We start from the raw sequence: 46,696 nt of genomic DNA on the forward strand, positions 1-46,696 counted from the left end.
AATCGTGATACCAGTGCGCATGTCGCAACGTCGCATGCCGCAGCCGCCATGGGAATCCTGAAACGGACTCCTTCGTTCCGATCAATCCACTAGCGGTTGGCGATCCCGGTCTTCACCAGCTCCGCCTTCGCCGCCGCAAGCGCGATCGCGAAGGCTGGCTTGGCCATGAGCCGCTCGCCGATCAGCAACCCGATCGCTTCGCCTGCTGTCACGTCGCTACGGAAATGCCGCTCGCACACGATCCGGCTTTGCCATAATGTGCGGCGCGCGCCATGATCGCATCGGCCCGCGCCGGCACCAGTCGCGCCAGCACGGCGGCCACCGAGAACGCCATCGCCGTGTGCCCGCCGGGATAGCTCGACAACGGCTTGTCGCTACGCGTGCAATTTTGCAGCGAGGGATCGACGATCGACGGCCGCTGGCGCTTGAACGCAGCCTTGCCGCGATCGACCACATCCTTTTCTGTCGCTCGGACAAGATCGAAAAGATGCGTGGTCGCAGACAGTTTCGCCGCGTCGAACGTCGGTCCAAGTACGTCGGCAAAGATCGCCGCGCTCTTGGTATCGCCCTCCAGCCTGACGATAGCGATGTCGTTGGCGATACGGTGCCGCTCCATTGTGTGAAGCTCGGCCATTTCCGCCAACGCCTGCGCGCTGCCAGCATTTGGAAAAGGAGGCAGCACCGCCTGCGGGTCGAGGTCCGCAGGCGAGAGCATTGATGCCAGTCCGCCTTTAGCCGACTCTGCGCCAGCGCCCGAACCAAGGACCAGCCCGATCGTGGGCAGCGCGGACAGCCGCACGATCAGAACTTGAATGTGATGTCGCCAGTGATGGCGCGACCCGGCTGGTAATAATATTGGTCGAAATTGGTGGTCGTCGGCAGGCCGATCGCCGCAGGCAGCGTCTTGCTGCTCGACCCGATATTGGTCGTACGCTTCGAATCGAACAGATCGGTTACTTCGACCCCGACGCGGACCGGGCCGACCTCATAGCTCGCTGCGAGGATCGTCGTGTTGTAGGGGCGTATGCGGTATTTCCTGTACGTCGCAAGCGTCGGATCTTTCTTGATGTCCGCGTTGTTGGCGTATTGCGCACCGGTCAGCTTGTCGATCACCGAGAAACGGAATGGTCCGCGCTTCACGATGATCCCGCCCGCCGCAGTCATCACGGGCGCATTGGCGACTTGCTGGCGGCTGTCCTTGGCGATCGCGCGGTTGCGCGACCCGTTGGCGAAGATCGCGATGCCGTCCGCGACGGCATAGGTCACCTGACCCTCGACACCCTGGTACAGTGCGCCGCCGATATTGGTGAATATCGTGCCGACGCCCGCGATTGGCGAGACGAAGCTGAAGAACTTGTTCTTGAAGTCAATCGAATAGACGTCGGCATCGAGCGACAGTCGTTGGCCGTGATAGACGAAGCCGGCCTGATAGTTGGTCGAGCGTTCGGGCACGACGTTGGAATAGCTCAGATTATCGACGTAAAGCGCGTTCAGCGGCGGCGCTAGGAAGCCCTTGGCATACTCGCCATATATAGAAAATTGCGGTGTCATTTGCCAATTGGCTTGCAGGAACGGCAAATCGGCCGAATAGCTGTTGGCGAGGTTCTGCGCGTAGCGCGTAGTCTGGTTGTACAGCGCTAGGATCTTGCGGCCATAATCGACATGCTTGTAACCGGGTGTGATGGAGAGGCCAGGCAGCGGGCGTAGCTCGAGCTCGACGAATTCGATGGTATTGTTACCTTCGCTCTTTTGGTCGAACTTGACGTAAAGCGGGGTGGCCGCATTGGTTACCGGGTTGAAGGCCGGCTTTTCTATATAGTTGAAACCCCCGGTGGTCAGATCGACGTCGGTCTGCTGGCGATAGGTGTGGCTCCATTCGATCTGCGCGCCGGTGGTCAGCGCGGCAAACGGCGCGAACTCGATCCGCACTTTGGCGATGTCGCCGAACACGCGATACTTGTTGGTCTTGGTATAGCCCGGAACATTGCCGTTCAGAATCGCGTTGGCCGAGTTCCTGGTCGACAAGGCCGTGGTCGGCAGGACGGTGACGTCATTTGCCGACAGTGTCTCGTTGTCGTAATAATAGGTGTACATCCGGTTCTCGAACACGCTGTTCGGCGCGATCTGCGCCTCTAGCTTGACGATGCCGAAATCGGTCGTCTTGGTCGTGTGGTTGAACCGGTAATATTGCGGCGTCTTGGGGTTGTCGTTCAGGCTGAAATATTTGCCGTAGAGCGACTGTTGGTACAGCGTCGAACCGTCCTTGTCCGGCTGATTGAAGCGGTTGTTGTTATACGTGCCGAGGATCGTCAATGTGACATCGGGCGATAGCGGGATGACCGCTTTTCCGTACAGATTATAGTTGCGATATTTCTGGAAGCTGAGCCGACCGTTGGTGTTGGCATATTGCCCCGTGAAGACGAACTTGGTACCGCCCAGCGCGTCGATCGCACCGGTATTGACGAGCCCGCGAAGTAGGTAAGTGTCGAAGCTGCCATAGCTTGCCTTCAGCTGCCCGCCGAAGTCGTCGCGCGCCGCGCGGCTGAACAGGTTAATGTTGCCGCCGAACGTCGCTTGACCGAGCTGGCTGGCATTGCCCGGGCCGCGATCGACGATCAGCGTCTCGATCGTATTGGACGGGAAGAAGGTCGTCGAATGGTGTGTCGGGTCGTTGGTGTCGCCGAACGGTACGCCGTCATAGGTGATATTGTATTCGCCGTCCTGAAATCCGCGAATCTGCGCCTTCGATTCAGACAGCCCGACGCCATTATTGCCGCCGAAGTTCGACACGCTCGGCGTGATCAGTGCGATCTGGTTGAAATCGGCGGTGGCGGGCAGCGAATCCTCGATCAGCGACCGGCTTACGATTGCCTGTGGCTGGCGCGCTTCAAGCGAAGCAGTAACCGGCGCGATCTCATTTGCCTTGGTTCCCGTGACGACGATGTCGGACCCCTCCGCGATATCGCTTCCGAAAACTTGGCCATCGGGCGGGCGTTGTTCGCTATCGGCCGTCGGCGTTGTGGCATTCGAAGCTTCGGTTGCGGGGGCAGTGGCCGCGGAACCGGTCGCGTCCGCCGCCGGGCTGGTCTTGGCATGCGCGACCCCCAGAAACGAAGAAAAGGTAAGCGCGGCGGCGCTGACGGAGCGCAATAAGATGGAATTGATCATGCGTATTTCGGCGGATATGGGCGTGTTGAGCTGCGGCTCGATACCCCCCCTCGCCAGCAGGACCATGCGATGTTGTGGCATGCCGGATGCGTCGCTGGGCAAGTCTTTTGGCGATTTTGCCGGGAGGCGCACTTCGCGCCAAGTGACAGATCAGTCGCTCTTGTCCAACCGAAAGGGCAGCTCGCCGAAGCCAAATAGCCCCCGGTTCGTCCCCATCGCGGGCGTCCCTGCGCTCAATGTCGCATTCGCCTCGACCAACGCTTCCAGCATCACCTCCATCTCGACGCGCGCCAAATGCATTCCGGCGCACATGTGTGGCCCCGTTCCCCAGGCGAGATGGTCGCGAGCGTCGCGGGTCACGTCGAAGTCGTCGGGGCGGGCATAATGGCGCTCGTCGCGGTTGGCGCAGCCGTAAAGTAGCATCACGCGTGCGCCGCGCGGAATGATCATATCGTCGACCGCATAATCCTCCGCCGCGACTCGCGAAAACCATCGTATCACCGAAGAGTGGCGCACGCCCTCAAGGACAGCAGAGGGTATAAGGTTAAGGCGCTGCCGCAGCAGTGACCACTGCGCCGGGTTTCGCGCCAGGTTGTGAAGCAGGTGCCCTTTCGCCAAAATTGTCGTGTCGAGACTGGGGATTATGTACGCGCTGAGCGCCGCCATCGCCTCAGCCTGTGATAGTCGGCCGGTGCGCGCGGCGTCGAACAGCTGTCCCGCCCAGCTGCCGTCTCGCACCATATCTTCGTTTAGGGTCGCGATGAACCCGACCGCTTCGCGGAGGCGCACAATGTCGCTGGGATCGTGATCGGGGCCGATCACGTTGAATGCCGCCGCCGCCCACTCCAGCATCCGCTCGCGCCCGGCGCCCGGAAGTCCGACCAGATGCGACACGGCTTCCACCGGCAGGAACGACGCCAGGCTCCGCATGCCGTCGAACCATCCTGTGCCGATCAGCGCTTCGACACGCATCGCGATCATCGCCTTCAGGTCGACACGTGCGTTACGGAGCTTTGCAGGCGTCAGCGGTCGCATGACGGCTGAGCGCAGGCGGCGGTGAAGGTCACCGTCCGACTGAATGACATTCATCCCTTTCGGAGCGTTGAAGGCATTGCTGAAACCTACTCCCTCTCCGCTGATCAGTCGGGCGGGATCGCGCAGCGCAGATTGGACATCGGCATGGCGGCCGATCGCGTAGACGTCCGGATGACGGAGCCGCACTGCGGCCCCAGCATCGCGCAAGCGTCGATAGTCGTCGAACGGATCGCGAAGACTCGCGTCGCCGAACAGATCGAGCTTAAGTTCGGGGACCGCAGCATATCGCATTGCCATCTCTGTCAAACCTTCCGGCTTTCGCCTGACCTAGCGACGAAGGGGTGTCGATCCGGCCATGTCCGGCAGCCTAGCTTCGCGTCGACGCCGGCCGTTGTCCGCCAATTGCGCGCGCCAGCGCGCCAGTCCAGCGGTCGCCGCGCCAGGCGACATGTTGATCCGGACGCACAAGCGTCATGTCCGCACCATAGAGTTTGGCCACTGGCACGTCGGGTTGACGTATGATGACCATTGGCACACCGAGGTCCCGTGCCTCTCGGGCGGCATGATCGACTTCGACGGAATCAGTGCCGGCCGCGACGACCAGCGCGAAGTTCTGCCCGAAGATATCGTACAGGGAACGCCCATCGTTCAGCCAGGCATGTGGGGCCAGACAGCCTGGGCGCGCGGAGGGGCGGTAGACCTGGCTGTCATGTGGCGGCGGCGGGCCGCCTTCCGCGGCGACGATCGGCGACCTCTCGTAACACAGGCCCAGGACTGTCCCTAGCGTATCAAATTCGCGTGCCTTGGAAGCCTGAATTCCGGCACCGGCTTTCGCGCGGATCGCTGCGCCTTCGGGCGTGTCGTCTTCGATCTCTGGCGGGGGCGGGGCGACGTAGATGGCGTAGTTAGCAAGCGCTTCGTCGATCACCGCGCGATGCACCGGTCGCCGCTCAGCCTCGTAGCTTGCGACCAAGTGCGGCCCGCCCCATCCCTGAAGCGTCGCAGCGATCTTCCAGCCGAGATCGACACCGTCGCCCACGCCCATGTTCATGCCGTAGCCGCCAGCGGGAGGATGGAGATGGCAGGCGTCGCCCGCGAGGATGATGCGGCGGTCGGCGTAATTATCAGCGAGTAATTCGCTCGCCGTCCACGCATCGGCGCTCAGGATCTCGTATGGGAGGTCTATACCGGTACGGGCGCGGATCAGGTCCGCCGCCTCAGCGTCCGACAGCGTCTCTCCTAGCTTGGCGCCACCCGGCATGAATGCCCACACATCATCCTTGTCCATCGGTCCGATCGCGCTGAACCCGTCTTTGCCGATCTGCCAGTAGATCACGCCAGCGCCGTGCGCGTGCGCAGTCGCCAGGCCGGGCGCGCGGAAGATGATGTTGTAATGATGCGACAAGCCGTGACGACCTTCGAGCTTCGCTCCGATCAGTGCGCGCACGCTGCTTCGCGCGCCGTCGGCCCCGATCAGATATCGGGCGACCACCGGGAGTTCGACGCCTCCGCTTTCGATTGTCGCGGTCACCTCGTCATCATCCTGTTTGGCGGTGCCGAAGCTCGTATCGAAACGAACATCGACGCTCGGGAGCGATCGTGCTTTTTCAAGCATCACCTTCTCGAGCGTATATTGCGGCACCCATTGGGCATGTTCGGGGTATAGTGGCGAGCGCGTCGGTGCCGCGTTGAAAGCGTCGTCGAAGCGCGCCAGTTCATAGCCAGAGAGGCGTGTCACGAACACCATAGTGTTCGGATAGTCGACTCCGAACGGTGCCTCCGCCGCCAGGCGATCGGCGATGCCCCAGCGTCGCAGGTGCGTACGCGTCCGCACGTTCGTGGTTTTCGCACGCGGCGCCACGCCGACGCGGGCGTTGCGTTCGATCAGCAGCACGCGGATGCCGCGGGTACCTAACTCGATCGCCGCAGCAAGCCCGACCGGACCCGCCCCGACGATCAGCACATCGGTCCGGATCGGATCGACCATCAGTACGGCTGGCCCAAGGTTGCAAAAGCGTTGGTGAGCAGCGCCATATTTTCTGATGGTGGCGCTTTCTGCTGTTCAAGCTGTCCAAGTTTGACGCTGGTTTCGACGACTAGTTTCACGCGCTCGAAGCGACGCTCCATGAAAGCGGTGAGTGCTTCCTGCAAAGTTTCTGTCGTGCCCACGGATTGACCGAGCACGACGGCATCCTCCAGCGCCATTCCGCCTCCCATGCCCATATGCGCGCTAGTCGCATGGGCCGCGTCGCCGATCAGCAGCACCCGGCCCTTGAACCAAGTGTCGGGAACCATGAGCCAATCGAACGGCCGCCCGATAAACTGCGAATCTTCGGTGACACGACTGCGTAATTTCCTGATCGCTGGAGCAGTCATCGAGTCGAGCAGTTCCAGAAAGATGGTGCGCACGTCTTGGTCCGTCAGCCAACGCCACTCGGGCATGGCAATGACCGCAGGCACATATACCAAGTTATGCGGCAGACGATAGAATCCCAGTCGTCCTACCGATGAGACGTACCACCCTTCGTCCTCGATCGGGGCCCCTGGTGCCATCCATCGAATGCTGAGTTGACCGGCGAACTTCGGCTTGGGGGCATCGGGAAAGATCATCCCCCGAATCTTCGAACTGATGCCGTCGGCTGCGACCAGCAAATCGTAACAGCCTGTTTCTCCGTCGGAGAAGGTGACCGAAACGGCGTCCGCACCATTATCGATCGTCTCGTACGTCACGCCTCTACGAATCCGGACGCCAAGACGTTCGGCGGCGCCTCCTGCGACGTCGAGAAACACGGGACGATAGACAGCAACGGCATCCACTGCGCCGGGCCAGGTCGGCCGCTTGGGGCCAGCGCTGATCAAACTGCCCGTGGCATCGCGCAGCGATGCAGCAGTAGAATCTCGGCCGAACGGCGTCCCCGTGGCGTGGACTTCGTCATAGATACCGAGCTCCACCAATGTTTCAGCGGCACGCCCGGAAAACGCCAATGACGCTCCAAGTGGCGTCTCCGATAACTCGATCAGGTCGACTTTAACTCCCTGCCGCGCAAGCGCGATCGCGGCGTTCATGCCTGCAATACTGCCGCCGACCACCAACGCTGTTGATATACACGCCATTGCTATGCCCTTTTCGGGTTGAAGGTGTCGAAATTGGTCCGCCGAAACTCTGCGTCGGCTCCGGCCATGATCGGCTTGCCGTGCATGAAGCAGGCCTTGTCGAAATCGAGCTGGGCCAGCTTCGCGACGCTGGCGAGAGCGAGCTTCGGATCCTCCGTGCCGATAGCGAGTTTTAGGCGGCCGCGGTTGATACAGGCGTCCGCCGTGAACAGCAGGCCGCCATGTCGCCGCCAGAGGAACGCGATCTGCCCCGCACAGTGGCCAGGCACGTGGATCGCGGTCATGTCGGGCATGAAGGAAGGGGTGTCGCCGTCTTCCAGAAGCCGATCGACCTTGGTCGGTTCCACGTTTCGCACACGCCCGCCGAGCAGCTTGGCGAGGATCGCGTTGCGCAAGCCGGGAGAGGGTGTCATTGGCTCGCGCATCGTCTTGCCGGCCTCGATCATCGGCGCATCGATGGGGTGCGCCCAGACGGTTGCATTTGTCTCACGTTTCAATGCCGCGGCGCTCCCGATATGATCCGGATGACAATGTGTCAGGACGATGTGGCGCACGTCGGCTGGCATCTTACCAAGCGAACGCACGCCCTCGAGGATTTTTCTGGCGCTGCCTGGAAACCCGGTATCGAGCACTGCGAGGCCGTCTTGCGTCTGCAAGATATAGACGTTCACCAGACCTTGAATCAGATACAAGTCATCAGTGAGTTGCTTCACGGCCATGCGATGTTCCTTCGTCGACCTCTCTCGTCGAATGCTTGCGATTACGAACCGAGACAGGCGGCGTCGTCACCGTCGAGCCACCGTTTCATTCGACCGGTCAATGCCTCGATTTCAGGGCCGCGCGTGCCTGGCAGAGTCTTATCGACGTCGAACCCGATCTTTGTCTGCAAATAGGCGAGGTGGCGATAGCCGTCGGGAAACGACCCGAGCAGATCGGGATCCAATGTAGGAACCGCGGCAGGATCGACTGGCGTCATGCGGTCCAGTTCGTAGACTGGTTGCCGCAGCACGATGCCCCAGAGCCCGTCGCGCTTTTCAAGCGCATCGACGAAGCGACCGAGACACGTCACGTCGACCTCGACGTCGTCAACCTTGCCACGCTGCACGATCTGCATCTTTGATTGTGCAACGCCCCGCGCGCCCTGCACGTCGATGCTGATCCCGCCAAGCGCATGAAGACCGACGACGCCGGCATCGAAGCCCTTCCGGCATCCCGCGATGAAGTCTGCTGCGCTTGCCCTGAACCAAGTGGCGATCATCCGACCATCGTCGTGCCAGACCGAAGCGAAACGCTCCCAATCGCCGGCATCGCGCCAGATGACCCAGTTCTGCAGAAGTTCTCGGATCTCAAACCTGTCCATCGCGCCGTCAATCACGTGCCGGTTGTCGGCGCGGTCGAGTTCCCTAGATGCTTGCATCATTCCCGGTCATCCTCCGCTGCGGTCCCATTACGTCGAGGCCTGGCCGTTTAAGCCATGGCAAGCCGCTGGTGTTGCGCCGGACCCTATCGTTGAAGCTGGGTTGCAAGGAGATGCGATTTGCATGAGGTTGTTACCAAACAGGTATAGGGGCGGTATATCTCGAGCTGGCCGACAGGATGTCTATGAAGCTGCATCATCTGCGAAACGTGGTAGCCGTGGTCGAACGGGGAAGCCTGCGCGCGGGCGCCAAGCATCTCGGCCTCGCCCAGCCCGCCGTCTCGAGAAGCATTAAGGAGCTGGAACAGGAACTCGGCCTGGTCCTGTTTGAGCGCAACAAGTTCGGCATGACGTTGACCCGCGCGGGCGAGGTGTTCGTCCGGCGTGCAAAGGCCATCCAGGCGGAGTTCGCGCGCACGCTGGAGGAAATGGAGCATCTGAAGGGGGAGGACCGTGGCATGATCACGGTTGGATGCTCTAGCGCCACGCTGATCGCTATGGTGCCAACGATCGTGAACCGCTTTCACGTGAAATACCCGAACGTCCGGATCAAGCTGGTCGAAGGCTCGCTTCCGATGCTTGAGACGCAAATACGTGACGGCCTTGTCGATCTTTATTACGGCCCGGTGGCGACGGGGTTTGTTGATCCTGCGCTGCTGATCGAGTTGCTGTTCGAGAATGAACGCATGATCATCGGTCGGCGTGATCACCCTCTACGGTTGGCAACGACGTTGAAGGAACTCGTTGGGGCGTCGTGGGTGACGACGCCGATGGCGATCGACAGCGACAGCGAGGTGAACAGCGTATTCGCGGCGGCCGGTTTGCCGTCGCCACGCATCGTCATACAGGCGTCGTCGGCGATGAATCTCGCAGTAATCGTGGCGACATCCGATCTGCTGGCGCCAGTGCCACAGCAGTGGATGGAGTTGATCCGGGCAACTGGTCTGATGGAGCGTATTCCCGTGAGCGAGGTATCGAAAGCGCCTAAAATCTGTGCCGTACGCCGCGCCAATATCCCGCTCACGCCAGCCGCCGAATTTTTAAACGATCTGGCGACCCGTGCCGCGTCGACCTACCTGCACAAGCAGCGCCATGCAGTTTGATTATCTGCGGCACCCTATACCTGACGGGTAACAACTTCGTTCAAATGCCATCTTTCCCGCTTTCGATGCTCGCTGCATGTCCTGCATCATCGAACGGCTTCAGTCCGCGTGGAAACTCATTTTCCACTCTCACAGAGGCTGGACCAGACTCGCCCGATACGGAGCGATCGATTTGTGACAACCGTCTGGAAAAGGCGGCGTCAAGGAGGAGGGGATATGTCCGTTTCGCGCAAGACCTTGCTGATGCTGTCGGCAGCTGTTTTAATTTTTCCGGTCTCGTCCGTGGCGCAATCCAAGCCGGGCCAGACGGAGGTGCCGCAGTCGGACCAGACGACGACCGCAGCGCCTGGAGCGGCTGGGTCCACGTCGTCCACGACTCCGCCGCAAGGGCCGGCACAAGTCGGCCAGTCCCAGTCGTTGCAAGCGCCCGCTGAGGAAAGCGGGCTGCAGGACATCATCGTGACAGCACAGCAGCGCGGCGAAAACCTGCAAAAGGCAGCATTGCCGGTCGCAGTGGTGTCTGGAGCGGATCTGCTCAATTCCGGCGTCCGGGGCATCGATACGCTGGGCAAGCTCGTCCCGTCGCTCGTCGTCGCCAGCGGCGGTCAAGGGAACTTAGTTTTCATTCGCGGTGTCGGAAACTTCTCGTTTGTCGCGAGTAGTGATCCGGCCGCTGCATATAATTTTGACGGCATCTATGTCGGCCGGTCCAGTGCGACGTTCGGCACCTTCTATGATCTCGAGCGCGTCGAAGTGCTCAAGGGTCCGCAGGGCACACTGTACGGTCGCAACGCGACTGCGGGCGCGATCAATATCCTTCCGGTGCAGCCGCATCTTGGCGAAACGTCAGGTTATGCCTCGGCCAGCTATGGCAATTACAACGAGGTACAGGCCGAAGGGGCCGTCAATCTTGCTCTCGGGGAAAACGCAGGCTTCCGCGTGTCCGGAACGTATACACGCCATGACGGCTACTTGAACGATGGCACCCAGACCGATGACTCCGCTGGCGCACGGGCTCAATTGAAAGTGAAACTCACTCCGGCGCTAACCGTGCGCCTCGAAGCCGATTATGCCCAGCAGCGCGGATTGGGCGGCGGCTCGAACTATGTAGGGAAATATGCCTTCAACCCGGTCACGAGGCAATTCGCCACGACCGCGGCGGGCCTCCCCTATGACGAAGGTCTTTTCACTCCAGCGGCGCAGGCTTATCGCACGACGAACGGCACGGCGGGCAGGCTCGCTGGCCGCTTCCTCGACCCGCTCGTCCAAGGATTCCAGCGCAACGATGTGTACGGCGTTGCTGCGCACGTCGACTGGGAGACGCCGATCGGCACGTTCAGCGTCGTGCCCGCGTGGCGTCATGCGCGAAAGGACAACCTCAATACCGAATCCGCGCAGGCGGTTGGTAACACGCAGGAGGCGAATCAATATTCCGTCGAAGCGCGTCTCGTCAGCAACAGCGGCAACCTGATCGATTACATCGTGGGTGCTTATTATTTCAGTGAGGAAATCCTCGACGACGTTCACAATTCAGCCGGGTCGCTCGCCAATTTCAATTTTGGCCGCTTCACGACGCATTCGCCATCCGCCTACGGTCGGCTGACGCTACACGCTACCGACTGGCTACGATTTACCGGCGGGGCGCGCTACACCGAGGATCACAAGAATTTCTTCGGCGCACAGAACACGGCGCTGGCCATCGTCTGCGCCGTCCCTGCGGTTTGTCCAACGGCACCCCTTTTGCCTTACACCACCACGCTGGCGCAACAGCCATTCGCCCCGGCTCTGGGCGGCCGCCCGGTCGTCCGTGCCCCGGGCGTGCTAGTGGCCAGGTCGGACACCTTTCCCGGCGGTAAGCTCGACACCAGCAAGGTTACGTATCGCGGCGCGATCGAGATTGATCTTGGGCCGCGCTCGCTGCTCTATGCCAGCATAGAGACCGGCTACCGCGCCGGCGGCTTTAATGCCTTCAACGTCTATAATCCCGAAAATATCACCGCCTACACGATCGGTTCCAAGAACCGGTTCTTCGACAACCGTCTCCAACTCAACCTAGAGGCGTTCTATTGGAAGTATAAAGATCAGCAGCTGACCTATTTCGGCATTGATCCGACCGGTCGGCTGGGCATCATCACGGCCAATGTCGGGCAATCAACGATAAAGGGCATCGAAGCCGAGGCGCGTGTTTTACTGACGCCTACAACGACGTTGACCGCCAATGTGCAGTATCTCGACGCGAAATATGATCGGTTCAATTACCCTTCACCTGCGCCGGTGCTCAGTGGTTGCTCCGTCACACAGGCTGGTGCTCTCTATAATGTGGATTGCTCCGGCAAGACTGCACTTAATTCACCTAAATGGACGGTTAACCTGGGTGCGCAGCAAACACTGGCCGTCGGCGACAACCAGATCGTGCTCAGCGCGGATACTCAGTATCGGTCAAGTCGCTACACGGGTTTTGACTATATTCCCCAGGAGTACGTCAAGGATAGCTGGATCTCCAACGCATCGATCTCATTTGGCGCGAAGGACGGGAAATATATCATTGGCGCGTTCATCCGGAACCTCACCAACGACCGCCCCCAAGTGTATGGGACGCCCGTCCCGGGTTCCAATCTGATCGTCTCGATCATCTCCCCGCCGCGCACCTACGGCTTGCGCGTTTCGACGCGATTCTAGTCCAATCCAAACCAGGCAGACACTTGGATGTTGGCCTGCACCCGGCAGAAACAGACGAGGACCTTAACATGAAGCTGTTGCGATATGCCGATGGCGCGGTGGCAAAACTCGGTGTGCTCCACCCTGAACAAGACGATCGGATCGTGTCGCTCGACTTTTTGTCGAGCGAGTTCCCCACGATGCTGTCGATCATTCGGGGCGGGGCAGCGGCACTCGATCGCGTGCGTGATATCGCCGGTCAGGCCGAGCATTCGATCGCGCTCGCTGAGATACGCCTGCTCCCACCGATCGAACGACCCGGCAAGTATCTCGCGATCGGCATGAACTATGCGAAGCATATCGAGGAGGCCAAGCGTCTTGGTCAGCCGACGCCCACGAACCAATTTTGGTTCAACAAGCAGACCAGTTGCTTAGCCGGGCCGTTCGATGACATCGATCCGGGTGTGACGGAACAACTCGATTACGAGGTCGAACTTGGGGTAGTCATCGGCAAGCCGGCGAAGGCCGTGAGCGAAGATCAGGCGAAGGATCATGTGTTCGGCTATGTCGTCGCGGATGACGTGTCGGCGCGCGATTGGCAGCGGCACTCGCCGACGTTCACGATGGGCAAGTCGTTCGACACGCACGGACCGATCGGCCCCTGGATCGTGACGGCGGACGAGATTGCCGATCCGCACGCGTTGAAGCTGCGCTGCCTGGTGAATGGTGAGCTTCGTCAGGACAGTAATACGAGCGAGCTTGTCTATAACGTCTGGCAGCAGATTGCCTACCTCTCGACTGCCTTCACGCTAGATGCGGGGGATTTGATTGCGACGGGCACGCCGTCGGGCGTCGGCATCGGCATGAAGCCGCCACGGTTTCTCCAACCTGGCGACATCGTCCGCTGCGAAATCGATGGCATCGGCGCGATCGAGAACAGGGTTGCGCAGCGATGACGGTGCCGCCGGCTGGTCCCGATACGGGCAACCCGCTCGACCATGCGCCGATGCGTATGCGCCAGATCCTTGTGTTGATCACTGCCGTCCTGCTGGCGGCGCTGGACGGTTATGATGCGCTGTCGATGGCGTTCGTCGCTCCGGTGCTGGCGCGCGACTGGCACATCGGCAAGGACGTCATAGGACTTCTGCTGTCCAGCAGTCTTGTTGGCATGGCGATCGGAGCCATCGCTCTCTCTCCGCTCGCGGACAAGCTGGGACGGCGCGCAGTGGTCCTCGGGGCCATCCTAATCCTCATCGTCGGGGCAGCACTGTCGGCGGTATCGGGATCGGTGCTGCTGCTTGCTGCCTCGCGGGTGACGACCGGTATCGGGATCGGGGTAATGGTCGCGATGACGACGCTGATCTCGGCCGAGTTCGCAAACATCCGCCGACGCGCGCTCGCTGTTGCAGCGGTCGCTACCCTCGGCTTTCCGCTTGGGGGCATCATCGGCGGGTTCGGATCTGCAGCGATCCTGAAGGCCGCGACGTGGCATTGGGTATTCGGGGCCGGCGCGATTGCCGGTGCGATGCTGTTCGTATTGGTGGCGCTGATGTTGCCGGAATCGCCGACATTCCTTATCGCCCGCCGTTCGCCAGGCGCGCTGGACCAAGTCAATCGCATCCTCTCGCGCATCGGCCAGCCGGTCATGTCAGAACTGCCACCGGCTGCCGACCGTCGCGATGCCCGCTATGCACTGTTGTTCGCCGCCGGGCTGCGCGGCATAATCCTCCGCCTGTCGGTGACCGCGATCCTGATCGCAACGTCATCCTACTACATTCTCAACTGGCTGCCCCAGATGGTCGTCGATGCTGGATTCACGCCAGCGCAGGGGAGCCTGGTGTCGGCGCTCTCCGGTGTGATTGGTTTCGTCGGCGGCATCGGTTTCGCATCTTTTGCCAACCGCTTCGCGCCCACGAAGGTCGCCGCGACTGCGATGACAGGCGCTGCGATCGCGCTGGCGGCGGTAGGCCTGGTGCCCCCGGTCATCACCTTGTTCGTGATCTCCGCAGGCGTGCTTGGCTTCTGCCTCGCAGGAACCACGGGCATGCTCTACGGCATCATGGCCAATACCTTCCCCGTGGCTTTGCGCGCATCGGGAATCGGCTTGGTGATGGGTGCCGCGCGGATCGCGAGTGCCGCCGGACCGGCGCTGGCCGGCGTGATGTTTGCGCACGGCATGACGCGCGCCGGCGTGTCGCTTATCTTCGCGATCGGACCGCTCATCGCGGCGATGCTGATCGGCACCTTCCGCCATCGTTCAGTCAGTTTGAACCTGCGCTCACCACAGATCAACAGGAGTACAACGCGTGGCTAGTCGCAAAATCATCATCACCTGCGCCGTTACGGGCGGCATTCACACACCGTCGATGTCGCCGTACCTGCCAATCACGGCGGAGCAGATCGCGGATGCGGCTGTCGGCGCGGCGGAAGCAGGTGCTGCGATCGTTCACCTCCACGCCCGCAATCCGGTCGACGGCCGGCCGGACCAGTCGCCCGAGGCGTTCGAGCCCTTCTTGCGCAGCATCAAGCAGCGCTCGGACGTGATCTGCAACCTGACGACTGGCGGCGCGCCGGGCATGACGCGGGAGGAGCGACTACGCCCGGCGTCGGTCTGGAAGCCCGAGGTAGCGAGCCTCAACATGGGTTCGATGAACTTCGGTCTCTTCCCGATGCTCAAGCGCTTCAAGGAGTTCCAGCACAACTGGGAACCGGCGATGCTGGAAAGCACGCGTGATGTCGTGTTCCGCAATACGTTTGCCGATATTCAATATGCGTTGGAGACGCTCAACGAGACCGGTGCGCGATACGAATTCGAATGCTACGACACCAGTCACCTGCATAACCTCCACTATTTTTACACCGAAGGCCTCGTGAAGGCACCGCTGTTCATTCAGACGGTATTTGGTCTGCTCGGCGGAATCGGATCGCATCCCGACGAAGTCATGCACATGAAGCGAACGGCAGACCGGCTCTTCGGTGACAACTATCGCTGGTCCGTGCTGGGCGCGGGACGCAGCCAGATGCCGATCGCGGCGATGGCGGCAGCAATGGGCGGCAATGTCCGTGTAGGGCTGGAAGATTCGCTGTGGCTCGGCGCAGGTCGCCTAGCCGAGACCAACGCGACGCAGGTCAAGCAGGTGCGCAAGATCATCGAAGGCCTAGGCCTTGAGGTGGCCACCCCGGATGAGGCCCGCGACATTTTGGAGCTGAAGGGCAAGGACCGCGTCGGGTTCTGATCGCGACACGGGCATCCGACAGACTTCATCATGCCCTTCATCTTGCAGACCATTTTCGGAGCTTGATCATGCCCAGCACTTTCCGCCTCGCCTATGTCGATCTTGCGACGCCGTCGCTCGATGATGCAGTGAACTATTATCGAGACATCCTGGGCCTGAACGAGACCGAGACAACCGGCGCTTCGACCTATCTCGGCCTCGGTATCGATCACCATTCCGTCGCCCTGCACAAAGCAGAGCAAGCCGGTATTGGCGCGATCGGCCTCCAGGTCAGTGGTAACGAAACGCTCGACGACCTCGCTCGCCGGCTGACCGGTATGGGCCTCAGCTCGCACCTCAAGAGCGATGCGCGGCCCGGCGTTCCGGCGCTCCTCGAAGTAGCTGATGTCGGCGGCCATACCTTTCACCTTTTACCCGCAATGGCGCTGACGGATGCCAAATTCAGCGGGACCGGTCTAGCGCCGCTCCGGATGGGTCACGTGGCGATCCTGTCTACCGACGCCCCTCGTCTGCTGGAATTTGTAACAGGCGCACTCGGCTTCTCGACCACTGACTGGTTCGAAGACGTTGTCACCTTCGTCACCTGCAATCGCGATCATCACGTGCTGAACGTGATCGCTGCGCCCGTAGCGACGATGCACCACTTGGCCTTCGAACTGGTTGGCCCGGAGCATCAGATTCGCGCAGCCGACCTTCTCGCGGAGCGAGAAATACCAACCCTTTGGGGCCCCGCGCGACACACTGCGGGACACAATATCGCATCCTATCACTATGGTGCCGACGGCGCGCTGATCGAGCTATTCAATGATATGGACGTGTTCGTACCCGAGCTTGGCTATTGCGAGCCACGCCCGTGGCACGGAGATCGTCCGCAATATCCCAAGCATTGGCCGATCACGTCGATGAGCCGGTGGAACACGCGGTACGAGTTCGACCTTGCCGCCGTCGCCTTCGGAATGCCCACTGAGCTTGGCTCCTGAACCGCCGGCCGAAATACAGGAGATCGAATGGTGGACAAGGTTGACGCCGACACTTTGAGTCGCACGGACGACTATGACCTAGTCATCCGCGGTGTTCATGTATTTGATGGGCGCGAGGCGCTTATTGGCCTGCGTGATGTAGGCCTGCGGGACCGCGAGATCGGCGCCATTTCCGAAGCACCGCTTCGCGGCCGCCGTGAGATCGATGGTGCGGGCGGCTGGCTGATACCCGGGCTGATCGACACGCATCTGCATTTCTTCGACTTCAGGGTGGTGACTGACCCGGACACGCTCGACGGATTTGTTAGGGAGGCGGCCCCCGTGCTGCTTCAACAGTTCCTGGAGAGCGGGGTGACCATGATCAAGTCGGTGGGCGATCCGACCACCGAAGTTCTGGACCTGCGGGCAAGGCTGGCGGGCGGGGCGCTACGGGGCCCGCAGATGCTTGTCACAGGAAATGGGCTGACCGGTCGGGACGGTCATCCTGCATCCACGATATTTGGGGGGAATCCGTGGTTCCGCGCACGCGCCACCGGAGAGGTGGAGAGCCCGCAGATGATGCGCGACCTCGTCCATCATCTCGCCGACAGCAAGGTGGATGCGATAAAGCTGCTTTCTGAGGGAGGCTGCTGGTGCCCAGGCTCGCCTAAATATCTTTGGAAAAATCCGGTGTTCCCAGCCGTCGTCGAACTCGTACGGTTGCCGACGAACGTCCTACGGGCAGGCATCGAGGCTGCCCATGATCGTGGCCTTCGCGTCACCGTCCACACCGTCCAGCAGGCTGCGGCGATCGAGGCACTGGAAGCCGGCGCGGATGGGCTGGAGCACGGAGTCACGGTCGAGCCAATCACCGACAAGGCGCTTATCGACCTGATGATCGAACGCAAGGCGACCTACGCCCCTACGTTATGGATTCATGACGCAGTGCATCCACATTCCCGTTCGAACACCAAGCTCGTGGCAGACGCCGGTGTCATGATGGTGTTGGGTAGCGACAGCTTTTGCGGCCGGGGGGCTTTTGGTGAAAACAGCTTGGAAGAGGCCGAGTTGATGGTCGCCGCGGGTATGACGCCGCAGCAGGTCCTGGTCGCTGGCACGAGCAGTGCTGCTTGGCACCTCGGTCGACCTGACGTTGGAACGGTCGCGGCGGGAAAGCGGGCGGACCTGATCTTGCTGGCGGACAACCCGCTCGTCTCCATTAGCAATCTGCGGACCCTCTCCCTCACGATTTTAAACGGGGAGGTCGTCGTTGACCGGCGCTGAGTCATGCGTTTTGTCGGTTGCCGACCCAGTGCCTGTGACAGTTCTGACAGGCTATTTGGGTGCGGGAAAAACCACCCTCCTTAATCGCATTCTCGCTGAGCCTGATGGGCGCCGTTACGCGGTGATCGTCAACGAAGTCGCGGACCTCGGAATCGATGGCGACCTTGTCCTGGACGCGCAAGAGGAGGTTGTGACCCTTACCAATGGATGCATCTGCTGCAATGTGCGTGGTGACCTATTGCGGGCTTTGCAGTCTATCCTCGCGCGCTGCATCATGCTGGACGGCATCGTCATCGAGTTGACCGGTCTTGCCAGTCCTGCCCCGGTCATCCAGACTTTCTTCATGGACCCGCAAGTCAGCGCTGGGGTTCGCCTGGACGCGATCGTCGCGGTCATAGATTCCGTGCATCTTCGCACGCAGCTGGACGTGGCGCCGGAAGTCGCCGCGCAAGTCGCCTCCGCCGACCTGATACTGCTTAACAAGACCGATCTGGTCGGCACGGATGAACTCGATTGGGTAGAAGCGGAAATCCGCGAACTGAACCGCTTCGCGGAGATCCGTCGCACCTCACACGCCGTGCTGCCGGTCGCGGAGGTGTTGAACCGGAACGCCTTCGAACTGCTCCGCGTCATCGAGCGCATGCCCAGCTTCAGCGATGTTAGTAATCGGCACGCCAGCGGCATCGAAAGCGTGAGCTTTCAAGCGGATCGGCCGCTCGACATCGATCGCTTCCTGCGGTGGATCGACAGCCTGATCGCCCTGCAGGGGGACGACATCCTTCGCGTTAAGGGCATTCTGAACTTCTCGGACCAGGGTCGGCGCTTCGTCTTCCAAGCGGTTCACCGGATTATGGACGGTGACTTTCTGGACATCCCTTCAGCCAAAGCGTGCGGCTCAAAGCTAATCATGATCGGTCGCGGCCTGGACCATGAGCGGCTGCGCCTTAACTTCGCGGGCTGTCAATCCAAGGTGGCCGAGGTTTCGACGATGATCGACGCCAAGGCACACGATGCGGACCTGCCATGGATGGCAGAGGCGGTCGGCGAACATCGCGCAGGCACGGCACCAGAGGAAACATGGACATGATTGTGGAGGAGAACGTGCTCGAGCGCTTGTTCACGGGAGCTCGTTCGCAAAACGGATGGAGCGCCGAACCAGTTAGTGATGATCAGCTTATCGACGCCTACGAGATCGCGAAATGGGGTCCCACTTCCATGAACACGCAGCCAATGCGGCTTGTGTTTCTGCGATCAGCCGAGGCGAAGGACCGGCTGAAACCAGCAGTCGGACCGAACAACGTGGAAAAGGTGATGACGGCGCCTGTCGTGGCGATCATCGCTTATGACACCGAGTTTTATACAGAACTGCCCAAGACCTTCCCACACCGCCCAGGCGCGAAAGGCATGTTCATCGACAACACCGCTCTCGCGCAATCGACGGCGTTTCGGAACGGATCGCTTCAGGCAGCCTATTTTATGCTGGCGTTACGCGCTGTCGGACTCGATGTCGGGCCGATGTCGGGCTTCGATCCCGCCAAGGTCAATGTCGAATTTTTTGCCGGATCTTCGCTGCGTGCAAACTTCATCTGTGGGATCGGGCACGGTGACCCAGCGAAAGTGTTCGACCGTTTGCCGCGCCTCAGCTTCGACGAGATTGCCCGGTTGATCTAGCGACGCATAGCCGACGTTCCCTTGTTGACACCCTCTAATACCAGATCCCGTGAGGGCTGACTCATAGTGGATTCCCAAACGGTTTGAAGTTTGATTCAATGGTCGCGAACCAGATGGAGGTTGGCGATGGCATCGGCAGTGGCGCTTCGAGATGATTTCACGGCGAGGAAGATGCGGGCATTGGCGCGGTTGAGCGGTGACGCAAACCAGGTGCGTCGGCTGTTGGCGCTGGCGACGATTTGCGAGGGCGGGACACGGAGCGAAGCAGCGCAGCTTGGCGGCGTAGGTCTCCAGACGGTTCGCGACTGGGTGCTGCGGTTCCACGCAGCCGGACCTGACGGCCTGATCGACGCGGTACCGCCTGGTGGCGTGCCGCTACTCGATGACGCGCGGCGTCGGGCCTTGGCGCAGATTGTCGAGAGTGGTCCGATCCCTGCCTCGCACGGTGTCGTGCGCTGGCGATTGATCGATCTGGTGCAGTGGGTGTGGGCGAGTTCGCGATCAGCGTCAGCAAGCAGACATTGAGCCGGGAGCTGCGCGCCTGGGGTATCGCAAGCTGTCGGCGCGGCCGCGCCATCATGCGCAAGATGATGAGGCCATCCCGACGTTTAAAAAAACTTCCCAGCCCAAGTGGCGGCGATCCGGGCAGCGCTTTCGCGCGGCACACCGATAGAGCTTTGGTGGCAGGACGAGGCGCGCGTCGGCCAGAAGAACGGGATCACCCGGCGCTGGGCCCGTCGCGGCACCCGGCCTTCGGCGCCGAAAGACCAGCGCACGGCATCGGCCTATATTACGGGGCGATCTGCCCGGCTGAGGGGACGGGCGCGGCGCTCGTGCTGCCGCGATGCAACACCGAAGGGATGGCCTTGCATCTGGCTGAAATCTCCGCCGCCGTCGCGCCGGGCGCGCACGCCATCCTGCTCCTTGATCAGGCGCGATGGCATGGCTCGGGCGCGCTCATCGCTCCCGCCAACATCACCTTGCTGCCGCTGCCGTCGAAATGCCCCGAGCTCAACCCGGTTGAGAATGTCTGGCAGTTCATGCCCGACAACTGGCTCTCGAACAGGATCTTCAAATAATACGACGACATCCTGGATCAATGCTGCTTCGCATGGAACCGCCTCGCCGATCAGCCATGGCGCATCATGTCCATCGGGCTGCAATCATGGGCGCATGGGTGATGATCGATGAGACTTGGTATTAGTTTTCTGCGGATTGCATTTTCGAATTCCTCTCGCTCGCCCTCCACGCCGATTGATACCTGCGATCATGCGGCCCGCCGCCACTTCGGAAATCGAAAATCCATGGCGACTGGATCCGGTAGGCGCCGCCGCGAATGCTCTCCGACAGCCTTCGACGGTCGCTCGATGAGACAGTCGGATCAGGCAACCCGTCGCTCAGCATGTCCGCCCAGATCGTCGCCAATTCGCGGCGCCGGGGCAGGTAGGCCGCGCGATTATAGACGCCCTCGACCTTCGCCGTCGGGACATGCGCCAGCATGAGGTCGATGACCTGCCGGTCGTGCTCCTTGCCCTCCCGCTCGGCCCATTCGTTCATGATGGTCGAGAAGGCCGCGCGAAAGCCATGCGGCACATGATGACCATGATAGCCGGCGCGATTGAGCAGGTAGCCGATCGCGTTCTCGCTCATCGGTCGATGGGAATGCCTATTGCCTGGGAAGAGCAGTTCACCCTCTCCGGTGAGCGGCCAGAGTGCCCGAAGTACGGCCAGGCATGGCTGAGTGATCGGCACGAGATGATCGCCGTTCACCTCGTCCTTGCGATCGAGGTCGCCTTTCATGCGGGAAGCGGGAATGCGCCAGAGCGGCAACCTGCCGTTCAAATCCTCGAACTCATCCCAGCGCGCGCCGCGCAGTTCGCTTGGACGCACCGCCGTTAGCGCGAGCAGGTGCATCCCAAGCCGGGTAATCGGCCGGGCATAATCCTCCTCGGCCGCGATGATCATCTTACGGAGTGGGGCGAGGTCGGTAATCGCCGGCTGGCGGCCCTTGCGAAGCGGTTTCAGGACCTTGCCGAGCTTCTCGGCCGGGTCCGTCTGCACGATGCCCTGCGATGCCGTAGATGAAGACGGCTGATATCCTCTGTCGGATGCGCTTGGCCGTACGATCGACCCACGGGCCTCGATCTCGCGCAGAACACCAAGCACGAGCGGCGGGGTCAGCTGGGCGATCGGCAACATGCCGATCGTCGGAAAGACGTCCCGCTCAAGGCTGCGAATGATGTCGGCCGCGTGGATCCTGGCCCACTGCGACTTGGCGTTCTCATGCCATTCGCGCGCGACGCGCTCGAACGTCTGGCAACTGGCCTCAATATTCTCTTCGATCCTGAGTTTCTTCACCACGGTCGGGTCCCGGCCTTCGCAGAGAACCGTATAGGCCTCGTCGCGCTTGCCGCGCGCATCGGCAAGCGAGACGAGCGGGTAGGCGCCGAACGCCATGCACTTCTGCTTGCCGTCATATTTGTAGTTCCAGCGCCAGAGCTTTCCGCCGCTGGGCGTCACCAGAAGGAACAGCTGATTGCTGTCGGTCAGCTTGTAGGGTTTGGGTCGCGGCTTGGCCGCGCGGGCTTTTGCATCACTGAGCAACGGTCTTCTCCAGATACCATATTTTCGCCCGCCGATACCATGCGCCAGTACCTTCGATTCGTCGGATTGCTCCGAACGGCTCCGGACGGCCACGGCCAAGCTGGTCTGTTAAGTATCAGATTTCAGGAGAGAAAAGTCGATACTGGTGGACTTCTGCGGACCCTCGCGGAGGGGCCACTGGCGGAGCGGGAGGGATTCGAACCCTCGATACGCTTTTGGCGTATACTCACTTTCCAGGCGAGCGCCTTCGACCACTCGGCCACCGCTCCGCATTTCCCGGACAGGAAGGCGCTGCCCTAGGGCCTGTTGCGGCGGCGCGCAACCCGTGAGCGATTGCATCGCCGCCATGCTCCGTGCCACACTCGCGGCCATGCTGATTTCCCTGCTCCCGCTGCTCGTTTTGGCCCAGGCCGCACCCCCTGCACCCTCTGCACCCGCCACGCCGCCGGCACCATTGCCGTCGGACGTTGCCGCGCAGGATTGGCGGGCGATCCCCGATGACGAGTTGCTGGTGATGACTCTGACCGGCAACCGAAGGGTCGTGATCCGGCTTGCCGCGCGTTACGCGCCCGAACATGTCGCCAACATCCGCACGCTGGTCAGGGCCGGCTGGTGGGACGCGGCCAGCGTGTACCGCGTGCAGGAAAACTGGGTCGCGCAATGGGGCGATGCGACCGAGACGAAAAAGCTTCCAGCCGGCGTGGTCGAGACCCCGGCAGCCGAATATGAAATCGCCGGTTTCACCGTCGCGCAGCGATTGACCAAAGCGGATTCGCACTCGACCGCATCGGGCTTCAGCGCCGATGGCTGGCCGATCGCGACGAATGGAAAGGCGGCGTGGCTGACGCATTGTTACGGCATGGTCGGCGTCGCACGCGGGCCTTCTCCCGACACCGGCAGCGGCGCCGAACTGTTCACGCCGATCGGCCAGTCGGCACGGCGGCTCGACCGCAACTACACCGCCGTTGGGCGCATCATCGAGGGTATGAAATATCTTTCCGCCCTGCCTCGCAGCGATGCGGCGATGGGCGTCTATGCGACCGCAGCCGAACGGTCGGGGATCGTCTCGGTCAAGCTGGCCAGCGACATTCCCGCCGCCGAGCGGCCGAGGTTCGACTATCGCTCGACCGACAATGCGCGCTTCGCCGCGTACATCAAGCTGCGCGAGAATCCCGCATCGCCGATGATCGGATCGGGCGGTGCCGAGCTATGCGAAGTGTCGCTGGCAACGCGGCCCGCGCCGGCCCGCTGACGCTTAGCGCCCGACCCAGTCGGCAACTTCACCGGCGACCTGGTTGGCCGCCTGGTTGAGCCCGATGCCGACCGCACTGGCCTCGACCATGGCGACGGGCACGCGCGCCTCGAAACGGCGTTTCTCGACCACGCTTGCCGACCCGCGGATCAGCGCCGCGTCATAAGTCACCACCGCTTCCTTGGTCGTCGCATCGACGCCGAAGTTGCGCAATTCGCCCGACAGGCGTGCGCCGGGATCGGCAAAGGATTGCGCATTGCTCAGCACCACGCGCCCGGTCTTCGCGCCGACCGTATCCGACAGCAATCGCGCAAACAAACGGGCGGGCTGTTCGACCCATTGCGCATTGGCGACATAAGCGATCGCGGTATCGCTTGCCTGCACCGGCACGCGCGTGGTGGCCAGCGCCTGCGATACGGCCGGCACCAGGATGGTGATCGTCGCGCTTTTCGACGAATCCTGCACTTGTCCGATCGGCACGACCGATGCGGAGCTGATCGTCAGCAGCACGGGCGGCGGTTTGGCGCCGAAGCTGATGCAAGCGGACAGCGGCAGCAGGGCGAGGATGATAAGCGGCTTCTTCATGGGGCGCCTCACTTGCTGGGCTTATAGTCGGGAAGTTTCGGCGATCCGACCAGCGCGCCGGCACCGCCCTGATCGATCTTTTCAGCAACAGAGGTAAGCGCGGCCGACATCTGGCGCAGATCGCGAACAAGCAGCCCGACCTCGGGAATGGTCTGTTTCGAGAAGGCCTGGACCCCGGGCCGTGCGTCCGCGATCACCGCGTCAAGCGATTCCATACTGTGTTGCGCGGCGGCCACCGCCTTGCTCAGATTCTGCGTCGCCGGTCGGACATCATCATTGATCATGGCGTTGGTCGAGCCCGCAAGCTGGCCGATCTGCTGCGCGGCGTCGCCGGCCTGCTTGATCGCAACCCGCGTCTCGGCGAGCGTCGCCGCGATCTCCGGCCCGCGATCGGCGAGCGCGCCGGTCAGCCGGTTGGTGTTGGCAAGAATGCCCTCGATCGATTTCTGGTTCTTGTCCGACAGCATCTCGGTCAGACGCTCGGTCAGCGTTGAGAAGCGTTCGAGCAATTGCGGTGCGGAGCTGAGGATCGCGCCAAGACCACCCTGTTTGGGCGGGATCACCGGGACGCCGTACGGGCAGGATTTTTCCGGCTGGACTTGTGGGCAACCGATCGGTGGCGCCCCCTTGACCGCGCCGTCGAGCTGAATCTGGCTGACGCCGGTGAAACCGACACCCTGGATCGTCGCGGTGGTCCCTTCGAGCACCGGTGTATCGTCATCGACGGAAATGCGCACGCGTACGAACTGGGGATCGGGCTTCCACAGCGAAATCTCCTTCACCTGCCCCGCCGGCACGCCCGAAAAGGCCACCGCCGACCCCTTGTTCAGGCCATCGACAGACTGTTTGAAGAAGATGTCATACTCCTTCTCGGACGAGCCGTTGAGGCGCGCAATCCACACCGTGAACAGCGCGAGTACGGCAAGCAGGATCAGCACCACGGCACCGACCAGGACATGGTTCGAACGGGTTTCCATTAGCGCGTAGCCCCTGCTTGTTCACTCTGTTCCCGCGCTCGTTCGACCGAGGCGGTGGCATTGCGGCCACGCGGGCCGTTGAAATATTCCTGGATCCACGGATGGTCCAACGCGAGTAGTTCCGGAATCGTGCCGACCGCGATCACTTTCTTGTCGGCGATCACCGCGACCCGGTCGCAGATCGCATAAAGCGTGTCGAGATCATGGGTGATCAGAAAGACAGTCAGGCCGAGCGTCTTTTGCAGCCCCTTGGTCAGCTCATCGAATGCCGCCGCGCCGATCGGGTCAAGCCCGGCGGTCGGTTCGTCGAGGAACAGCAGTTCGGGATCCATCGCCAGTGCGCGCGCAAGACCGGCGCGCTTGCGCATGCCGCCCGACAATTCGGCGGGGTATTTGGGTCCGGCATCGGCCGACAGGCCAGTCATCACCACCTTGTACGCCGCGATCTCGTCGAGCAGCGACGGATCGAGCCTGGGGTAGAATTCGCGCAAGGGCACCTGGATATTCTCGGCCACCGTCAGGGTCGAGAACAAGGCGCCACCCTGGAACAGCACGCCCCAGCGCTTACGAATATCGACCGCCTCGGTTTCCTCGCGACCGATGGTCGGTTCGCCGAATACCGTGATCTCTCCCTCGTCAGGGGTCTGCAGGCCGATGATCGAGCGCATCAGCACCGACTTGCCGGTACCCGAACCGCCGACCACGCCGAAGATCTCGCCGCGGTGAACCTCGAGGTCGAGCCCTTCATGCACCACCTGATCGCCGAAGCTGTTCTTCAGCCCGCGCACGGTGATGATATTCTCGGGGGCGCGCCGGTCGCTCAATTCCAGCCTACCCAGGTAAAGAATACTGCAAAAAAAGCGTCGAGCACGATCACCAAGAAGATCGCCTGAACCACCGCCGACGTGGTGCGCAGGCCGACCTGTTCCGCATCGGCCTCGACCATCATGCCCTGGAAACAGCCGGCGATGGCGATGATCGCACCGAACACCGGCGCCTTGACCAGCCCGACATACAGGTCGGTGATCGGCACGACTTCGCGAATGCGCTGGATGAAGGTGACCGGCGGGATGCCGAGCGAAATCCAGCACAGCAACCCACCGCCGATGATCGCAGTCAGTGAGGCGTAAAAGCCGAGCAGCGGCATCATCAGCACGACCGCGAGCGTACGCGGCAGCACCAGCGCCTCCATCGGCGAAACGCCGATCGTGCGCATCGCATCGACTTCCTCGGTCAGCTTCATCGTGCCGATCTGCGCCGCGAACGCCGATCCGGAACGGCCCGCGACCATGATCGCCGTCATCAGCACGCCAAGTTCGCGCAGCGTCAGCCGCCCGACCAGATTGATCGTGAACACTTCCGCGCCAAACTGGCGCAACTGCACCGCGCCCTGTTGTGCGATGACGATCCCGATCAGGAAACTCATCAGGCCGATGATGCCAAGCGCGGACACGCCGACGACCTCGAAGCGCTGCACAGTCGCGTTGAAGCGGAAACGGTTCGGATGGCGAATAACATTGCCCAGTGCGATCACCGTCGCGCCCATGAAGCCGAGCAGCCCGACCGTGGTCTTCAGCGCCATCATCGTCGCTTCGCCGACCTCACCGAGCACGCGCGAGAAGCTGCCGACATGTTCGGGCCGCATCTTGACCGCCTGGTCGGCGGCCCTGACCTGCTCGAGCAGATGCTCGGCATCGGCATCGAGCCCCTCGATCTTCGCGTCATGTTCGGCGGCGAAACGCTGCACGACCCAGGCGCCGACCGTATCGATGCGGTCGATCCCGCTCAGGTCGAGCCGGTCGACCGGACCATCATAGGCACGCAGCCGTTCGGGCAAGTCGCCGATCCGCGATAGCGACAAATTGCCGGAAAAGCGCAGGACATCACCGTCGGCGGCGCGTTCGTGCGAGAAGGCGGCGACATCGTTCATCGCGCCCACCCTTGGTGCAATCGCGCTGGATCGGCAAGCCGAATGCCGCGTAAGACCAACTGATGACGAGAGAAGCTCCGCACCAACTTGCGATTTACGACATGGACAAGACGATCACCGTCGCGCCAACCTGGACGCGCTTCCTGATCGGTGCCGCGCGTGCGCATGCACCGTGGCGACTGGCACTGTTGCCGCTCGCGGGGCTCGCGGTCGGCGGCTATGGATTGAAGCTGATCAATCGCGCCCGTTTGAAACAGGTGACGCAGCGGCTCCTGCTCGGCGCGTCTATCTCCCGCCGGGATGCCGATATCGTGTCCATCCGTTTCGCCGATCGGGTGGTCGCCGATGGTCTGTTCGCCGGCGCGCGCGCGCGGATCGACGCCGATCGCGCGGCGGGTTATCGCCTGGTCTTGGCGACCGCTTCCTATGACTTCTATGTCACCGCGATTGCGCAGCGGCTCGGCTTCGATGCGGTGATCGCGACCGGCTCGCGGCTGACCGAAGACGGGCACATCTGCGCGGCGATCGATGGTGAAAATTGCTACGGCCCGGCCAAGCTGCGCATGATTCAGGCCTGGCTCGTTGCACAAGGTATCGATCGGTCGGAAACGCAGGTTCGTTTCTATTCCGACCACGTGTCCGACGCGCCGACGCTCGACTGGGCCGACGAGCCGTTTGCCGTGCATCCGAGCCCCGCGTTGCGCGCGCTCGCCTACGTCAAGGGCTGGCCGATCCTCGACTGGTAGATCGCACGATCTCAAAGCAGCATATCCACGGTATGGATGATCAGCCCGACCAATCCGCCGACCAGCGTACCGTTGACGCGGATATATTGCAGGTCGCGCCCGACGGCATTCTCCAGCCGCTGGGTGATCGTGCGCGCGTCCCAACCGCGTACCGTCTCCGACACGAGCCGGACGATGCCGTCGCCATAATCTGCCGCCATGCCCACCGCTGCCCGTCGCGTGAAACGGTTGATGGTTGCTCGAAGCCCTGAATCTTCCTGCAATGTCGTGCCCAACTGGCGCAACATATCGCCCAGTTTGCCGCTCATCGCGGCATTGGGGTCGCGCGCGAGCTTGAGCAGACTGGCCCGCGCGCTTTCCCACATGCCGTCGAGCCAGCGCTGCATCGCGGGATTGTCGATCAGATCGGCCTTGAGTGCCTCAATCTTGGCGCGCATCTTCGGATCATATTGCAGATCATAGGCGAGGACCTCGAGCCCCTCCTCGGCCTTGGCGCGCAGCGGATGATCGGGATCGTCGGCCATGTCGTTGACCAGCCCGTCGAGCCCGGAGATGATCTTGTCGGCGAGCGTCTCGTCGAGCCCGGTCCAGCGCAGGACCGACCCGGCGCGTTCATGCACCATCGCGCGCACCAGATGCTCGTTCGAGCTGAGCACTTGCGCCGCCCAGCGGATGATGCCGTCGAGCAGCGGCAAATGACGTTTCTCGGCGATCGCCGCGGTCAGCGCCTGACCGAGCAGCGGCGAGACCTCGAGCGTGCGCAGTCGCTGGCCGATCGCTCCCTTGACCATGCCGCCGAGACGTTGCGGGTCGAACGCCTCAAGCATGTTGGCGACCAGCCCCGACGCGCCACGCCGCAACCGACCCTCGCTGCCTGCCGGCGCGGAGAGCCAGCGGCCCGCCGCCGATGCGAGATCGAGCTGACGCATGCGCCGCGCGACGACGCCGGGAATAAGGAAATTGTCGCGCAGGAACTGTGCCAGCGTGTCGCCGATGCGGTCCTTGTTGCGCGGGATGATCGCGGTGTGCGGAATGGGCAGGCCGAGCGGATGGCGGAACAAGGCGGTCACCGCGAACCAGTCGGCCAGCCCGCCGACCATCGCCGCCTCGGCAAAGGCTCGAATGAAGCCGTACGCCGGATTGCCCCCAAATCCCGAAACATTGTCGAGCGCGCGCGTCGCGAGGAACAGGATGGCCATCGCGACGAGCAACCCGGTGGCGACGATTCGCATGTGACGCAGCCCCGCAGGCACGGCTTCTGCGTTGCGGGATGCGCGGGCGAGCAGCTTCATGGGTGAAACAATCCCCGAAACCGGGGATTGTTCAAGTGCGAAGGCCTTTTAACGTCACTCTGCGGGATGCGGGAGGTCGTCACCAGGCTTTGGCCCGCCGATCCGCGTCGGCGCGGACGGCAAATGCGGCCGCGGATCATGGTCGATTACCGGCAGGCCTTCATCACCCGGCTTATAGGTCAGCAGGCCGCGGCGCAGTTTCGGTCCGATCCATTTCTCGACCCCGACCGCAAGACTGAAGCTGGCCGGCACGATCAGCAATGTGAGGATCGTCGACAGAGTCAGGCCGCCGATCACCGTGATGCCCATCGGCGCGCGCCATGATCCGTCGCCACCCAGAGACAAAGCCGTTGGGACCATGCCGGCGACCATCGCGACCGTGGTCATGACGATCGGCTGAGCGCGCTTGTGCCCGGCATCGATGATCGCGGTTGAAACATCGACGCCCTTCTCGATTTCCTCGAGCGCGAAGTCGATCAGCAGGATCGAATTCTTGGCGACGATGCCGAGCAGCATGAGCAGGCCGATGAACACCGGCATCGACAGCGGGTTGCCCGTCACGAGCAGCGCAATCAGGCCGCCGAGCGGCGCCAGCAGCAGCGACCCCATGTTGACCAAAGGCGGCAGGACGCGGCGATAAAGCAGCACCAGCACCGCGAACACCAGGCCGACGCCGGCGATCACCGCGGTGATGAAGTTCCTGACCATCTCCCCCTGCCATTTGGTCTGGCCGAGCGTCAGTTCGCCAACGCCGATCGGCAGGTTCTTCATGGTCGGCAAAGCGTGAATCTTGGTCTGCGCCGTACCACTGACCACGCCCGGGGCAAGGTCGGTGCCGACGGTGATCTGGCGCTGCTGCGCGACGCGTTCGATCTTGGTCGGACCGGCGCCGAAGCCGATCTCCGCAATCACATTGAGCGGCACCGAACCGCCCGTCGCGGTGGCGACCGGCAGATTCTGGATCGTCGACAGGCGTTCGCGCGCATTCTCGTCGAGCGCGACACGGATCGGTACCTGGCGATCCGACAGCGAGAATTTCGCGCTGTTCTGGTCGATATCGCCCAGCGTCGCGATGCGGATCGCATTCGACAGCGCCGCCGTCGTGACGCCGAGATTGGCAGCCAGGTCGAGCCGCGGCTTGATGACGATTTCCGGTCGCTGCAGATCGCCGCTGATCCGCGGCGCGACGAGTTCCGGCAGCTGGCCCATTTCGCGCACGAGCTTGACCGCCGTGTCGTTGAGCAGCTTGGGATCGTCGCCGCCAAGCACGATGGTCAGTGCGCGGCCGCTGCCGCCCCAGCCATTTTGCGAGCGGAACGTGACGCGCGCATCGGCGATCGCATTGAGTTTCGGCGCGAGCTTCTGTTCGAACTGGGTGCTGGTCAGGCCCTTGTCCTTGTTGAACAGGGCAACCACCCGGCCATTGCCGACAAAGGACCGCGAATAGACCGATTTCACCGCCGGCTTTTCCGCCGCAAGGATATCGGCGACTTGCTTGACCACCTTGCTGGTCTGTTCGAGCGTCGTGCCCGGCACCATCTCCACCAGTGCGGTGGTCGCGTCCTGATCCTGTTCAGGCTGGAAGGTCATCGGCAGGAAATATGCGCACACCACGGTGAGTGCGAGCGCGGTCATGCCGCCGACCACTGCCGACCAGCGATGCCGGAGCGTCCATTTGAGAGTGGCGAGATAGCCATGCATCAGCCGCCCCTCGCCATGTTCGGCATGGCCAAAGGCCTTCAGGAAATAGGCCGCGATCATCGGCGTCAACAGGCGCGCGACGGCAAGGCTCATCAACACCGCGGCGACGACGGTCAGGCCGAAATTCTTGAAGAACTGACCCGACACGCCAGGCATCAGGCCGACTGGCAGGAACACCGCGACGATCGCCATGGTGGTCGCAAGCACGGCCAGCCCGATCTCGTCGGCGGCATCGATCGACGCCTGATAGGCGGTCTTGCCCATGCGCATGTGGCGGACGATATTCTCGATCTCGACGATCGCGTCATCGACCAGCACGCCGGCGACTAGGCTGAGCGCAAGCAAGGTCAGCTGGTTGAGGTTGAACCCCATCAATTCCATGAACCAGAAGGTCGGAATCGCCGATAGCGGGATGGCGAGCGCGGAAATGACCGTCGCGCGCCAGTCACGCAGGAACAGGAACACCACGAAGACCGCGAGCAAGGCGCCCTCGATCAGCGCTTCGATCGCGCTGTGATATTGTGATTCGGCATATTGGGTTTCGTTGAAGATCAGCTTGAACTGGACCTTCGGGTTGCGCTTCTGCAGGTCCGCCAGCTTCTTTTCGGCGGCGTGGAATACAGTCACGTCCGATCCGCCCTTGGCGCGCTGGAAGTCGAAGGTGACGACTTGCTTGCCGTCGAACGTGGATTCTGAACGCTGTTCGGCATAAAGGTCGCGAACGCGGCCGATATCGGAGAGGCGAACGGTTCGCCCGCCACCCACCGAGATCTGCGTCTGGCCAAGTTCATAGGCGTCCTTGGCATTGCCGAGCACGCGGACCGACTGTTCCGACCCGGCAATCTCCGCGCGACCGCCGGCCGCGTTGAGATTGACCTGGCGAAGCTGCTGGTTGACCTGGTTCGCCGTCAACCCCTGTGCCTGCAGTTTCAGCGGGTCGAGGATGATGCGAATCTCGCGGCTGACGCCGCCATTGCGGCTGACCGTCGCCATGCCGGGAACCGACAGCAATTCCTTGCTGACATTATTATCGATGTACCAACTCAGCTGCTCGATCGTCATGTCTGAAGTGATTGCGGAATAGCTGGCAAGATCGTTGCCGCTGGTGTTCGCGCGATAGATTTGAGGCTCGAGAATGCCGTCGGGCAAGTCGCTGCGGATTTGCGTGATCGCGTCGCGAATATCGATGACGGCACGATCGATCGGCGTCCCGATATTGAGCTGGATCACGGTTTGCGAGCTGCCCTCGGTGATCGTCGAACTGATCTCATCGATGCCCTGCAAGCTGCGCACTGCGGATTCGACTCGCTGTGTAACTTGCGTTTCCAGCTCGCTCGGTGCGGCCCCCGGCTGGCTGATGACGACGATCGCCACCGGAAAATCAATATCCGGGTCGTTGTTGACCTGCATGCTCATGAAGCTGAAGACCCCGGCGATCGACAGCGCGATGAACAGTACGATCGAGGGTACCGGGTTGCGGATCGACCAAGCCGAGATGTTCCGGAAATTCATAGCGATCAGCCCTTAGCCTTGACGACGATCGGCAGCACTTTCTGCCCCGGGTTGAGGAACGCGCCGGCCGACTGCACGACACGTTCCGCCCCGGTCAGTCCCGATGCGATCGCGACACCCGAATCGGTCACCGCGCCGACCTTGACGTCGCGCCGCTCGATCTTGTCGTCCTTGCCGATGATATAGACGAAATTGCCGCGATCGTCACTGAGCACCGCCGATTCGGGCAACTGTGGCGAAGTCGCGGCCCCGCTGGTAATCTCCGCCGCGGCGAAACCGCCCGGACGCAGCGCCGGATTATAGGTCAGCGCGATGCGCGCGGTGCCCTGGCGCGTCTGCGGATCGATGATCGGCGACACCTGCCACACCTCGCCGACGAAGCTTTCCTTGCCGCCGACCGGCGTCACCTTCGCGCGCACGCCGATGCCGAGCCCGGTCAGATCGGCCTCGCTGAGCGCCGCCAGCATTTCCATTTCGCCGCCCTTGGCCATGCGGAACAATATGCCCGAGCCCGAGCTGACGATCTGACCGGGCTCGACGTTGCGCGTCAGGACCAGGCCGGCGGCGGGCGCGCGGATATCGAGACGGCCGGTGCGGGCGTTCTGTTCGCTCAGCGTCGCCTGGGCGACGCGGACGCGCGCCAGCGCCGCATCGCGGGTCGCCGCCTTGCGCTCGAGATCGGCCTTGGAGATGAAACCGCGATTGACCAGCTGCTGCGCACGGTTGAGCTCGGACTGGGCGATCGCCGCATCGGAACGTGCCACGCTGATCTGCGCCGATAGCGATGCCGCGGTCTGGGTCTGCACTGAACGATCGACGGTGGCGAGCACCTGTCCCGCGCCGACCCACTGGCCGGGCTCGACCAGCACGCGGGTCACCATGCCGCCCTCGCCGGCAACGCCGACGGGCATTTCACGCCGCGCCGCGAGCGACCCGGTGGCCGACAGGACGCGCGGCACCAGCGTGGTACCGGGAACGGTGACGGTCACGCTGGGCAGCTGCTCGACATGTTTTTCCTCGGGCTTCTTGCCGAAGCCGAAGGCGAACCAGGCGGCGACGGCAAGCAGCAGGACGGCGACCGCGCCGACGATCCACCAGACCAGGTTGGAGCGCTGTGCCCCACCACCGGGAAGCGCCAGCCGTCCGTCATTGTCGAACGTCGCCGATTCGTAGTTCATCTGATCCACTTTCCCCGTCCCGGCTATCCATCGGCCCAAATTCCGTGGGACTGTATTAGCGAAATAAGTCACCGACCTCAATAGATCGTTTTCACCGAGGCGCGGCCTGCCCTTTTTTGCGTGTCGTCGCAAGCGCGACCAATCGTTGCGGTGAAGAAACGGGTTGCATTGATCGGCCTTGAGGAGGACGTTCCGCACGGTCTCGCGACGCAGCGGGCCGATAACATGGGAGTGAAGCGATGCTCGCAAATGGAATCATCGGGTGGTTGTTGATCGGCCTGGTGGCCGGCATTCTCGGCAAAATCATCATGCCCGGCAAAGATCCGGGTGGCTTTATCGTCACGATCCTGATCGGCATCGCGGGCGCGCTGCTCGGGGGCTATCTTGCGCCGATGCTCGGCTGGCAGCCCAATGCGGTGTGGGAACGCTATGTCGCAGCGACCGCCGGCGCGGTCGTGCTGCTGGCGCTGTACCGGCTGGTGATGACGCGCCGCGTGCGCTGATCCTGCCGCCCACTCGTTCAGCTTAGGTTGGCCCGCGCGGCGCCAGATCACGCCATGCGGGCCAATCGGCCTGAAATACGACGGGAGTTTTAAAATGAAGTTGATCGCGTCCGCACTGGCGCTCGCCGCGCTGCCACTTGCCTCTGCACCCGCGAGCGCGCAGGTCATGCAGCAGATGCTGCCAGATGGTACCATATTGGATGTAACGGCCACCGGGCAGACGACGCGCGTGCCCGACATCGCGACGATTCGCGCCGGCGTGGTGACCCAGGCGGCGACCGCCGGCGCGGCGCTCGGCGACAATGCGCAGGCGATGTCGCGCGTCCTCGCCGCGCTGAAGCGCGCCGGGATCGAGGCACGCGATGTGAACACCGCCAATGTCGGGCTCAGCCCGCAATATCGCTACGTCGAGAATCAGGCGCCGGTGATCACCGGATACCAGGCAACCAACACAGTGTCGGTGCGATTTCGCGATATCGCCAAGTCTGGGGCGATCCTCGATGCGCTGGTCAAGGAGGGCGCGAACCAGATCGACGGGCCCAATCTGGCGATCGACAAGCCCGACACCGCGCTCGATGAGGCACGCACCGATGCGGTCAAACGCGCGCGCGCGCGGGCCGAGCTCTATGCGCGTGCCGCCGGACTGACCGTGTCGCGGATTATATCGATTACGGAGAATGGCGAGAATGCGGGCGGATCGCCACAGCCCCCGATGCTCTACGCACGCGCCAAAGCGGCCGATGCCTCGACTCAGGTCGCGGCGGGCGAAACCGACGTGACGGTGACGGTCAATGTCCGTTTCCTGCTGAAATAACGAAACGGGCCGCCCGACGGTGTCGGGCGGCCCGTAATGTTCGTCTTGGCGGTCGCTTTAGCGAACGCTGCCGCGACGGACCAGATTGACGATCGCAAGCAGGATCACCGCGCCGATCAGCGAATAGATGAACGTGTTGACGGTGATCACCTGATTGATACCGCCGCCGAACAGGAACGATGCGATCACCGATCCGATGATGCCGACGACGATGTTCAGGATGATGCCCTGTTGCCCGTCAGTGCGCATGATCATGCTGGCAAGCCAGCCACAAACGCCACCAACCACGAGCCAAACGATAAGACCGACCATAATACCCTCCGTTGACGCCCATTGATCGGGCTGACGAGGGGAAATACTCGCAAGCCTGCGAATTTGTTCCGGTAGCGGTTTAACTTCCTTGATCAGTATTTCTGCTGGCGCTCGTAAAGCGAGCGATAATGCTGGATGCGCGTCACCCGCAGGCCGGGCATACCCGAGCGATCGATCGCCCGCTGCCAGCCGGCGAATTCCTCCACCGTCAGATTATAACGCGCGCAAACTTCGTCGACCGTCATCAGGCCGCCATTGACCGCGGCGACGACTTCGGCCTTGCGGCGAACCACCCAGCGCGTCGTTTCGGGCGGGGGCAGGCTGTCCAGGGTCAGCGGCTCGCCGAGCGGGCCGATCACCTTGGCTGGACGGATTTTCTGGTTTTCGATCATTCTCAACCTCGATCGGGGCGGGGGGCCCCCTCTCATCAATTTCAATAACGGCATTTACACTGCGGACTTGAACACGGGCTAAAGCGGCTCGGTAAACAGCGTCTTCATATCTCTCTCCAGCGGATGATCGCGCTGGCCATCGCGGCATTGAACGCACCATGCAGCGGCGCGAACGGATTGGCGGCGACGACCGGCGTTTCGAACAGGCACGACTGGAACAGAGCGGTCGGGCTCGCCGCTTGTCGCGCGGTGATCCCGACCATCATCACCGCCAGATCGGCCGGCAGGATGGCAACGGAAGCGTCGTGCTCGAAACGGGAAAAGCTTAAATCCACTCAGGCGCCCTATGAAAGAATCAGCGTTGGACAGCCTTGATAGACACCGAGGTCTAAAGGTGAGGTAAAGCCGGTGAAAACGCTTTGGAAAGCATGTGTTTTGCAATGGGACACCCCGGCCCCTATGTGCGGCAGCATGATCACCGAAGGCGATTTCCAGCTCGGGCCGGAGCTCAAGGGCAAGCGCATCGTCGTCGCCATGTCCGGCGGCGTCGACAGTTCGGTCGTTGCCGCCCTCGCCGCGCGCACCGGCGCGGAGACGATCGGCATCACGCTGCAGCTCTACGATCATGGCGAAGCGGTCGGCCGCGCCGGATCGTGCTGCGCCGGTCGTGATATCCGCGATGCGCGCGCGGTGTGCGATCGGCTCGGCATCGCGCATTATGTCTATGACCATGAATCGAGCTTTCGCGCCGAGGTGATCGATGGCTTTGCCGATGAATATCTAGCCGGACGTACGCCGATCCCGTGCGTCCGCTGCAATATGGGGCCAAAATTCACCGATCTGTTCGGCATGGCGCGCGACCTTGGGGCGGATTGCCTGGCGACCGGCCATTATGTCCGCCGTATCGAGGGACCGAACGGAGCGGAATTGCACCGCGCTGTCGATCCGGCGCGCGACCAGAGCTATTTCCTGTTCGCGACGACGCAGGACCAGCTCGATTATCTACGCTTTCCCCTGGGCGGCTTGCCCAAGGCGCGGGTGCGCGAACTGGCGGCGGAGCTTGGGCTCGGCGTCGCGGCCAAGCCCGACAGCCAGGATATCTGTTTCGTGCCCGACGGCGATTATGCCGCGCTGGTCAGGAAACTGCGGCCCGATGCGGATACCAGCGGCGATATCGTCGACGAGTCCGGGCGCAAGCTCGGCGCGCATCGCGGCCTGATCCACTTCACCGTCGGCCAGCGTCGCGGGCTGGAGATCGGCGGCACGCCCGAGCCGCTTTATGTCGTCCGGCTCGAACCCGATACGCGCCGCGTCGTGGTCGGTCCGCGCACCGCGCTGGCGGTCGATGCCGCTCGCCTGACGGACATCAACTGGATCGGCGGCAACCATAATGGGCCAGTCAGCGCCAAGGTCAGGTCGATGGCGAAGCTCGTGCCCGCCCGGCTGGCGGACGACCGCGTGACCTTCGACGCGCCGGAATATGGCGTCGCGCCGGGGCAGGCGGCAGTGCTTTATGATGGCGACCGGGTGCTCGGCGGCGGCTGGATCGCGGAGACCGAGCGAGCCGAACTCGCCGCCGCCTGAAACTCCTCAGCGAACCTTCAACGGCACGCCTTTGAACGGCTCGGGCTGACAGCCAAGTACCGGATCGAAGCGCGCCGATCGGCTCGCCACCAGCGGCACCCACGCGGTGACAGTCTTCGTGGAGGGATCGTCGGAAAGCTGGATCGCCGCCATGCCGGGTTCGAAATCCGCGCGGCAGCTCCTCAGGTCGCGATTGCCGATATAGTGGCAAGCGCAAGCGACGCGCGCGGCGTAGCCGGTGCCGAGCTCAAGCTGCGGCGTCATCGCGCGAGCGTAAAGCCAGCCACCGCCAAGCAGTGCCACGAGCAGCACGGCAATGGTCGATAGAACCCAGATTTTGCGGGAACGTCTTGCCTTCATCGGTGCACACCCTATCGTTACGGCGATGATGCGCAAGCTCGCCTTCGCCGCCCTGCTGCCGCTGCTGCTGGCGGGGGCCGATAGCGGCGCGGAACATCCGGCTTATTCGATCGGCTCCTGTCCCGGCGCCAATCTCAGCCGGTCGCTCGAGCCGGTGAAAAAACTGTTCAGCGACCACCCCGAAACCCGCGCGGTGCTGATCACCACTGACGGATGCCCCGCGTTAAAGGCTTATGCCCCGGGCTATTCCGACAATAATCGCTTCATCAGCTGGTCGATGGCCAAGACCATCACCGGCATGCTGGTCGGCGAGCTGGTCGGCGACGGCCGCCTGTCGCTCGATGCGCCGGCACCGATCGCGGAATGGCACAAGCCGGGCGATCCGCGCGCCGCGATCACGCTGCGCCATTTGCTCAACATGTCGTCGGGGCTCGCCCATGTCGAAGTGGGCAATCCGGTCGAGCGCTCGGATACCAACCAGACGTTGTTCGTCGCCTATACCGGCAATATGGCGGCGGCGGCGATCGCCCATCCGCTGGCGAGCAAACCGGGATCGACCTTCCAGTACAGCTCGCTCACGACGCTGATCCTGGCCGAGATCGTCACCCGCACGCTGACCGACAGCCGCGACCCGAAGGTCCGCGCGGCGGCCTATACCGCCTTTGCCCGGAAGCGCGTGTTTCGCCCCGCCGGGATCAGGAGCGCGGTACTCGAATTCGACGGCGCGGGCACGCAGATCGGGGGGTCGATCCTGCACATGAGCCTGGCCGATTGGGGCCGGATCGGCGGTCTGTTGCTCGACGGAAAGGCGGCGGACGGCGCGCAGGTGATCGCGCCGGACTGGCTCATTTTCATGAAGACGCCGGCGCCGACCAACACCGAATATGGCGGTCAGACCTGGCTCAACCGTCCCGGCGGTGCCGGCGGACACAGCGCATTGTTCCCGGGCAAGGGTCCGGCGACTGCGCTCGCGGCCGACGGGCATCTCGGCCAATTGGTCATTGCCAGCCCCGACAGCGGACCGGGCCGCGGCGTGGTCGTGGTGCGGCTGGGCAATACGCCCGACAGCAACAACCCCGCACTGATGCAGACGCTGGGCGATGTGGTCGCGGGGTTCGATCGGCGGTAGAGTCTGTGCGACTTGCGTCGGTTCGGTGCCAGCCCACTCCCCTCAGTCGAGGAAGAAGATGCCCTCGATCACTGTCGCGCACTTACCGCCAAGGATCACGCGGTCGCCGTCGAGCCGGCAGGTCAAATGCCCGCCGCGCGCGCTTGCCTGAAAGGCGGTGAAATGGTCGCGACCGAGGCGTTTTGCCCAATAGGGCGTCATCACCGCATGCGCCGACCCGGTCACCGGATCCTCGTCGATCGAATAGGCCGGGGTGAAAACCCGGCTGACCACATCGGTCTCAACGCCGGGTGCCGAAACGACCGCGACGATCTTTCCGGCCCCGGCGAGCGCGCGCAGATCCGGCGCGATCTCGCGCACCACCGCTTCGTCCGCGAGGATCACCAGCGCATAACCCTTGTCGTACCACAGCGTCTCGACCGGCTCGACGCCCAGCGCCGCGACGATCTCGGGCATGTCTTTCGCGACCGGAGCCCATGCCGGCAAGCCGAGCGCATAACCGTCGTCGTCGCGGGCAACCTCCAGCAAACCGGCCTGGCGGGTGCGGAACGTGACCTTTTCGATTGCGCTGTCGGACGACAGTACGAAATGGCCGCTGGCAAGCGTCGCATGACCACATAGTGCGACTTCCGCGCCAGGCGTGAACCAGCGCAGTTCGAAATCGGCCGCGTCACTGGCATCGGGAATCAGGAAGGCGGTTTCGCTGAGATTATTCTCGGTCGCGATTCGCTGCAGCACATCGTCGTTAAGCCAGGCGGCCAGCGGCATCACCGCCGCCGGATTGCCCTGAAATGCCGTGGCGGCGAAGGCATCGATCTGCACGAACGGAATTCTCACGGCTTCTGCCTCACGGTTTCGCAATAGGATTGGGGAATCAGAGGCGCTTGCCGAACCAGTGCGGCGTGACGTCGGCCTCGATCAGCGGATTGTCGGTATCGACATGCCCCTCGGGGTCGAGATGGATCAACACCTCGACCTTGGGATAGGCACCTCGCAATGCTCGTTCGACGCCTTCAACGATGTCATGCGCGGCGATCATCGTCAGGTCGCGACCGACCTCCATATGGAATTGCGCGAAATCATGGCTGCCGGAACGACGCGTGCGGAAATCATGAATGCCCTTGATGCCCGGCTGGCGTGCGGCGACCTCGATGAATCGCGCACGCTCAACCTCGGGCCATTCCTTATCCATCAACTGGTCGATCGCATTGCTCGACGCGCGGAACGCGCCCCAGGCGAGCCACAGCGCGATGGCAATGCCCATCAGCGGATCGGCCCCATGCAAGCCGACATACTGATCGAGGATCAATGCGGCGATGACCGATCCGTTGAGCAGCACGTCCGATTGGTAATGGACATTGTCCGCCATGATCGCGACCGATCCGGTACGACGGATGATGCGGCGCTGATACGCCAGCAGCACGACCGTCGCCAGAATCGCGACGACCGATACGATGATGCCGAAACCGGCATCCTCGGTCGGTGTCGTGTCACCGAAGCGCATCACCGCACGCCACGCGATGCCGGCGGCAGAGGCGGTAATCAGCATGACCTGGAACAGTGCCGCCAGCGCCTCCGCCTTGCCGTGGCCGAAACGGTGGTCGTGATCGGCCGGTTCGGCCGCCAGCTTCACGCCGTACAACGTGACCAGCGACGCGAGCAGATCGAGCCCGGTATCGGCGAGCGACCCAAGCATCGCCACCGACCCGGTATGCCAGGCGGCGAACCCCTTCAACAACAGCAGGAAACACGCCATGCCGACGCTGGCGAGCGCGGCCCGCACGGCGAATGGAACGGCGCGGCGCTGATCCTCCGTCATGGGTAAAGCAGCCCTTCGGTCCAGCTGTCGCCCCAATCGCTGCCGACACGCGTGAACAAGCGGCGTTCGTGCAGCCGGTGTTCGCGGTCCTGCCAGAATTCGATGCGCAACGGGCTGACCCGATATCCCGACCAGTGCGGCGGACGCGGCACATCGCCACCGGCGAAACGCGCCTCCATCGCCGCAAAGCGCGCCTCGAACGTCTCGCGCGCGTCGAGCGGCCGCGACTGATCCGACGCCCAGGCTCCGATCTGCGAATCGCGCCCGCGCGTGACGAAATAATTGTCCGCCTCCGCGTCCGTAACCGGCGCGACATCGCCCTCGATACGGATCTGCCGGCGCAGCGATTTCCAGTGGAACAGCAAGGCGGCCTGGCGATTGGTGGCAAGGTCGTCGGCCTTGCGACTCTGCTGATTGGTGTAGAAGACGAACCCATCGCGGCCATGCCCCTTGAGCAGCACCATCCGCACCGCCGGACGCCCGTTTCCATCGGCGGTGGCAAGCGCCATCGCATTAGAATCGTTCAACTCGGTATCGCGCGCTTCGGCATACCAGCTGTCGAACAGGGCAAAGGGATCGTCGGCCATCGCCGCGCCTTAGCGCGATCCCCGATTGGCCGCCACGAAGAAGTCGATAAAGGCGCGCAGCGCCGGGCGCATATGGCGGCGGCTGGAATGGTAGATGAAGAAGCCGGAGAAGGGCGGGCAATTGTCCGGAAAGAGTTCGATCAGCCGGCCCGCCGCAATGTCCTCGGCGGCGCGCCATTCGTATATGAAGGCGATGCCAGCGCCCGCCACAGCGGCCTGGTAAATCAGAAAATCGTCATTCGCGGTAAGCGATCCCGCCATGTCTGACAGGGTGATCTCCTGCCCATCCCGCACGACTTCCCAGGCATAGAGGTTACCGCCGGTGAAGCGGCGCTGCAGGCAGCGATGCTGCGCCAACGCCTCAAGCGTCTCGGGTCGCCCATGCCGCTCCAGATAGGCCGGTGCGGCGACGATCGCGAGGCGTTGTGGCCCGCCGATCCGTGTCGCGATCATGTCGGGCTGGAGATTTTCGCCAAGGCGCAGCCCGGCATCGAAGCCCTCGGCAACGATATCGACGAAGCGATCCTCGATTGCGACATCCAGGTTGATCGCGGGATGACTCTCGGCAAAATCACCGAGATGCGGTGCGAGGAGTTGCGCGGCGGCGAAACGCGGCGCGTTGATTCGAATGCGCCCGGCCGGCATCGCATCTGCCTCGCACGCATCCCGCACCGCCGCCTCGATCTCGCCCAGCGCCGGATCGAGCCGGGCGAGCAGCCGCTGCCCCGCCTCGGTCAGCGCCAGACTGCGCGTCGTGCGATTGAACAGACGAACGCCGAGTCGGGTCTCCATCATACCGACCGCGTGGCTCAGCGATGACGGTGCCATCTCCAGCCGCCGCGCCGCGCTGCGAAACCCGCCATCGTGCGCAACCGCGGCGAACAGCGTGAGATGGGACAGGGAATCACGGTCCATTGATCGATCCAATCGAACAGGATGTGCGGAATAGCTCATCTAGTCCGTACAGTCGATGCCGCCCATATCCGCCCGGTCATCATCTGAGGAGATACGACATGAAACGGCGCAAACTCGGAATTCTTGAAACATCCGCGATCGGGCTCGGCTGCATGGGCTTCACCGCCGCTTATGGCGGGCAGGAGGAAGCTTCGTCGATCGCCACGCTGCATCGCGCGGTCGATCTCGGCGTCACGCTGTTCGATACAGCGGAAGTGTACGGCCCATACGAGAACGAAGAGATCGTCGGCCGCGCGCTGAAAGGTGTGCGCAACAAGGTCAATATCGCAACCAAGTTCGGCTTCCGCATCGGCAACGAGGGTGTCGGGTTTCAGCGCACCACTGGATTGAACGGTACGCCGGAAAATGCGCGGGCCGTGGCGGAGGCATCGCTCAAGCGGCTCGGCATCGACGTGATCGACCTCTATTATCTCCACCGGCCCGATGCCGCGACACCGATCGAGGAATCGGTCGAAGGGATGGCGGCGCTGGTAAAGGAAGGAAAGGTGCGCGCGATCGGCCTGTCCGAGGTGAGCGCGGACCAGTTGCGCCGCGCTCATAAGATTCACCCGATCGCCGCGCTGCAGAGCGAATATTCGCTTTGGCAGCGCGATGTTGAGATAGACATTCTTCCTGCCTGCCGCGAACTCGGCATCGGCTTCGTGCCGTTCAGCCCGCTTGGCCGCGGTTTTTTGACGGGCGCCATCCGAAGCAAGGGGGATCTGGCGGGAAAGGACGACTTCCGGGTTAATCTTCCCCGCTTCGCGGACGAGAATTTCGCCGCGAATCTCTCATTGGTCGATACTTTGGCGGCGATCGCCAAGGAGCGCGGCGTCACCACCGCTCAATTGGCGTTGGCCTGGGTAGTTGCGCAGGGTGACGACATTGTCCCGATCCCCGGCGCGCGGAAGATTCCGCATCTCGAGGACAATGTCGCCGCAATCGATATCATGTTGTCCGACGACGATCTCGACCGTATCGGCGCGGTAATGGCGGACGTAAAAGGGGAGCGCTACGCCGGGCGCGAGGCGGCTTTGGTCGGCCGCGACTGACCTTTCCGTCGACGAGCAGCGGAACGACTCCGCCGCTCGTCGATTGAACCGGTTCGCAACAAAGGAACCGGGCATGGCCGCACGCGCCTATTGGCAGGGACAGATCAGGCTCGCGCTCGTTTCGATCCCGGTCGAAATCTATTCCGCGACCAAATCGGGCGCGCAGATCAGCTTCAAGCAGATCCATGAGCCGACCGGCAAACCGATCCATTATGAGAAGGTCGTGACCGGCGTCGGCCCGGTCGACACCGACGAGATCATGAAGGGGTTCGAGTATCAGAAGGGCAGTTACGTGCTGCTCGAACAGGACGAAATCGACGCGGTGAAGCTCGAATCGAAAAAGACGCTCGAACTGACTCAGTTCGTCGACGCCGACGAGATCGACGTACTTTATTATGAAAAGCCCTATTTCGTGGTCCCCGCCGACGATCTCGCCGAGGAAGCGTTCATCGTGCTGCGCGAGGCGCTCAGGCGATCGAAAAAGGTCGGGCTCGGCCAGCTCGCGATGCGCGGGCGCGAATATATCGTCAGCCTGAAACCGTGCGGACGCGGCATGGTGCTGGAGACGTTGCGCTACGCCGATGAGGTCAACCAGGCGCAAGGTTATTTCCGCGATATCCCCGACACCAAGCCCGACGCCGATCTGATGGATCTGGCCGAGGCGCTGATCGCGAAGAAATCGGGATCGTTCCACCCCCAGGAATTCCACGATCGTTATGTCGACGCGCTGAAGGACCTGATCGAACGCAAACGCAAATCGAAGGGCGGCAAGATCATCGAGGAAAAGGACGACGACACGTCGAAGCGATCCGGTTCCAACGTGGTCGACCTGATGGCGGCACTCAAGAAATCGATGGAGAAATCGGGCGGCTCGACGGCCAAGGCAGCGCCGGCCAAAGCGGCGGCAAAAACGCCGACCAAAGCGCCGGCGAAACGCGCACCGGCGAAAAAGCGTGCTTAACCCCCTTCCCCGTCACCCCGGCAAAGGCTGGGGTCTCGTGCCGTGCGGGCGCGCTTCGTTATCTGGAGATCCCAGCCCGCGCTGGGATGACGCTAGAGCGGCGAGGGAGGCCTAGTGGCCAAGGCCCCCGATCCGCTCGCGCTGTACAACGCAAAGCGCGACTTCGCGAAAACCGCTGAACCGGCGGGCACCCTCGCGCCGGGAAACGGCAACAGCTTCATGGTTCAGAAGCACGACGCCAGCCGATTGCACTGGGATTTCCGCATCGAGGTCGACGGCGTGCTCAAAAGCTGGGCAGTAACGCGCGGCCCGAGTCTCGACCCAGACCAGAAACGTCTCGCGGTCCGTACCGAGGATCACCCGATGTCCTATGCGACATTCGAAGGGACAATCCCGGCGGGCGAATATGGCGGTGGCACGGTGATGCTGTGGGATCGCGGCACCTGGGCACCGATCAAGGGCAAGAGCGCCAAGGACCTCGACAAGGGCCATCTCCACTTCGTGCTCGATGGCGAGCGGATGAAGGGCGAATGGCTGCTCATCCGCCTGCGCCCGCGCGGCAAGGAAAAGGGCGAGAACTGGCTGTTGCGCAAGATCGACGATGCCGAGGCGGGCGGCGCGGACGCGCTGGTCGAGACCGCGCTGACCAGCATCAGCACCGGGCGCACGATGGTCGAGATCGCAGAAGGGAAAAAGAAAATCCTCCCCGGCACGGGGAGGGCAACCGCGCGAAGCGTGGTGGAGGGGGCGGGCCGCAAGCGTAACACTGGCGGAAGCGCGCGCCCACCACCCGCCGGAAGAGGCGGGCGGTCCCCCTCTAGGGCAGGATTTCAGGAACCACAGCTCTGCACGCTGGTCGACAGCGTCCCGACCGGCGGCCAATGGCTGCACGAGGTCAAATACGACGGCTACCGTGCGCTGATCGCAATCGCCAAAGGCAAGGCGAAGGTCTTCACCCGAAGCGGGCTCGACTGGACCGACAAATTCTCCGCGATCGCCACGGCCGCCGCGAAGATTCCCGTGAAATCGGCCCTGCTCGACGGTGAAATCGTCGCGTTCAAGGACGGCAAACCGGATTTCTCCACGCTGAAAGACGCGATTTCCAACGCCGGCGACATGACCCTTTTTGCCTTCGACCTGCTCGAGCTCGATGGCGAGGATCTGACTGGCCTGCCCAACGTCCAGCGCAAGGACCGGCTGCGCCCGCTGATCGATGGCGCCGATGCCCGGCTGCAATATTCCGAGCATATCATCGGCAGCGGCGAGCAATTGTTCGCGACGATGTGCCGCGAAGGATATGAAGGAATCGTCTCCAAACTCGCCGATGCGCCGTATCGCGGCCAGCGCACCAAGGCGTGGCTCAAGACGAAATGCATCCAGCGGCAGGAATTCGTCATTATCGGCTGGACACCAAGCGACAAGTCGCGCGGCTTTCGCGCGCTGCTGCTCGGCGTGAACGGGCCGGACGGCTTCGTCTATGCCGGCAAGGTCGGCACCGGTTTCAGTACCGACTTGATGATCGAGCTGAGTGCGAAGCTCAAGAAACTCGAGCGCAAGTCGCCGACGGTGAAGGCGCCGCGCGCGGCGGTGCGCGGCGCGCACTGGGTGACGCCCAAGCTGGTTGCGGAAATCGCCTTTGCCGAAACGACGCCGGACGGCGTGTTGCGTCATTCAAGCTTTCTCGGCCTGCGCGAGGACAAGGCGGCGGAGGATGTCGTCGCGGAAACGCCCGCTGCGATCCCCGCTGCACCCGAGATTCATGTCACGGTGAGCAGCCGCGATCGACTGATCTTCCCCGATTCGGACGTCACCAAGGGCGATCTTGCCGATTATTATGCGCAGCTCGCGCCCGCCATGCTGCCCTGGGCCGCGAACCGCCCGATCAGCCTGGTGCGTTGCCCGCAGGGACGCGGCAAGCGCTGCTTCTTCCAGAAGCACGACGCGGGCGCGTTCGGCGAGCATGTCCATCAGGTGCCGATCCGCGAGAAGGATGGATCGACCGAGCACTATATCTATGTCGACACCGCCGATGGGCTGGTGATGTGCGTGCAGATGGGCACGATCGAATTCCATGGCTGGGGTTCACCCGTGTCGGCACTCGAACAGCCGGACCGGCTGGTCTTCGACCTCGACCCCGACGAAGGACTTGGCTTCGATATCGTCAAAAAGGCGGCCGAAGACCTGAAGGAGCATCTCGCCGAGATGGGCCTGACCAGCTTTTCGATGGTCACCGGCGGCAAGGGCGTCCATGTGATCGTACCGCTCAAGCCCGATGCCGAATGGCCCGCGGTAAGGGATTTCGCCGATCGCTTCGCGCGCGCACTGGCCGAGGCCGAGCCCGAACGCTTCGTCGCGACGATGTCCAAGGCCAAGCGAACGGGCCGCATCTTCATCGACTGGCTGCGCAACCAGCGCGGCAGCACCGCGATCATGCCCTATTCGGCACGCGCACGATCGGGCGCGCCAGTCGCCGTGCCGGTCACCTGGAGCGAGCTGCGCGACCTCGACCGCGCCAACAGCTGGGGCGTGCGCGATGGAGCGGAACTGGTCGAACGCGCCAATTCCCGCGCCCTCGCCGGCTGGGGCATTGCCGATCAAGTGCTGCCCGACCTGTGACCCTAAATCCTCCCCCGGAACCGGGGGAGGGGAACCGCCCGCTTCTTCAGCGGGTGGTGGAGGGGGGCGCTCTCCACATGCGCAGCGCTTGCGGCCAACCCCCTTGTATCTAGACGAGCACGGCTCGTTTCTGCTGGAAGCGACTGAGCGCCGGGGTGGGTGGCCACCCACCCCGGCGCGGCGGCGATGTC

42 protein-coding genes, 1 tRNA gene and 1 pseudogene are annotated in these 46,696 nt (G+C 62.7%); 19 read left to right on the forward strand and 25 right to left on the reverse strand.

Annotated elements, in window-relative coordinates; all coding sequences use genetic code 11:
* Nucleotides 1-89: 89 nt before the first annotated feature.
* The 8 genes from ACVWZA_RS20580 to ACVWZA_RS20615 all read right to left on the reverse strand — a co-directional run bounded on the left by ACVWZA_RS20580 (nucleotide 90) and on the right by ACVWZA_RS20615 (nucleotide 8,737).
* Nucleotides 90-212, reverse strand: coding sequence for a hypothetical protein (locus ACVWZA_RS20580; RefSeq protein ID WP_457313313.1), 123 nt, complete (start codon nucleotides 210-212; stop codon nucleotides 90-92).
* Nucleotides 209-715 carry a hypothetical protein gene (locus ACVWZA_RS20585; RefSeq protein WP_457313314.1) on the reverse strand — a complete coding sequence of 169 codons (507 nt, stop codon included), beginning with the start codon at nucleotides 713-715 and terminating at the stop codon, nucleotides 209-211. The genes ACVWZA_RS20580 and ACVWZA_RS20585 overlap by 4 nt, the downstream gene beginning before the upstream one ends.
* Nucleotides 716-801: 86 nt before the next feature.
* A complete protein-coding gene (locus ACVWZA_RS20590; RefSeq protein WP_457313315.1) occupies nucleotides 802-3,168 on the reverse strand; it encodes a TonB-dependent receptor in 2,367 nt (788 codons plus the stop codon).
* A gap of 150 nt (nucleotides 3,169-3,318) precedes the next feature.
* A complete protein-coding gene (locus ACVWZA_RS20595; protein WP_457313316.1) occupies nucleotides 3,319-4,494 on the reverse strand; it encodes a cytochrome P450 in 1,176 nt (391 codons plus the stop codon).
* Between the two features lie 76 nt (nucleotides 4,495-4,570).
* Nucleotides 4,571-6,190: an FAD-dependent oxidoreductase gene (locus ACVWZA_RS20600; protein WP_457313317.1), complete on the reverse strand. Its 1,620-nt coding sequence runs from the start codon at nucleotides 6,188-6,190 to the stop codon at nucleotides 4,571-4,573.
* The gene (locus ACVWZA_RS20605) at nucleotides 6,190-7,317 is read right to left on the reverse strand and encodes an FAD-dependent monooxygenase (RefSeq protein WP_457313318.1); all 1,128 of its coding nucleotides are present in this window, start codon (nucleotides 7,315-7,317) and stop codon (nucleotides 6,190-6,192) included. The genes ACVWZA_RS20600 and ACVWZA_RS20605 overlap by 1 nt, the downstream gene beginning before the upstream one ends.
* A gap of 2 nt (nucleotides 7,318-7,319) precedes the next feature.
* Complete coding sequence (locus ACVWZA_RS20610) at nucleotides 7,320-8,036, reverse strand: MBL fold metallo-hydrolase (RefSeq protein WP_457313319.1); 717 nt, start codon at nucleotides 8,034-8,036, stop codon at nucleotides 7,320-7,322.
* A 41-nt stretch (nucleotides 8,037-8,077) separates the two neighbouring features.
* Entirely contained in the window at nucleotides 8,078-8,737 is a 660-nt protein-coding gene (locus ACVWZA_RS20615; RefSeq protein WP_457313320.1) for a nuclear transport factor 2 family protein, read from the reverse strand.
* A gap of 182 nt (nucleotides 8,738-8,919) precedes the next feature.
* On the opposite strand from ACVWZA_RS20615, the gene ACVWZA_RS20620 reads away from it, so the two are divergent.
* From ACVWZA_RS20620 to ACVWZA_RS20665, 10 genes and pseudogenes are all read left to right on the forward strand, one after another.
* Complete coding sequence (locus ACVWZA_RS20620) at nucleotides 8,920-9,837, forward strand: LysR substrate-binding domain-containing protein (RefSeq protein ID WP_457313321.1); 918 nt, start codon at nucleotides 8,920-8,922, stop codon at nucleotides 9,835-9,837.
* Between the two features lie 216 nt (nucleotides 9,838-10,053).
* The gene (locus ACVWZA_RS20625) at nucleotides 10,054-12,516 is read left to right on the forward strand and encodes a TonB-dependent receptor (protein ID WP_457313322.1); all 2,463 of its coding nucleotides are present in this window, start codon (nucleotides 10,054-10,056) and stop codon (nucleotides 12,514-12,516) included.
* Nucleotides 12,517-12,584: 68 nt separating this feature from the next.
* The gene (locus tag ACVWZA_RS20630) at nucleotides 12,585-13,451 is read left to right on the forward strand and encodes a fumarylacetoacetate hydrolase family protein (protein WP_457313323.1); all 867 of its coding nucleotides are present in this window, start codon (nucleotides 12,585-12,587) and stop codon (nucleotides 13,449-13,451) included.
* On the forward strand, nucleotides 13,448-14,809 hold the full coding sequence (locus tag ACVWZA_RS20635) for an MFS transporter (RefSeq protein WP_457313324.1): 1,362 nt from the start codon (nucleotides 13,448-13,450) through the stop codon (nucleotides 14,807-14,809). Before ACVWZA_RS20630 ends, ACVWZA_RS20635 begins: the two co-directional genes overlap by 4 nt.
* Nucleotides 14,802-15,731: a 3-keto-5-aminohexanoate cleavage protein gene (locus ACVWZA_RS20640; RefSeq protein ID WP_457313325.1), complete on the forward strand. Its 930-nt coding sequence runs from the start codon at nucleotides 14,802-14,804 to the stop codon at nucleotides 15,729-15,731. Before ACVWZA_RS20635 ends, ACVWZA_RS20640 begins: the two co-directional genes overlap by 8 nt.
* A 68-nt stretch (nucleotides 15,732-15,799) precedes the next feature.
* Nucleotides 15,800-16,711 carry a VOC family protein gene (locus tag ACVWZA_RS20645; RefSeq protein ID WP_457313352.1) on the forward strand — a complete coding sequence of 304 codons (912 nt, stop codon included), beginning with the start codon at nucleotides 15,800-15,802 and terminating at the stop codon, nucleotides 16,709-16,711.
* Between the two features lie 27 nt (nucleotides 16,712-16,738).
* On the forward strand, nucleotides 16,739-17,974 hold the full coding sequence (locus ACVWZA_RS20650) for an amidohydrolase family protein (protein WP_457313326.1): 1,236 nt from the start codon (nucleotides 16,739-16,741) through the stop codon (nucleotides 17,972-17,974).
* The gene (locus ACVWZA_RS20655; protein ID WP_457313327.1) at nucleotides 17,961-19,061 is read left to right on the forward strand and encodes a CobW family GTP-binding protein; all 1,101 of its coding nucleotides are present in this window, start codon (nucleotides 17,961-17,963) and stop codon (nucleotides 19,059-19,061) included. The genes ACVWZA_RS20650 and ACVWZA_RS20655 overlap by 14 nt, the downstream gene beginning before the upstream one ends.
* Nucleotides 19,052-19,645, forward strand: a complete 594-nt coding sequence (locus ACVWZA_RS20660) for a malonic semialdehyde reductase (protein ID WP_457313328.1) — start codon at nucleotides 19,052-19,054, stop codon at nucleotides 19,643-19,645. The genes ACVWZA_RS20655 and ACVWZA_RS20660 overlap by 10 nt, the downstream gene beginning before the upstream one ends.
* A 126-nt stretch (nucleotides 19,646-19,771) precedes the next feature.
* Nucleotides 19,772-20,826 (forward strand): annotated as a pseudogene (locus ACVWZA_RS20665) (IS630 family transposase).
* A 19-nt stretch (nucleotides 20,827-20,845) separates the two neighbouring features.
* Here the strand turns inward: ACVWZA_RS20665 and ACVWZA_RS20670 are convergent.
* Both ACVWZA_RS20670 and ACVWZA_RS20675 read right to left on the reverse strand, forming a co-directional pair.
* The gene (locus ACVWZA_RS20670; protein WP_457313329.1) at nucleotides 20,846-22,249 is read right to left on the reverse strand and encodes a tyrosine-type recombinase/integrase; all 1,404 of its coding nucleotides are present in this window, start codon (nucleotides 22,247-22,249) and stop codon (nucleotides 20,846-20,848) included.
* 178 nt (nucleotides 22,250-22,427) lie between these two features.
* A tRNA-Ser gene (locus tag ACVWZA_RS20675) sits at nucleotides 22,428-22,518 on the reverse strand.
* A gap of 56 nt (nucleotides 22,519-22,574) precedes the next feature.
* Here ACVWZA_RS20675 and ACVWZA_RS20680 point away from each other — a divergent pair.
* Nucleotides 22,575-23,501, forward strand: a complete 927-nt coding sequence (locus ACVWZA_RS20680; protein WP_457313330.1) for a peptidylprolyl isomerase — start codon at nucleotides 22,575-22,577, stop codon at nucleotides 23,499-23,501.
* A gap of 3 nt (nucleotides 23,502-23,504) precedes the next feature.
* On the opposite strand, the gene ACVWZA_RS20685 is transcribed toward ACVWZA_RS20680, so the two are convergent.
* From ACVWZA_RS20685 to ACVWZA_RS20700, 4 genes are read right to left on the reverse strand one after another with little or no spacing between them, the layout of a single operon-like run.
* The gene (locus ACVWZA_RS20685; protein ID WP_457313331.1) at nucleotides 23,505-24,086 is read right to left on the reverse strand and encodes an ABC-type transport auxiliary lipoprotein family protein; all 582 of its coding nucleotides are present in this window, start codon (nucleotides 24,084-24,086) and stop codon (nucleotides 23,505-23,507) included.
* Nucleotides 24,087-24,094: 8 nt separating this feature from the next.
* Nucleotides 24,095-25,063: an MlaD family protein gene (locus ACVWZA_RS20690; protein WP_457313332.1), complete on the reverse strand. Its 969-nt coding sequence runs from the start codon at nucleotides 25,061-25,063 to the stop codon at nucleotides 24,095-24,097.
* Nucleotides 25,063-25,887, reverse strand: coding sequence for an ABC transporter ATP-binding protein (locus ACVWZA_RS20695; RefSeq protein ID WP_457313333.1), 825 nt, complete (start codon nucleotides 25,885-25,887; stop codon nucleotides 25,063-25,065). The genes ACVWZA_RS20690 and ACVWZA_RS20695 overlap by 1 nt, the downstream gene beginning before the upstream one ends.
* Nucleotides 25,884-26,993: an MlaE family lipid ABC transporter permease subunit gene (locus tag ACVWZA_RS20700; protein ID WP_457313334.1), complete on the reverse strand. Its 1,110-nt coding sequence runs from the start codon at nucleotides 26,991-26,993 to the stop codon at nucleotides 25,884-25,886. Before ACVWZA_RS20700 ends, ACVWZA_RS20695 begins: the two co-directional genes overlap by 4 nt.
* A 62-nt stretch (nucleotides 26,994-27,055) precedes the next feature.
* Here ACVWZA_RS20700 and ACVWZA_RS20705 point away from each other — a divergent pair, with 62 nt between their 5' ends.
* Nucleotides 27,056-27,739: an HAD family hydrolase gene (locus ACVWZA_RS20705; RefSeq protein WP_457313335.1), complete on the forward strand. Its 684-nt coding sequence runs from the start codon at nucleotides 27,056-27,058 to the stop codon at nucleotides 27,737-27,739.
* An 11-nt stretch (nucleotides 27,740-27,750) separates the two neighbouring features.
* Here ACVWZA_RS20705 and ACVWZA_RS20710 read toward each other — a convergent pair whose 3' ends face one another.
* From ACVWZA_RS20710 to ACVWZA_RS20720, 3 genes are read right to left on the reverse strand one after another with little or no spacing between them, the layout of a single operon-like run.
* On the reverse strand, nucleotides 27,751-29,031 hold the full coding sequence (locus tag ACVWZA_RS20710) for a DUF445 domain-containing protein (protein ID WP_457313336.1): 1,281 nt from the start codon (nucleotides 29,029-29,031) through the stop codon (nucleotides 27,751-27,753).
* A 54-nt stretch (nucleotides 29,032-29,085) separates the two neighbouring features.
* On the reverse strand, nucleotides 29,086-32,244 hold the full coding sequence (locus ACVWZA_RS20715; protein WP_457313337.1) for an efflux RND transporter permease subunit: 3,159 nt from the start codon (nucleotides 32,242-32,244) through the stop codon (nucleotides 29,086-29,088).
* 5 nt (nucleotides 32,245-32,249) lie between these two features.
* On the reverse strand, nucleotides 32,250-33,422 hold the full coding sequence (locus ACVWZA_RS20720) for an efflux RND transporter periplasmic adaptor subunit (RefSeq protein ID WP_457313338.1): 1,173 nt from the start codon (nucleotides 33,420-33,422) through the stop codon (nucleotides 32,250-32,252).
* A gap of 239 nt (nucleotides 33,423-33,661) precedes the next feature.
* Between ACVWZA_RS20720 and ACVWZA_RS20725 the strand changes: the two genes are divergently transcribed.
* On the forward strand, nucleotides 33,662-33,925 hold the full coding sequence (locus ACVWZA_RS20725) for a GlsB/YeaQ/YmgE family stress response membrane protein (RefSeq protein ID WP_457313339.1): 264 nt from the start codon (nucleotides 33,662-33,664) through the stop codon (nucleotides 33,923-33,925).
* Nucleotides 33,926-34,019: 94 nt separating this feature from the next.
* Entirely contained in the window at nucleotides 34,020-34,739 is a 720-nt protein-coding gene (locus tag ACVWZA_RS20730; RefSeq protein ID WP_457313340.1) for an SIMPL domain-containing protein, read from the forward strand.
* A gap of 57 nt (nucleotides 34,740-34,796) precedes the next feature.
* Here the strand turns inward: ACVWZA_RS20730 and ACVWZA_RS20735 are convergent, their stop codons facing one another.
* The 3 genes from ACVWZA_RS20735 to ACVWZA_RS20745 form a co-directional block, all read right to left on the reverse strand.
* On the reverse strand, nucleotides 34,797-35,051 hold the full coding sequence (locus tag ACVWZA_RS20735; RefSeq protein WP_457313341.1) for a GlsB/YeaQ/YmgE family stress response membrane protein: 255 nt from the start codon (nucleotides 35,049-35,051) through the stop codon (nucleotides 34,797-34,799).
* Nucleotides 35,052-35,143: 92 nt separating this feature from the next.
* Nucleotides 35,144-35,443, reverse strand: coding sequence for a CtrA inhibitor SciP (gene sciP / locus ACVWZA_RS20740; RefSeq protein ID WP_183109807.1), 300 nt, complete (start codon nucleotides 35,441-35,443; stop codon nucleotides 35,144-35,146).
* A gap of 104 nt (nucleotides 35,444-35,547) precedes the next feature.
* A complete protein-coding gene (locus ACVWZA_RS20745) occupies nucleotides 35,548-35,778 on the reverse strand; it encodes a hypothetical protein (RefSeq protein ID WP_457313342.1) in 231 nt (76 codons plus the stop codon).
* Between the two features lie 139 nt (nucleotides 35,779-35,917).
* Between ACVWZA_RS20745 and mnmA the strand changes: the two genes are divergently transcribed.
* Complete coding sequence (mnmA, locus tag ACVWZA_RS20750; RefSeq protein WP_457313353.1) at nucleotides 35,918-37,027, forward strand: tRNA 2-thiouridine(34) synthase MnmA; 1,110 nt, start codon at nucleotides 35,918-35,920, stop codon at nucleotides 37,025-37,027.
* Between the two features lie 6 nt (nucleotides 37,028-37,033).
* Here the strand turns inward: mnmA and ACVWZA_RS20755 are convergent, their stop codons facing one another.
* Nucleotides 37,034-37,339 (reverse strand): hypothetical protein, encoded by a 306-nt coding sequence (locus tag ACVWZA_RS20755; protein WP_457313343.1) that lies wholly within the window; start codon nucleotides 37,337-37,339, stop codon nucleotides 37,034-37,036.
* 4 nt (nucleotides 37,340-37,343) lie between these two features.
* Between ACVWZA_RS20755 and ACVWZA_RS20760 the strand changes: the two genes are divergently transcribed.
* The gene (locus ACVWZA_RS20760) at nucleotides 37,344-38,516 is read left to right on the forward strand and encodes a serine hydrolase domain-containing protein (protein ID WP_457313344.1); all 1,173 of its coding nucleotides are present in this window, start codon (nucleotides 37,344-37,346) and stop codon (nucleotides 38,514-38,516) included.
* Between the two features lie 42 nt (nucleotides 38,517-38,558).
* Here ACVWZA_RS20760 and ACVWZA_RS20765 read toward each other — a convergent pair whose 3' ends face one another.
* The 4 genes from ACVWZA_RS20765 to ACVWZA_RS20780 are packed head-to-tail and all read right to left on the reverse strand — an operon-like array spanning nucleotide 38,559 to nucleotide 41,837.
* Nucleotides 38,559-39,353: a PhzF family phenazine biosynthesis protein gene (locus ACVWZA_RS20765; protein ID WP_457313345.1), complete on the reverse strand. Its 795-nt coding sequence runs from the start codon at nucleotides 39,351-39,353 to the stop codon at nucleotides 38,559-38,561.
* 37 nt (nucleotides 39,354-39,390) lie between these two features.
* Nucleotides 39,391-40,335, reverse strand: a complete 945-nt coding sequence (locus tag ACVWZA_RS20770; RefSeq protein ID WP_457313346.1) for a cation diffusion facilitator family transporter — start codon at nucleotides 40,333-40,335, stop codon at nucleotides 39,391-39,393.
* A complete protein-coding gene (gene pdxH, locus ACVWZA_RS20775) occupies nucleotides 40,332-40,922 on the reverse strand; it encodes a pyridoxamine 5'-phosphate oxidase (RefSeq protein ID WP_457313347.1) in 591 nt (196 codons plus the stop codon). Before pdxH ends, ACVWZA_RS20770 begins: the two co-directional genes overlap by 4 nt.
* 9 nt (nucleotides 40,923-40,931) lie before the next feature.
* The gene (locus tag ACVWZA_RS20780; RefSeq protein WP_457313348.1) at nucleotides 40,932-41,837 is read right to left on the reverse strand and encodes a LysR family transcriptional regulator; all 906 of its coding nucleotides are present in this window, start codon (nucleotides 41,835-41,837) and stop codon (nucleotides 40,932-40,934) included.
* 98 nt (nucleotides 41,838-41,935) lie between these two features.
* Here ACVWZA_RS20780 and ACVWZA_RS20785 point away from each other — a divergent pair, with 98 nt between their 5' ends.
* The 3 genes from ACVWZA_RS20785 to ligD all read left to right on the forward strand — a co-directional run bounded on the left by ACVWZA_RS20785 (nucleotide 41,936) and on the right by ligD (nucleotide 46,505).
* Nucleotides 41,936-42,928 (forward strand): aldo/keto reductase, encoded by a 993-nt coding sequence (locus tag ACVWZA_RS20785; protein WP_457313349.1) that lies wholly within the window; start codon nucleotides 41,936-41,938, stop codon nucleotides 42,926-42,928.
* A gap of 73 nt (nucleotides 42,929-43,001) precedes the next feature.
* The gene (gene ku / locus ACVWZA_RS20790) at nucleotides 43,002-43,889 is read left to right on the forward strand and encodes a non-homologous end joining protein Ku (RefSeq protein WP_457313350.1); all 888 of its coding nucleotides are present in this window, start codon (nucleotides 43,002-43,004) and stop codon (nucleotides 43,887-43,889) included.
* 114 nt (nucleotides 43,890-44,003) lie between these two features.
* The gene (gene ligD, locus ACVWZA_RS20795) at nucleotides 44,004-46,505 is read left to right on the forward strand and encodes a DNA ligase D (RefSeq protein ID WP_457313351.1); all 2,502 of its coding nucleotides are present in this window, start codon (nucleotides 44,004-44,006) and stop codon (nucleotides 46,503-46,505) included.
* Nucleotides 46,506-46,696: the final 191 nt, after the last annotated feature.

This window comes from Sphingomonas sp. UYAg733 (assembly GCF_054057355.1).

What these genes read in the sequence shown, in the direction of transcription:
- ACVWZA_RS20760 (WP_457313344.1), top strand. Translation starts at nt 37,344, where the DNA reads ATGGTCGATAGAACCCAGATTTTGCGGGAACGTCTTGCCTTCATCGGT.
- ACVWZA_RS20650 (WP_457313326.1), top strand. Translation starts at nt 16,739, where the DNA reads ATGGTGGACAAGGTTGACGCCGACACTTTGAGTCGCACGGACGACTAT.
- ACVWZA_RS20710 (WP_457313336.1), bottom strand. Translation starts at nt 29,031, where the DNA reads ATGAAGCTGCTCGCCCGCGCATCCCGCAACGCAGAAGCCGTGCCTGCG.
- ACVWZA_RS20725 (WP_457313339.1), top strand. Translation starts at nt 33,662, where the DNA reads ATGCTCGCAAATGGAATCATCGGGTGGTTGTTGATCGGCCTGGTGGCC.
- ACVWZA_RS20770 (WP_457313346.1), bottom strand. Translation starts at nt 40,335, where the DNA reads ATGACGGAGGATCAGCGCCGCGCCGTTCCATTCGCCGTGCGGGCCGCG.
- ACVWZA_RS20785 (WP_457313349.1), top strand. Translation starts at nt 41,936, where the DNA reads ATGAAACGGCGCAAACTCGGAATTCTTGAAACATCCGCGATCGGGCTC.
- ACVWZA_RS20625 (WP_457313322.1), top strand. Translation starts at nt 10,054, where the DNA reads ATGTCCGTTTCGCGCAAGACCTTGCTGATGCTGTCGGCAGCTGTTTTA.
- ACVWZA_RS20735 (WP_457313341.1), bottom strand. Translation starts at nt 35,051, where the DNA reads ATGGTCGGTCTTATCGTTTGGCTCGTGGTTGGTGGCGTTTGTGGCTGG.
- ACVWZA_RS20720 (WP_457313338.1), bottom strand. Translation starts at nt 33,422, where the DNA reads ATGAACTACGAATCGGCGACGTTCGACAATGACGGACGGCTGGCGCTT.
- pdxH (WP_457313347.1), bottom strand. Translation starts at nt 40,922, where the DNA reads ATGGCCGACGATCCCTTTGCCCTGTTCGACAGCTGGTATGCCGAAGCG.
- ACVWZA_RS20660 (WP_457313328.1), top strand. Translation starts at nt 19,052, where the DNA reads ATGGACATGATTGTGGAGGAGAACGTGCTCGAGCGCTTGTTCACGGGA.
- ACVWZA_RS20715 (WP_457313337.1), bottom strand. Translation starts at nt 32,244, where the DNA reads ATGAATTTCCGGAACATCTCGGCTTGGTCGATCCGCAACCCGGTACCC.
- ACVWZA_RS20610 (WP_457313319.1), bottom strand. Translation starts at nt 8,036, where the DNA reads ATGGCCGTGAAGCAACTCACTGATGACTTGTATCTGATTCAAGGTCTG.
- ACVWZA_RS20705 (WP_457313335.1), top strand. Translation starts at nt 27,056, where the DNA reads ATGACGAGAGAAGCTCCGCACCAACTTGCGATTTACGACATGGACAAG.
- ACVWZA_RS20645 (WP_457313352.1), top strand. Translation starts at nt 15,800, where the DNA reads ATGCCCAGCACTTTCCGCCTCGCCTATGTCGATCTTGCGACGCCGTCG.
- ACVWZA_RS20690 (WP_457313332.1), bottom strand. Translation starts at nt 25,063, where the DNA reads ATGGAAACCCGTTCGAACCATGTCCTGGTCGGTGCCGTGGTGCTGATC.
- ACVWZA_RS20590 (WP_457313315.1), bottom strand. Translation starts at nt 3,168, where the DNA reads ATGATCAATTCCATCTTATTGCGCTCCGTCAGCGCCGCCGCGCTTACC.
- ACVWZA_RS20635 (WP_457313324.1), top strand. Translation starts at nt 13,448, where the DNA reads ATGACGGTGCCGCCGGCTGGTCCCGATACGGGCAACCCGCTCGACCAT.
- sciP (WP_183109807.1), bottom strand. Translation starts at nt 35,443, where the DNA reads ATGATCGAAAACCAGAAAATCCGTCCAGCCAAGGTGATCGGCCCGCTC.
- ku (WP_457313350.1), top strand. Translation starts at nt 43,002, where the DNA reads ATGGCCGCACGCGCCTATTGGCAGGGACAGATCAGGCTCGCGCTCGTT.
- ACVWZA_RS20700 (WP_457313334.1), bottom strand. Translation starts at nt 26,993, where the DNA reads ATGAACGATGTCGCCGCCTTCTCGCACGAACGCGCCGCCGACGGTGAT.
- ACVWZA_RS20730 (WP_457313340.1), top strand. Translation starts at nt 34,020, where the DNA reads ATGAAGTTGATCGCGTCCGCACTGGCGCTCGCCGCGCTGCCACTTGCC.
- ACVWZA_RS20615 (WP_457313320.1), bottom strand. Translation starts at nt 8,737, where the DNA reads ATGATGCAAGCATCTAGGGAACTCGACCGCGCCGACAACCGGCACGTG.
- ACVWZA_RS20595 (WP_457313316.1), bottom strand. Translation starts at nt 4,494, where the DNA reads ATGCGATATGCTGCGGTCCCCGAACTTAAGCTCGATCTGTTCGGCGAC.
- ACVWZA_RS20585 (WP_457313314.1), bottom strand. Translation starts at nt 715, where the DNA reads ATGCTCTCGCCTGCGGACCTCGACCCGCAGGCGGTGCTGCCTCCTTTT.
- ACVWZA_RS20780 (WP_457313348.1), bottom strand. Translation starts at nt 41,837, where the DNA reads ATGGACCGTGATTCCCTGTCCCATCTCACGCTGTTCGCCGCGGTTGCG.
- ACVWZA_RS20630 (WP_457313323.1), top strand. Translation starts at nt 12,585, where the DNA reads ATGAAGCTGTTGCGATATGCCGATGGCGCGGTGGCAAAACTCGGTGTG.
- ACVWZA_RS20685 (WP_457313331.1), bottom strand. Translation starts at nt 24,086, where the DNA reads ATGAAGAAGCCGCTTATCATCCTCGCCCTGCTGCCGCTGTCCGCTTGC.
- ACVWZA_RS20620 (WP_457313321.1), top strand. Translation starts at nt 8,920, where the DNA reads ATGAAGCTGCATCATCTGCGAAACGTGGTAGCCGTGGTCGAACGGGGA.
- ACVWZA_RS20600 (WP_457313317.1), bottom strand. Translation starts at nt 6,190, where the DNA reads ATGGTCGATCCGATCCGGACCGATGTGCTGATCGTCGGGGCGGGTCCG.
- ACVWZA_RS20605 (WP_457313318.1), bottom strand. Translation starts at nt 7,317, where the DNA reads ATGGCGTGTATATCAACAGCGTTGGTGGTCGGCGGCAGTATTGCAGGC.